Annotated in this window: 48 protein-coding genes, 1 tRNA gene and 1 pseudogene (1 of these 50 running past the window's edge); 22 read left to right on the top strand and 28 right to left on the bottom strand. The window is 43.0% G+C overall.

Going from position 1 to position 57,671, the window contains the following annotated elements; translation table 11 throughout:
• The 5 genes from DW036_RS21005 to DW036_RS20985 form a co-directional block, all read left to right on the top strand.
• On the top strand, window positions 1–132 hold the end of the coding sequence (locus DW036_RS21005; RefSeq protein ID WP_118466043.1) for an RNA-binding domain-containing protein. The gene continues 1,482 nt to the left of window position 1, outside the view; 132 of the gene's 1,614 nt are visible here — the last part of the coding sequence; its start codon lies off the left edge, out of view; it ends in the stop codon at window positions 130–132.
• Window positions 133–236: 104 nt separating this feature from the next.
• Window positions 237–866, top strand: coding sequence for a GIY-YIG nuclease family protein (locus DW036_RS21000; RefSeq protein ID WP_118363594.1), 630 nt, complete (start codon window positions 237–239; stop codon window positions 864–866).
• Between the two features lie 99 nt (window positions 867–965).
• The gene (locus tag DW036_RS20995; RefSeq protein WP_118466042.1) at window positions 966–2,030 is read left to right on the top strand and encodes a DUF1848 domain-containing protein; all 1,065 of its coding nucleotides are present in this window, start codon (window positions 966–968) and stop codon (window positions 2,028–2,030) included.
• A 2-nt stretch (window positions 2,031–2,032) separates the two neighbouring features.
• Entirely contained in the window at window positions 2,033–4,681 is a 2,649-nt protein-coding gene (locus DW036_RS20990; protein WP_118466041.1) for an AAA family ATPase, read from the top strand.
• Window positions 4,678–4,983, top strand: a complete 306-nt coding sequence (locus DW036_RS20985) for a TerB family tellurite resistance protein (protein WP_118363597.1) — start codon at window positions 4,678–4,680, stop codon at window positions 4,981–4,983. Before DW036_RS20990 ends, DW036_RS20985 begins: the two co-directional genes overlap by 4 nt.
• Window positions 4,984–5,077: 94 nt before the next feature.
• Here the strand turns inward: DW036_RS20985 and DW036_RS20980 are convergent, their stop codons facing one another.
• The 14 genes from DW036_RS20980 to DW036_RS20915 all read right to left on the bottom strand — a co-directional run bounded on the left by DW036_RS20980 (window position 5,078) and on the right by DW036_RS20915 (window position 16,547).
• A complete protein-coding gene (locus DW036_RS20980) occupies window positions 5,078–5,620 on the bottom strand; it encodes a hypothetical protein (RefSeq protein WP_118466040.1) in 543 nt (180 codons plus the stop codon).
• Window positions 5,621–5,645: 25 nt separating this feature from the next.
• The gene (locus DW036_RS20975) at window positions 5,646–6,857 is read right to left on the bottom strand and encodes a relaxase/mobilization nuclease domain-containing protein (RefSeq protein ID WP_118466039.1); all 1,212 of its coding nucleotides are present in this window, start codon (window positions 6,855–6,857) and stop codon (window positions 5,646–5,648) included.
• A 15-nt stretch (window positions 6,858–6,872) separates the two neighbouring features.
• Window positions 6,873–7,271: a hypothetical protein gene (locus tag DW036_RS20970; RefSeq protein WP_118466038.1), complete on the bottom strand. Its 399-nt coding sequence runs from the start codon at window positions 7,269–7,271 to the stop codon at window positions 6,873–6,875.
• Between the two features lie 174 nt (window positions 7,272–7,445).
• The gene (locus DW036_RS20965; protein ID WP_118466037.1) at window positions 7,446–8,132 is read right to left on the bottom strand and encodes a winged helix-turn-helix transcriptional regulator; all 687 of its coding nucleotides are present in this window, start codon (window positions 8,130–8,132) and stop codon (window positions 7,446–7,448) included.
• A 51-nt stretch (window positions 8,133–8,183) separates the two neighbouring features.
• Window positions 8,184–8,537 (bottom strand): hypothetical protein, encoded by a 354-nt coding sequence (locus tag DW036_RS20960; protein WP_118466036.1) that lies wholly within the window; start codon window positions 8,535–8,537, stop codon window positions 8,184–8,186.
• A gap of 132 nt (window positions 8,538–8,669) precedes the next feature.
• Entirely contained in the window at window positions 8,670–10,055 is a 1,386-nt protein-coding gene (locus DW036_RS20955; RefSeq protein ID WP_118466035.1) for a virulence-associated E family protein, read from the bottom strand.
• A gap of 4 nt (window positions 10,056–10,059) precedes the next feature.
• A complete protein-coding gene (locus DW036_RS20950) occupies window positions 10,060–10,377 on the bottom strand; it encodes a DUF3853 family protein (RefSeq protein ID WP_118466034.1) in 318 nt (105 codons plus the stop codon).
• Between the two features lie 178 nt (window positions 10,378–10,555).
• Window positions 10,556–11,800, bottom strand: coding sequence for a DUF6043 family protein (locus tag DW036_RS20945; RefSeq protein ID WP_118466147.1), 1,245 nt, complete (start codon window positions 11,798–11,800; stop codon window positions 10,556–10,558).
• Between the two features lie 12 nt (window positions 11,801–11,812).
• Window positions 11,813–13,306, bottom strand: coding sequence for a phage integrase SAM-like domain-containing protein (locus tag DW036_RS20940; protein WP_187374652.1), 1,494 nt, complete (start codon window positions 13,304–13,306; stop codon window positions 11,813–11,815).
• A 611-nt stretch (window positions 13,307–13,917) separates the two neighbouring features.
• Window positions 13,918–13,991, bottom strand: a tRNA-Ile gene (locus tag DW036_RS20935).
• Window positions 13,992–14,085: 94 nt separating this feature from the next.
• Window positions 14,086–14,397, bottom strand: coding sequence for a DUF4491 family protein (locus tag DW036_RS20930; RefSeq protein WP_118466033.1), 312 nt, complete (start codon window positions 14,395–14,397; stop codon window positions 14,086–14,088).
• A 10-nt stretch (window positions 14,398–14,407) separates the two neighbouring features.
• Entirely contained in the window at window positions 14,408–14,872 is a 465-nt protein-coding gene (locus DW036_RS20925; RefSeq protein ID WP_007211685.1) for an Lrp/AsnC family transcriptional regulator, read from the bottom strand.
• 192 nt (window positions 14,873–15,064) lie between these two features.
• On the bottom strand, window positions 15,065–15,931 hold the full coding sequence (locus DW036_RS20920) for an FKBP-type peptidyl-prolyl cis-trans isomerase (protein WP_007661689.1): 867 nt from the start codon (window positions 15,929–15,931) through the stop codon (window positions 15,065–15,067).
• Between the two features lie 25 nt (window positions 15,932–15,956).
• Window positions 15,957–16,547 (bottom strand): FKBP-type peptidyl-prolyl cis-trans isomerase, encoded by a 591-nt coding sequence (locus DW036_RS20915; RefSeq protein WP_118466032.1) that lies wholly within the window; start codon window positions 16,545–16,547, stop codon window positions 15,957–15,959.
• A 192-nt stretch (window positions 16,548–16,739) separates the two neighbouring features.
• Between DW036_RS20915 and DW036_RS20910 the strand changes: the two genes are divergently transcribed.
• Window positions 16,740–17,447, top strand: a complete 708-nt coding sequence (locus DW036_RS20910; RefSeq protein ID WP_118466031.1) for an NAD-dependent deacylase — start codon at window positions 16,740–16,742, stop codon at window positions 17,445–17,447.
• A gap of 226 nt (window positions 17,448–17,673) precedes the next feature.
• On the opposite strand, the gene DW036_RS20905 is transcribed toward DW036_RS20910, so the two are convergent.
• The 4 genes from DW036_RS20905 to DW036_RS20885 form a co-directional block, all read right to left on the bottom strand.
• On the bottom strand, window positions 17,674–18,060 hold the full coding sequence (locus DW036_RS20905) for a hypothetical protein (protein WP_233560501.1): 387 nt from the start codon (window positions 18,058–18,060) through the stop codon (window positions 17,674–17,676).
• A gap of 996 nt (window positions 18,061–19,056) precedes the next feature.
• Complete coding sequence (locus tag DW036_RS20895; protein ID WP_118466029.1) at window positions 19,057–19,803, bottom strand: glycosyltransferase family 2 protein; 747 nt, start codon at window positions 19,801–19,803, stop codon at window positions 19,057–19,059.
• Entirely contained in the window at window positions 19,796–21,061 is a 1,266-nt protein-coding gene (locus DW036_RS20890) for a glycosyltransferase family 4 protein (protein WP_118466028.1), read from the bottom strand. Before DW036_RS20890 ends, DW036_RS20895 begins: the two co-directional genes overlap by 8 nt.
• Complete coding sequence (locus DW036_RS20885; RefSeq protein WP_118466027.1) at window positions 21,058–22,332, bottom strand: glycosyltransferase; 1,275 nt, start codon at window positions 22,330–22,332, stop codon at window positions 21,058–21,060. Before DW036_RS20885 ends, DW036_RS20890 begins: the two co-directional genes overlap by 4 nt.
• Window positions 22,333–22,538: 206 nt before the next feature.
• On the opposite strand from DW036_RS20885, the gene DW036_RS20880 reads away from it, so the two are divergent.
• The 4 genes from DW036_RS20880 to DW036_RS20865 are packed head-to-tail and all read left to right on the top strand — an operon-like array spanning window position 22,539 to window position 25,731.
• The gene (locus tag DW036_RS20880; RefSeq protein WP_044532069.1) at window positions 22,539–23,390 is read left to right on the top strand and encodes a hypothetical protein; all 852 of its coding nucleotides are present in this window, start codon (window positions 22,539–22,541) and stop codon (window positions 23,388–23,390) included.
• Entirely contained in the window at window positions 23,387–24,139 is a 753-nt protein-coding gene (locus tag DW036_RS20875; RefSeq protein WP_118466026.1) for a cytidylyltransferase domain-containing protein, read from the top strand. The genes DW036_RS20880 and DW036_RS20875 overlap by 4 nt, the downstream gene beginning before the upstream one ends.
• A gap of 40 nt (window positions 24,140–24,179) precedes the next feature.
• Window positions 24,180–25,220, top strand: coding sequence for an N-acetylneuraminate synthase family protein (locus DW036_RS20870; protein WP_118466025.1), 1,041 nt, complete (start codon window positions 24,180–24,182; stop codon window positions 25,218–25,220).
• A gap of 13 nt (window positions 25,221–25,233) precedes the next feature.
• On the top strand, window positions 25,234–25,731 hold the full coding sequence (locus DW036_RS20865) for an HAD family hydrolase (protein WP_118466024.1): 498 nt from the start codon (window positions 25,234–25,236) through the stop codon (window positions 25,729–25,731).
• A 4-nt stretch (window positions 25,732–25,735) separates the two neighbouring features.
• On the opposite strand, the gene DW036_RS20860 is transcribed toward DW036_RS20865, so the two are convergent.
• The 7 genes from DW036_RS20860 to DW036_RS20825 all read right to left on the bottom strand — a co-directional run bounded on the left by DW036_RS20860 (window position 25,736) and on the right by DW036_RS20825 (window position 34,708).
• Entirely contained in the window at window positions 25,736–27,010 is a 1,275-nt protein-coding gene (locus DW036_RS20860) for a glycosyltransferase family 4 protein (protein WP_118466023.1), read from the bottom strand.
• A 5-nt stretch (window positions 27,011–27,015) separates the two neighbouring features.
• Window positions 27,016–28,458: a lipopolysaccharide biosynthesis protein gene (locus DW036_RS20855; RefSeq protein ID WP_118466022.1), complete on the bottom strand. Its 1,443-nt coding sequence runs from the start codon at window positions 28,456–28,458 to the stop codon at window positions 27,016–27,018.
• Window positions 28,459–28,742: 284 nt separating this feature from the next.
• Window positions 28,743–30,782: a methionine--tRNA ligase gene (metG, locus tag DW036_RS20845; protein ID WP_118466021.1), complete on the bottom strand. Its 2,040-nt coding sequence runs from the start codon at window positions 30,780–30,782 to the stop codon at window positions 28,743–28,745.
• Window positions 30,783–30,901: 119 nt separating this feature from the next.
• Window positions 30,902–31,951, bottom strand: a complete 1,050-nt coding sequence (locus DW036_RS20840; protein WP_222850736.1) for a 6-bladed beta-propeller — start codon at window positions 31,949–31,951, stop codon at window positions 30,902–30,904.
• A 182-nt stretch (window positions 31,952–32,133) separates the two neighbouring features.
• On the bottom strand, window positions 32,134–32,391 hold the full coding sequence (locus DW036_RS20835) for a hypothetical protein (protein WP_147401525.1): 258 nt from the start codon (window positions 32,389–32,391) through the stop codon (window positions 32,134–32,136).
• A 66-nt stretch (window positions 32,392–32,457) separates the two neighbouring features.
• Window positions 32,458–32,847, bottom strand: a complete 390-nt coding sequence (locus DW036_RS20830; protein WP_118466018.1) for a DUF3244 domain-containing protein — start codon at window positions 32,845–32,847, stop codon at window positions 32,458–32,460.
• Between the two features lie 421 nt (window positions 32,848–33,268).
• Window positions 33,269–34,708, bottom strand: coding sequence for a lipopolysaccharide assembly protein LapB (locus DW036_RS20825; RefSeq protein ID WP_233560500.1), 1,440 nt, complete (start codon window positions 34,706–34,708; stop codon window positions 33,269–33,271).
• 245 nt (window positions 34,709–34,953) lie between these two features.
• On the opposite strand from DW036_RS20825, the gene DW036_RS20820 reads away from it, so the two are divergent.
• Window positions 34,954–35,478, top strand: coding sequence for a DUF6125 family protein (locus tag DW036_RS20820; protein ID WP_118466017.1), 525 nt, complete (start codon window positions 34,954–34,956; stop codon window positions 35,476–35,478).
• Between the two features lie 38 nt (window positions 35,479–35,516).
• Here the strand turns inward: DW036_RS20820 and DW036_RS20815 are convergent, their stop codons facing one another.
• Entirely contained in the window at window positions 35,517–36,449 is a 933-nt protein-coding gene (locus DW036_RS20815) for an acyltransferase family protein (protein WP_118466016.1), read from the bottom strand.
• 492 nt (window positions 36,450–36,941) lie between these two features.
• Here DW036_RS20815 and DW036_RS20810 point away from each other — a divergent pair, with 492 nt between their 5' ends.
• Window positions 36,942–37,634, top strand: coding sequence for an HAD family hydrolase (locus DW036_RS20810; RefSeq protein ID WP_118466015.1), 693 nt, complete (start codon window positions 36,942–36,944; stop codon window positions 37,632–37,634).
• On the opposite strand, the gene DW036_RS20805 is transcribed toward DW036_RS20810, so the two are convergent.
• Together DW036_RS20805 and DW036_RS20800 are read right to left on the bottom strand one after the other, a co-directional pair.
• Window positions 37,631–39,091, bottom strand: a complete 1,461-nt coding sequence (locus DW036_RS20805) for a hypothetical protein (RefSeq protein ID WP_118466014.1) — start codon at window positions 39,089–39,091, stop codon at window positions 37,631–37,633. The two genes, DW036_RS20810 and DW036_RS20805, sit on opposite strands and share 4 nt — an antisense overlap.
• Entirely contained in the window at window positions 39,063–40,673 is a 1,611-nt protein-coding gene (locus DW036_RS20800; protein WP_118466013.1) for an AAA family ATPase, read from the bottom strand. The genes DW036_RS20805 and DW036_RS20800 overlap by 29 nt, the downstream gene beginning before the upstream one ends.
• Window positions 40,674–40,854: 181 nt before the next feature.
• Between DW036_RS20800 and DW036_RS20795 the strand changes: the two genes are divergently transcribed.
• From DW036_RS20795 to DW036_RS26075, 10 genes and pseudogenes are all read left to right on the top strand, one after another.
• Window positions 40,855–41,310 carry a radical SAM-associated putative lipoprotein gene (locus DW036_RS20795; protein WP_229036214.1) on the top strand — a complete coding sequence of 152 codons (456 nt, stop codon included), beginning with the start codon at window positions 40,855–40,857 and terminating at the stop codon, window positions 41,308–41,310.
• Complete coding sequence (locus DW036_RS20790; RefSeq protein ID WP_118466012.1) at window positions 41,303–42,373, top strand: TIGR04133 family radical SAM/SPASM protein; 1,071 nt, start codon at window positions 41,303–41,305, stop codon at window positions 42,371–42,373. The genes DW036_RS20795 and DW036_RS20790 overlap by 8 nt, the downstream gene beginning before the upstream one ends.
• A gap of 126 nt (window positions 42,374–42,499) precedes the next feature.
• A complete protein-coding gene (locus DW036_RS20785; RefSeq protein ID WP_118466011.1) occupies window positions 42,500–44,563 on the top strand; it encodes an acetate--CoA ligase family protein in 2,064 nt (687 codons plus the stop codon).
• Between the two features lie 80 nt (window positions 44,564–44,643).
• The gene (locus tag DW036_RS20780; protein WP_118466010.1) at window positions 44,644–48,816 is read left to right on the top strand and encodes a two-component regulator propeller domain-containing protein; all 4,173 of its coding nucleotides are present in this window, start codon (window positions 44,644–44,646) and stop codon (window positions 48,814–48,816) included.
• A gap of 122 nt (window positions 48,817–48,938) precedes the next feature.
• Entirely contained in the window at window positions 48,939–51,101 is a 2,163-nt protein-coding gene (locus DW036_RS20775) for an alpha-N-acetylglucosaminidase (RefSeq protein WP_118466145.1), read from the top strand.
• 35 nt (window positions 51,102–51,136) lie between these two features.
• Window positions 51,137–52,246: an acyltransferase family protein gene (locus tag DW036_RS20770; RefSeq protein ID WP_187374651.1), complete on the top strand. Its 1,110-nt coding sequence runs from the start codon at window positions 51,137–51,139 to the stop codon at window positions 52,244–52,246.
• Window position 52,247: 1 nt separating this feature from the next.
• Window positions 52,248–54,572, top strand: coding sequence for a GH92 family glycosyl hydrolase (locus DW036_RS20765; protein WP_118466008.1), 2,325 nt, complete (start codon window positions 52,248–52,250; stop codon window positions 54,570–54,572).
• Window positions 54,573–54,598: 26 nt separating this feature from the next.
• The gene (locus DW036_RS20760; protein ID WP_118466007.1) at window positions 54,599–56,008 is read left to right on the top strand and encodes a glycoside hydrolase family 28 protein; all 1,410 of its coding nucleotides are present in this window, start codon (window positions 54,599–54,601) and stop codon (window positions 56,006–56,008) included.
• Between the two features lie 29 nt (window positions 56,009–56,037).
• The gene (locus DW036_RS20755) at window positions 56,038–57,279 is read left to right on the top strand and encodes a histidine-type phosphatase (protein WP_118466006.1); all 1,242 of its coding nucleotides are present in this window, start codon (window positions 56,038–56,040) and stop codon (window positions 57,277–57,279) included.
• Window positions 57,280–57,340: 61 nt separating this feature from the next.
• A pseudogene (locus DW036_RS26075) lies at window positions 57,341–57,421 on the top strand (pyridoxamine 5'-phosphate oxidase family protein); the annotation flags it as partial.
• Between the last annotated feature and the right edge of the window lie 250 nt (window positions 57,422–57,671).

Raw genomic sequence — 57,671 nt, 5'->3', positions numbered from 1 at the left:
ATAGGAGTAACGAATCATAGCAAGAATAGACAAACATATATAATGTCACTTGTAGAGGCAGGTTATCTTGAAATGACCAATCCCGAGCATCCCAATGCAAGCAATCAAAAATATAGGAGGAGTAAAAAATGAACTCACATATATTTACCAACAGAAATGGCAATACACTGATGCGCGAATTTGAAAGAGTTACAAACAAAGACAAACTGTACAATAGTCTCTAAAAACACAACGATATGGAATACGGAATAGTTTATCTTCTGACAAACCCTGTGATGCCAGGACTGGTAAAAATAGGCATGACCACACAGGAAGACATTGATAAACGGATGAAGGAACTATATACCACAGGAGTTCCCGTTCCGTTTGAGTGTAAATTTGCGTGCAAGGTCAAGAAAAGTGATTGTCTCAAAATTGAGAAAGCCCTTCATAAAGCCTTTGAACCTCAGCGCATCAATCAGAATCGTGAGTTCTTCCGTATCAACGTGGATCAGGCACAAGCCATCCTCGAACTTTTCCATCATGAAGATGTGACGGAAGAAGTGACAGATGAGATACAGAACGACCTCACTGATGAGGATAAAGCTGCCAGCACAAAAGCACAAGCAAAACGTCCACCGCTCAATTTCTACGAGATGGGATTGCAGAAAGGTGATATTCTCATCTGGAAAGATGATCCGTCAATTTCTGTCACCATTCGTTCAGAGCGCAAAGTGTGTTATCAAGGAGAAGAAACTTCTATTAGTGCACTTTCTGCTAAGCTAAAAGGCTACAAGGTCAAACATATACAGCCCACACCACACTGGCTTTTCAACGACCGTCTTCTAAGTGAAGTCTATGACGAAACGTATCCATTTGAAGAGTGAAGGCATACTATAGGCTGTTTCTAAGCCTACTCAAGAGTATAAGAAAAGGAAGCAAAACAAAAAAAGATAAAAGAGACATTCAAAAAATTCTAATGTATTATGGCAACGTGGCAATGTACAGACATTATTATTAATGGATTACCTGTAAAAGCGCAGACTCCCCTCATTATTTCTGCAAGTAGGAGTACCGACATTCCGGCATTCTATGCTGATTGGTTTTTCCATCGTTTACAGAAAGGGTATTCAGCATGGACGAATCCGTTCAATGGCGTAAAGTCGTATGTCTCGTATGAGAAAACTCGCTTCATTGTATTTTGGTCAAAGAATCCACTACCATTGTTGCCATATCTGCATATCCTCAAAGAGCGTAACATTAAGTGCTATGTTCAATATACCCTGAATGATTACGAACAGGAGAAATTAGAGAAAGTACCTTCTCTTGCTAAACGCATAGAAACATTCAAGTTACTTGTTGAGCAACTTGGTAAGGGGGCTGTTATTTGGCGGTTTGACCCCATGATGCTGACAGATGACATATCTGTGGATGACTTGCTATGGAAAGTTCAGAATATTGGTGACCAACTAAAAGATTACACAGAAAAGTTGGTATTCAGCTATGCGGATATTATTATGTACAGGAAGGTGAAACATAATCTTGAAGTAAGTGGTATATCATACCATGAGTGGGATACAGGGCAAATGGAAGAGTTTGCTGACAAGCTATCTACTATGAATCGTGAACGCAGTTGGAACTTCCAACTTGCTACTTGTGGTGAGAAGATTGACATCTCAAAATATGGCATTCAGCATAATCGCTGCATAGATGGAGACCTTATCACTCGTTTGGCTTGGGACGACGAGGAACTGATGGACTTCATGAAAGTAAAGATAGAGAAAGTTCCTGCGCCAACGCTTTTTGGCGAGTCCCAATTGCCCCAAGGAGCAATACTTCTGCCTCATAACCATTACTTCATCAGTAAGCACAAGAAAGACCAGGGGCAGCGACCATTCTGCGAATGCATGGCCTCTAAGGACATTGGTGAATACAACACTTGTCCGCATCTTTGCGAATACTGTTATGCTAACACCACAAAACAATTGGCATTGCAAAATTGGAAACAGCATCTAGAGAATAGATTTGCAGAAACAATAGCAGGAAGATAATTATGCCATACGCAGAAGATATAAAACAATGTAATAGTATTGATGACATTATTGATTATTGTCACAATGCTTTGCCCGAAGAATATAAGGGAAGACCTTGGACACATCCAGAGTTGAATCATGGCATAAATCTATTAGCAAGTGATGTGGCACTAAATTGTTATATGTCTGCATATGGAGATATGCATGTAACCAAGTGTCGTGCCGCAATGATGAATTTCCCATTTAACGATATTCAGGGAAGTATTGAGATAGTTGATTGGGGATGTGGTCAAGGCATAGGCTCTGCTACTATAATTGAAGTATTAAGACAGCGTAATTTATTTCAATGGCTACGTAAAATAACGCTTATTGAGCCTTCTCATAGTGCCATCGAACGCGCCAACGATAATATTCGAACTCTTACGCACGGCACAGTTGAAATAGATGTGAAGAATCTTTTTCTTCCAGCAAACGACATTGTTGAAGGAGAGACTCTTAATTCTATTGGATATAGATATAATAATATCATCCATGTTTTTTCTAATATCTTGGATGTAACTGCTATCGATTTGGGAATAGTTGCAAAGATGGTGGCATCTGCGCAAGGGAAACACTTTGTTCTATGTATTGGTCCCCAAAATGGTGCGGCGTATAGAATTGAGAAATTTTGTTCTGTTTTTGGAGAACAGAATTATTTCAGCCAGATAAATAGTGTACGTTATGCACGCACAAGGAGAACAGCACATCCCTATACATGCATGACAAGATGCTTTGAATACAATGGTGCAACAATTGACCTTAACAAATTAGCTTTGGTGGATGAAAGACATGAGGCAATATATAATGAATATGATTTACGTTTGCAGATACAGAATCATGTGTTATCATCTCAAAAAGCAAGAGTCGCATGGAGACTCGAAAATATTTTGTCTGTGGATGACATAATGTATATTGATGCAGCAGTAAACGAAGTGGCTGTAGATTTTATTATCGTTAGACCTAATAAGGGGGTTCTTCTACTGAACATATTCGAGGAGAACCTTAATGAGTGTACATTATCAGAAGATAAAAAGGAAATAAATGTACATGGGCAACTATATCAATCTCCTATTGACCTTATAAACCTATGTCAATTGAGCATTAAGGATGGTATAGAAGAACTTTTGATGAGTACTATTGAAGATAATCGGAATTTTAGTCTTATCAAAAAGGCGGTTGTGTTCTCAGAAAACTCTATTGACGAAATAAAAAAATTCTTTGAATATCAGAATAACGTCTTTAATTTTACCTTTATCTTCGGTAAGGAGATTATTGAAAATAGAGATATATCACAAAATTTGTATACTACCATAGGTTTCTTATACAACAACAATGCTTTTGACGATGTTGTAAGAAGGAAATTGGCTAGGATGATATCTCCATCTTGGCATTCATATCAGGAAGGACGCATTGATATGCAACCTATTGGTGCACAGAAGCGACTATCGGGAAGTAGTATAACACAACAGAAAATAAGTGGTGTCGCTGGTTCTGGAAAGACTCAAGTACTTGCCTTTAGAGCAGTAAATGCCATGAAGCGTACTGGAGGTGATGTCTTAGTGTTGACATATAACATTACATTAGCCAATTACCTGAAGTTTAGGCTTTCCGAGATTCGGGAGGATTTCTCTTGGGAAAAAATAGACGTATATCCTTATCATCAATTCTTTAGAATACGTGCTGCAGAATGTCAGTTGCATGTTGAATTTAGCTCATATCAAAACGAAGCCTTCTTTGAAAATTCCAAAGGTCATAAGAAGTATTCTGCAATCTTTGTTGACGAGGTTCAGGACTATACTACGGAATGGCTTCGCATCATCATGCAGAATTTCCTTTTGGTGCCTAATGGTGAACTGGTAGTGTTTGGGGATCCCAAACAAAATGTATATCAACGACCTTTAGATGCAAATGGTGACATCCGCTTAGGTATTATTGGAGGACAATGGAATAGACAATTAACAACCAGTCGAAGATTTACTAATCCACGTCTTGCTAATCTTGCCACTGCATTTCAAACACAATTTATGGCAAATCTACCTACCGATGATATAGTTGCGGAGAATACCATATCAAATACGTTCAATTTCCAAATTGTAACTTATATTGATCTGAGACAAAACAATTCCATTGAATCCATAATAACTAATATAATCAATATCATTTCCAATGACAATAACGAAGCAAGAGATTTTGCTGTACTTGCTTCTTCAACAAAATTGCTTCGCAATATTGACATTCTTTATCGACAAAGAACAAACGAACAAACAGAAATAACATTTATTTCAAACGAAACCCTTGAACGGTTAAAGCAAATACATCAGGTTACTGATGAAAAGGCAGCCAATTGGAAATTTAATAGGGATTTTGAAGCTCTTGAACGAACAAGAAAGCAATTGTTTACGACAGACAAACGTTGTTTGAAAATATCTACCATACAAAGTTTCAAGGGCTGGGAATCTCCTTCCGTTATAGTTATTCTAGAGAATGACATTGTTTTGCATAATACGACATTTCGCCCAATGTCGCCACAAGCGATATATACGGCGATAACTCGTGCAAGGGAAAACATGTATATAATTAACATTGGTAATGATACTTATCACAACTTCTTCTACAATCAGACATTATGAATAGTTTCACAACAATAGAAAAATACGCCATCATAAAAGTTCTTTCACACATTATGAAAGCAGATGGTATCATTCATCCAAAAGAGGAGAGATACATGGATAAAACATATAGTGATTTTTCCATAACAATCAATGATATAGAGGACATCTCCAATATTGATGATATACAAACTAAACTTATAATCAGTGGAATGACTGATGAGAATAAAATTCTAGCTAAGGTTCTATTCGTTGGGATGGCTGAAGCAGATGGAACAATACACCCTAAGGAAACAGAAATCATAAACCAATTTTTTATTTGACAGTATTTTTATTTGGTAACATGTCAATTATTGCATGAAGAAAAAGTAAAATGATTATAATAAACAACGTCATAATATAACTATGATGCTTTATTTATGTGGCATAACATACAATTACTCCCAATCCCACCGTATAAACGAACAAAAATATCAGCAAGACTTTCATCCAGAAGTCGGAAAACCAAACGCCCTCATTCCGTTTGAGGATTTTGCGCATATTGTATTCATGTTCGGTGATAAGTTTTGATTGTTCGGCACGGTGATTTGCCAATACCGAAATCCAACTTTCTACAGAATGGTCTATAAGTTGCTTAAGCTTTGCAAGTTGGTCAGGGGGGATAGTTGTTTTAAATTTCGTGTCTCGTTCTGCTTTCACAATGGCATTGCAGATGCCGTTGACAATATTGTCACAACTGCCAGCTGCCGCTTTGAGCGCACCCTCAATGTGACATTCGGCATCGATAGCTTTCTCCAAATCCTCATTGAACTTTATCAGTGTTTCTTTTGCCTCTCTGATTTCTACGAGAAGTTTATCTACTTCTGATTTTTCAGCCTCAATTTGTTGGCTCATTTCGACGTTCTCCAACATGTCATTGACATTTATAGGCGAAGTGCCCCTTGATCTTCCTATGCCCATGTTCTTAATATTTATAAAAGGTGAATTATCTGTGAAGTCCTCTCCTGCGTTTGCACATACGATTTGCCATTCTTGCGCAGCGGTGTGCCCATTCAAGTTTATCCTCGTCCTTGTCTCGTCCCCAGCCTCCTGTGTCAGAACCGCCACCGCCACTTGAAGCAGCTATGCTTGTGGCTGCATCCAAATACCCAGCAAAGAGTAATAGAGCCGTGTGTTGTATCTCTTCAATCTTAGCCAACGGATGAGCTTCCTCCAAAGAACACTCCTGCCTGATGATATTGTCAGCTGCTTCGGGTATCTCCACATGGTAGTTGTGATATTCGTCTGTCGCTATATCGTAGTGCTTTACGGCAGACTGTGGAGTCGTCCTGGGTTGTATAACAGAATCAGCGTTGGCTGTCCGTGTTTGTTGGAGAATAGAATTTGTCGGCTCCGACTTCCTTTCCTGCGGATGCAGTTTTGCCCAAGTAGCTTCTATCTTTGATGGAGTCAGATTTCGCCCGATACCCAATACGGATGACTTATAATTTGAGTTACCCCGTTTGATGGAATAACCATAAACTTTTCCCTTATCATTTTCTTGTATGTGTATTTTGTAACCCCGTTTTGTCAGTTCCATTTTGTATTGTCGCCAACTGAATTTGTCCATCGCACGAAGTATCTCCATGCAACAGTTTGAGATTTCCTGCCTGTGCCGTATGCCGATTTCTTTGGACTGTACCCATCCTCGGCTTTCGTTAATGATATTCGCAGCCATGACTGCCCTCTCACCAATCTTATGGCTATCATTTATTTTTCCATTCATATCCACACGGTTGGCATCAATGTGCAGGTGAAGAATGCCACTTTTAGAATCACGATGCAGGGCAGCTATGTATTGCGAACCTTTGAGATTGGTTTGCTTTGAGGAAGCCCGTTGGGTCTTTTCGGAAAGGTCTATGGAATCGAATACCCGGATAAACTCATCTGCCAAACGTACCCAGTCGTCCATCGTCCAGTTTCGACTCTCTTTCTCGGATGGGGAAATTTCAATTCTTATCACGTTTCTGCCAAGAGGTCTGCCCTTGTTGATTTTCTCGGCAAACATCTTCTGCACGAGCATCATCCGACCGTACATTGCTTCTGGTGAAATATCAACGGGCAACAGGTTGGCTTTGACTATATCCGCTCTGTCTTTATTGACGGAATATCTTATGGCATTTGCGCCATGCGGTATGGTACTGGCTTTTGCTATCATAACGGGTAAGGAAATTTATTCGGTAAGATAATTCTCTATCTGGCTCCAGCGGTTGATTAGTTGCGTAGCAGCTCTCATCCATTGTTCCACAAACCGGGTATCGCTGAAATACATTGCACGTTTATCCGCTTGAATGGACTTTACTGCTGCCGCAATACGGATAAGGTTGCCCCTTGCATCCGTCAGACTGCATAAGGCTTCTACCTCACGCTCGGACAATCGTTGCCGAGGGCGTTGCCCCAAGGCTGTGCGACGCACATAGTTGCTCATGGACAAACCGCAAGTTTTGGCAAGTTCTTTCGCTTGGGTGTATTCCTGCTCCGTTACTCTGGCTTCAAGTCGTAAAGTGCGCCTCGTAACTTTCTTGTTGTTTTCTTCATCAACATCTTTGTTGGTAATCTTTTTCTTCTTCATGTTGTTGTATTATGAGTAATCAATCTAAAAAGGGACAGCATGGTGAGAGCTTGCGACTGCCGGAATACGCCTATGTAGTACGGATAAGCGTAGCGGATTTGTGCGACATAGGAACTTCTTGCAAGATCCCACACAAAAACAGAGGCTCCACCGCCATATCCAATATGACTATGCCTAGCTGTCTGCCAATATATCCTCATCGGATTCTTCCTCTGCCACAGGCTGTGGAGAAACCGAAACAAGAGGGAAAGAAGAGGGTGAATGTTGTTCTCCTTCGTCTGATATAACAGGCAATTTACCTACTAAGGAAAAATCAGTATCAGAAAAAGTATCTTCTGTTATAGCTTCGACTTGCTTGTTATCTTTTGAGTTGGGTAAGTTTTCCTCCATACGGCTATCCGAATCCTCCTGCGGAGTCATTGATAAAATAGGAAAAGTATCATCGGATTGTGCGTAATCATCCTCTCCTTCTACTTGCCGGTCTTTTATTCGGACATAGAAAGGATTGTCTATTCCGTTGCCATCCAACATCCATGCCGATATACATTTCAGGGTGTGAACGCTTGTTCGGTTGCTCTGTGTGGATGCGACAATTCCCAACTGGTTCATTTTGTCAAGCACACGGGATATGGTCTTCTTGTCATAACCTAACTTGCAGGCCAAATCCACTTCCGATAGGATGGCTTGCCCCACTTGCAAGGTTGTGGAAAAACCTTTTATGGCATAGTCGGTTTCTTTCAATACTGCTGCTTCAATAAGTTGGTGCAGAATCTTCATGCGGTCAATACCGTACTTGCTTCCAGCCAGATATGCAAGTTGCTCTGACGAAAGTACGATACAATAATTCAAGTTTGATTTCATCGTCTGTTTGTTTTGAAGATGGTTTATAAATGGTGCAGCCAAAAGAGAAAGTCAGCGGTGCATACCGCAACCTCTTTCAGGCATATAATACTCCTTGTCGTATGCAATGTGGTCAAGCAAGTTTTGCAACCTATCAAGTTGATAACTATCCAATACACGAATGGCAGCAATGGTAATGTTCTGTGACGCGATACGCTGATGTTCACAATTCCGTTCTGATATACCGCCGTCTCCATCGGCATGGACACTTCGCAGGTAATTGTTCACCGCTTCGGTCTGTTCCTTACTTGGAAAGGTGGAAGGGTAAGGGTAACGGTCTTGAACATACGTAACCATGTGGCTGACCGCATTTGCCAGCAGCGAGTCACGTTCTTGTAGCTGTTTGATAAGTTCTTCTTTTCTCATATTGTGATTTATATTGTCCCGTGTCCCAAGCGTTCTTATAACTTTCTATTTTACTTACTTCCTGTTTTTGTTCTTTTTTGAGGGCAAAAGGGACAAGGGGACATTAGTTTTTTCTTTTCCCTTATTTTGAAATTAGAATGGCAATTCCTGTTCACTTAGCAGTGTCGCGCAGGACTCTTCACTTGGAGCGTCCACCCTCACCCATGGGTATTTCGTCCGTCCCGTCTTATCGCAGTAGGCTGGATGCAGCCCCTTGACCTTCTCCTGTTCGCTCCGTTTCCAATTTGGAATCATGGACATCAGGCGGTTGATGTATTGCGAAGTGTATTTGGACGAACTTCGTCTGACCAAATCATTGGGCAGTTCCTCTATAATCTGCCGGGCACAAACCATATTGAGTGAGGTCATTGTGGAATTTGGCTCTGAGTATGCTCCTTTCTGATATGCTAGTCGCGTCGGAATCATCCAACTTGCATACTGCATGGGAACCTCACGTTCCAGATACATTTCTATGTCCTCTATAATAGGGTCAACAATGATGTTGGAATGTTGCATCTGTATCTCGTTGGCCTCTACCTCCATATCGGGAGTCAAGTATAATTTCATACCTTGCTTATAATAGGTATATGCCTCTGCCCAAAATTGAGGAACGGAACGTTGCAAATCATCCAACCAATCTGACACATGACCGTTGCCTTTGACTGGGATAATCCACCATCTGCGATTTCCATTGTCTCCTTGCAGAAAGTTCATTTCATTAGTAGTCGCAGCAAAGACATTATGCCGCATGAACTCCACAACCTTGTGTCCGTAAGCCGGACGCATATAATCACTGCATCGGCTTAGAAAAGCCTTGGCAGCTTCCGCGTCATTCGCACGTTTCAAGCCGTTCAACTCACTGATTTCAATAATCCAACCGTTGGTTATGGTTTCCACTTTCTCCTTGTCACCACTGGCGAAAGAGAACGAATCGTTGAACCATCTCCCACTGATGGCTTTGAAGAAGGTACTTTTTCCAATGCCTTGCGGACCGGGCAAGGTCAGTACGTTGTCAAACTTGCAACCTGGATTGAATACTCTGGTTACAGCTGCCACAAACCATATTTTCGTTTGTTCCCTGACAAGCAGAGTGTCATCCGCTCCAAGATAATCTATGATGGTTGTGGCTATGCGAGGTTGTCCGTCCCATGTCTCTTGTGCGATGAATTCCTGTACAGGATTGAAACTCCGTTCAGAAGAAGTGGTCTTCAGTATCTCAAATACCTTATTCTGCGTCAAACGTATTCTGTATGTTCTTTCCAAGTAGTCTTGTATCTTTCCTGCTGATTCTTCATCAATTTTGTTACCATTGACATTGCGGAACAAAGGGCAGAAACACACATCGTCCTGACAGAAGGTATCGTACCTTATCTGACTAAGATTCTCATCCAGTGTGAAAATAAGCCGGAGATTACTGATGGAACGAACCGGATTCCCGTAACTGTCTGTTGCCAGATTCTTTTTCCAATTCTCTTCCATACACCTATTCTTTGATACGAATGCCACCTGCTTCCTTTACCAAAGACAGTGCGAGGTCTGCATCCACTACGATTTTTCGTCCTATCTGTGTGATAGCCTTGTCTATGATACCGCTTTTCTTAATGCGGTTGGCGGTGGGCACGCTACAACCGAATACACGGGCGATACCCTCTATGCCATAGTAGTTGCCTTTGGATGCCACTTGGGGAGTGGCCGCTCCTGTACTTTCCACGCTTTTGGTGATGAGAAAACATAGCTCCTCGCCTGTCATCATGGCGATGGGTTTTTGGAGTAGTTGGGTAAAATTGAGTTTTTTTTCCATCCTTTACTTGGTTGATGATTAAATACTTTAAACCTCGATTCAACTCTGTGAAACCGATTTCACAAGCGAAGGTAGTGTATGAAACTCTGTGGGTTGGTCGGTTTATTTATACCTTAATTTAACCGACCGTATTACAACAGTTGTTTGCAAAATAAATACGGATAGCTGGATTCCCCAACTACCCGTTACTGATAAAATAATCCGTCCATCGGTCTATTATTCGTTTTGCTTTGGTGTAACTGCTTCCTCTTTGGGGTGAGTTCAAAGTAAGTTCCTTGATTTCCCCGTATCGCTTCTGTGGTATATCGTGCCCATAATGCCGTTGGGAGAACTGTTCGATGGCACGGTGGAATGTCATGTATCTTGTGGACGCTTTTATCTTGCCAGACTTTACCAATGACTTCAACAGATAGGCAAGGCTTATATCCTCGGTATTCTCTTCAAGGAATAAACGGATACCCTGCTTGATACGTTCCTTGTCGCCCAAAAGAATATCATCCAATGATTGTATCACCTTTCTATTGCCTCGCCTGCCTTTTACTTTGCGTAAGGCGAACATCACTTCCTTCCAGATTTCCGGGGTATAGCCTTCTATGGTATCTTCCCAGTCTGCTTTGGTTTCTGTACCCATCTCTATACTTTCATTGACAAGCAGGGTAACACATGATTTTACCAAAAGCATATCGCCATGATCAACCTCTTCACTGTTCAGCAGACGATTAAGCAACTTTGTCATACGGGACAGACCATGGTCAAACACTACAAAATGATACATGCAATAAGCCAAGTCCTCTTTCTTTTCCATTACACGGTCATAGAGATTAGCCATGAACCCGCCAATGAACACCGCATAAGAGAGGAAAATAATTTGAGAGATATAGGTCAGGAACTGATAAACCATTTTCCTTTCCAGTTTGCTCAACAGATAACAACCTTTGCTGTTTCTCATAAACATATTTAATTGCCCAATCAAGTAGGACCTTAACTCCTGTGGCAGATGATTCCATATTTCAATGGGTGTTTCAGAATGCACCATCAACAGCCTTGATTTCGGAGAAGAAAGCAGTTCAACCGTACCTGTTTTCACATTGATGCCTATCCACAAACGCTTGTTGATGATACATCTGGCGATGGTCTCGGTATATTGACCAGCCCATTGTTGGTTTGCAATGTCTGACACATCCTTGCCGTTCACAAAATCAGAGAGCCAGTTATACATCATCAAGGCTTCGGGTGGAACGCAGTCACGCATCATCAGATACATATCTATCAGAACAGATATATCGCCTTTAGCCACAGCATCGATACGCTTACAAAAGTTGGCATACACTTCTTCGTTGGCTGATTTCCATGCTCGCATAGCCATATCAGCCGTTTCCTTTTTGGGGGAGTAGGATTTTATCCTTTCTATGAAGTTTATCATCAGCATTACGGATTAAGGTTGTCTGAACAGTTTGAGCAATTCTTCTGTGGACATGCTTGCCAGTTTCGCCAATAGAACATCTCTTTCGGAAGATGTCTCCAAGTTTAGCAGTTTTGAATTGTTCTGCATCTGTATATCGAGAGGATAATGCTCAATGTAGATTTGGGTAATGGCATGATCAGAAGTTGAATGCCCCATGCTTTCAGAGATATAATCCATATCCACTCCGGCATTATGCAGATTAGTAGCAAACGAGTGTCGGCACCATGTGCCGGACGGACAGATGGACTTATCCCAATTCAATGCCTCATGGCAAATCTTAATGACGCGGTCTTTCACGTTTGAGTTCTCTTGCATAGTGTATTTGCGGCGTAACTCTTCCGTTTCCGCTCCTTTTAATATATCGGGGAACACAAAACCGTCCCGAGTCGGAGGTGCAGCTATCTCATCCAAGATATATCGTAAGGGAGGGATGATAGGGACTATCACCTCTGAGCCGTCTGCACTCCGTCGGGAAGTCTTCTTCCGGTTGAAGCGGAATGCCTTGCCACCTGTCTGATAATAGTAGTTGTCGTATGTCAATCGCCCTGCATCAGCCATATTGAAACCGTTGCATAGGTATTGAGCAAGAAACAATCCCAATGAATAATGCGCACGTTGGGTATATTCTTCCGACCAATGTTCAGGATACTTCTTTGAAACAAAAAGATTATAGAGTTCCGTCATCTGATTCACGTTCAGGAAATTCTGTTTGCGCTTTGCACTCTTGGGAATGCTCACAAGCCCTTTCTCTTTTTTGTTGGAAAAAGGATAGGGAACATCTTTGAGGTAGCCTTCATGTACGCACCTATTCCATACGGCACGGCAACAACGCAAATAGATACCGGCCGTAGTGTCGCTGATTTTACCGACAATCGCACCATTTTCGTCTTTAACTCCATTGTGCATACCATCCTTCCACTTCTGAAGTTCTGCCGCACAGATGCAGAAGCCCTTGATTGCATTTTCTCCAAGAATCTTTCTGAATGATTTGAGCGAACACTCATAACTCTCTGCCGTGGTGAAACGTGCTCCTCCATCTTCTGTACGCAATTCGTGAATGACTTGCTCCCAAATACTAATAAAGGTTTGTGATTGGGTTGTGTCCTCTTTGGATAGTACCACTTCTTCACCCATGATACATTGACGTACCATCTCAAATGTCAGGATGCCGCCTTTGTTCAGGTTCATCAAGATTTCTTTGTACTTGGGGGCAATGGTATCTTTCCACTCCTTCTGAAATTTGTAGTTCTCGCTTTTACATTTCGTCGCATTGCAGATGTCCGAGAACTTTTTCTCAGTAAAAGAACTTCCAACTGTAAAGTAGAAGAACTTGCGGTCAATCGTGAAACGAAGAGATAAAGGAAACTCACACGCATTCTTTCTGCGGGTACGCGAATCCAACACGATAGAGACAGAACAGTTTCGCTCTTTGAAAAGGGGCAAAGACTTTGTCAATTTTTCCATTGCATTCATTGTTTATGTTCAACATAACCTCTGAATACAGCCGATTTGCAATGTGAGGCATACATATACAAAACGCTGCATATAACCACAGAATCCCTATCCTTTGACGGATAAAAACATTGTCGTTATATGCAGCGGTGCAATCTCGTTGTCTTCTGTCGCTGACTGGTAACCGGGCTTCTGCTAATCGGTCTCAACCCCTGAAGCAACTCTCACGTATTGTTTTGAAATAGAGTATTCTCCGACTAATACTCCCTCTACGCTTCGATTCATCGGAATGGGATAATCCTCCCACGATGGTTAGGCAAACTCACTTTTCTTTTTCAAGAAAGAGCACCATTTGGTCATGGTTCGCCATAAATGCATTGCATTTGCAAAGTTACAACATTATTCTGTAAATCAACATGCAAATGGAGTATATTTGAGTTTAATTAATCGTAAAGTGTTGTTGCACTAACAAAACTTCGGGTAAAGATATTACAGGATAGCATGAATCATCATTGAAATTCTATGTGTAAAACAGGGTCAACTCAAATAGTTTGTTTACGCATTGTTTACGCAAGGGTAAGAAAAAAGGAGTTGCGAAATTCGTAACTCCTTGATTTTGAAAGTGGACCAGCCTGGGCTTGAACCAGGGACCTCCAGATTATGAGTCTGTTGCTCTAACCAACTGAGCTACAAGTCCGGTGTTATCCTATTGGATAGCGGGCACAAAAATAGTATATTCAGTTGAAATATGCAAACCTTTCGGGTAAAATATACTGTTTGCTGCTTTGTTTTTAGAACTTATACGTACGTTTGGGGTTCTTGGGGAACCATCCTTTCTTTACGCGGTCTTCCTGTTCGAAAACTTCTTTGATCGTCCAGAACGAGGAAAAAGCAAATACACCTAAGAGGGAAGCAACCAGGATATTTTCTACACAAAGTGAAGCGGCGACGCCTCCAATGCCCAGTACAAGAAAAATCCACCAGCATTTGGTACCCCAATAGTACTCGGCCTTTACTACCACAGGATGAAACAACCCGATGATAAGAAAAGTACAAATGCCGATGAACAGTCCCGAAAGATGATATTCGTTTAAGAATTCCATAAACTATCTGTTATTTCTCCGGGCAAATGGGAATTTCCTTTTTGATGCTTTGCTCCAGTGAAATCAATGTTTCAGTAGCGGTTACGCCTGGAATTTCCTGCATTTTGTTATTCAGCAAGTCCATCAGGTGCTCATTATCACGTGCATAAACTTTCGTCAGCATTGTATAAGGACCTGTGGTGAAGTGGCATTCCACGATTTCCGGTATCTTTTCCATTTCGGCAACCACTGATTTATACATGGAACCTTTCTCCAGCTTGATACCTACATACGTGCAGGTTCTGTATCCTAGAGATTTGGGGTTCACATGATAACCGGAGCCGACAATGACGCCTAAATCAATCAAACGTTGTACACGTTGATGAATGGCAGCACGTGATACGCCACACTCAGCAGCTACATCTTTGAAAGGAATGCGGGCATTCTGAGAGATGATTTCCAGAATCTGCCGGTCAAGATTGTCTATTTTTTCCATAATATCAATTTATGTAAGTTCTTGTTTTTATCAAATAGTAAGCAAATATAGGACTTTATTTTAATTTCTCTATAAAAATGGAGGAAAAAATAGGGAAAGAGTAAAAAAGAAGCGGACGAAGCAGATGTTTTTGTTTACATCCGTTTCGTCCGCTAAGTTCATGCGGGTGAAGAAGAAATCTTCAGCCGATATTTATTTTTCGATGCCAACGAGCTCTACTTCGAATATCAGAGTAGAGAACGGTTTGATCTGACCGCCAGTTTCTCTGCCACCGTAAGCCAAGTCTTGAGGAATATAAAGTTCCCACTTAGAACCTACAGGCATCATAGTGAGGGCTTCTGTCCAACCTTTGATAACTTGGTTAGCACGGAAAGTTGCAGGCTCGTTACGTTTGTAAGAGCTGTCGAACTCAGTACCGTCAATCAAAGTACCCTTGTAGTTTACTTTCACTTTGCTGGTGTCAGCAGGAATCTCACCTGTACCTTTGGTGATGATTTTGTATTGCAGACCGCTCGGAGTAGTTACAACACCTTCTTTTCCTTTGTTGTCAGCGAGGAATTTTTCACCTTCAGCTTTGTTATCAGCATACTTAACTGCCAAAGCTTTCTCTTTGATGCTTTCCATACCTTCGCGCATGTAAGTTGTTGCAGCTTCTTTAGTCATAACGCCAGTCTTGCCTGTGATACCTGCAATGAAACCTGCCAGCATGTTTTCGCGGCTGATAGTCTGAGTAGAGTCGCTACCGAAGATTTGTTGGTTGAAACCTTCTACCCATTGTTTGCCTACCATTTGGCCGATTTGCATACCAGTCATATAAGCGAGGTCTTTTTCGCTGGTCTTAGCAGCGCCTTCGTTGAAACCTTTGATGAATTCAGCCATCTGAGTAGTATCAACACCTTGTTGCATCAGATACTGAGTTAAGCCTTCTGTACGAGCCATACCGATGGCATAAGACAATGAGTCAACTTCTGTTTTCAGATTTGCTTTCGGGCTTTGTGCAGTACAGGAAGCTAAACCTGCGCCTACTGCAAGAGCCATGATCAATGTTACTTTTTTCATTTTGCTTTTACTGTTTATTTTATTTTTAGGATAATATTTCAAGTAATTCTACTTCGAAGATCAGTGTGCTGTGAGGCGGTATCATTTCGCCTGCACCTTGTGCACCGTATGCCAGGTCGGAAGGAATGTAGAGTTTCCACTTGGCGCCTTCGGGCATGAGCTGCAAAGCTTCTACCCAACCGGGGATTACTTGGTTTACACCGAACACGGCAGGTTGTCCGCGTTTGATAGAACTGTCGAACAGAGTTCCGTTAACCAGTGTACCTTCGTAGTGGCATTTCACCTGGTCGGTAGCTTTTGCATATTTGCCTACGTTGCCTTCGTTGATGACTTCGTACTGCAAACCGCTTGGCAGGGTAATAACACCCGGACGTTGCTTGTTCTCTTCCAGGAATTGTTTGCCTTGTTCTATGCTGGCGGCATTCATTTTCTCTTCCAGTTCGGCGAAGTATTTGTTCACTATATCGCGGGCTTCTGCATGCGATATAGCGGTTTTGTTTCCTTCTAATATGTCTTTGATAGCTTGTGCAAAGTCATCTACTTCGATGCCTTTTGCACCCATGCTTAATAAATTTTGACCTATTCCAAGGCCGATAGCGTAACTGAATTTATCCATATATCTTTTGGGTTGAGACTGAAAGTGATGTATCTTTCAATCAGTTGCAAAATTACAAGTTGCAAAAGTAAGGGTTTTATTTGAATGATTTATGCTTTTAGGATTTAAATTTTCTTATATCTGTGGTAACTTTGGCAATCTTCTGTATTTTTGTAGGAAAGAAACTGCGATAAATAGAAAGGAGATTTGGCAATGAAGAAGAATTTAGTGATTTTGTCCGGTGCCGGAATGAGTGCCGAGAGTGGCATCAGTACGTTTCGTGATGCAGGCGGATTGTGGGATAAATATCCGGTGATGCAGGTTGCCAGTGCTGAGGGGTATGTACGTGATCCGGAGTTGGTGATTAACTTCTATAACGAGCGTCGCAAACAATTGCTTGATGTGGAACCGAATGCAGGACACACAGGGCTTGCCGAGTTGGAGAAAGACTTTAATGTGACGGTAGTTACGCAGAATGTGGACAATCTGCACGAGCGTGCGGGGAGTACGCATGTCATTCATCTGCATGGTGAGTTGACAAAGGTTTGTTCGAGCCGTGATCCTTATAATCCCCGTTACATAAAAGAGCTGAAACCGGAAGAGTATGAAGTGAAGATAGGCGACAAGGCAGGCGATGGTTCTCAGTTGCGTCCGTTTATAGTTTGGTTTGGTGAAGCTGTGCCGGAGATAGAAAGGGCTATCGACTATGTAGAAAAAGCGGATATCTTTGTAATCATAGGTACTTCGATGAATGTGTATCCGGCGGCAGGTTTGCTGAATTATGTACCGAGAACGGCAGAGGTGTATCTGATTGATCCGAAACCGGTGGATACGCACTCGATGAGGCAGATACATGTCATTCAGAAAGGAGCTTCGGAAGGGGTGAAAGAGCTGAAGAGTCTGTTGCTTGCTTCTTTGTGAGCTTGCAGCCTTATTCAGAAGCAGGTTTAATAATGTGAATCAGGAGTTGAAATAATGCCTCTCGGATGGGGTTATGAATTAAATGGGTCCGTGTAGTCCGCGTATCTATTTATTCATTACTTTTCTGTTATAAATCAAATTCAAATGTAGGCTTTGAAATTGTGCCTAAAGAAAGCCGTCTGGTTCCCTTAGGCACAATTCTAATAAGTGATCAGATTATGATACATTATTTGTCACCATAAAATGTATATGTCTTAGATCCTACAGAGAAAGTTATATTTAAATTTTTACCTATAACAGTTCCGTTTACTGCCTTTGAGCTGGAAGCTAATTTATAAGAGTTGTTACTCTGTGTAATGTCGAGAATCACAGAGTTTAAATGCATATCTATTTCATCGCAGTCAACGACTAAAGATACGGCAGTGTCTGACTTCCTGGTTAATGTTATGTAAGCAGTGAATTGGTCGGTATATCCCATTACGTTCAATGTACCACTATAATCTCCTGCTATAACAGTTGCAACATCTGTCGGAGCATCGTCATCGTCATCTCCGCAACTTACCATACATACGCTCATTGCCACCATTATCAGTAGCATAGATAAATACTTCATTGTTTTCATACTCTATTAATGTTTAATTTATTTTCTGCAAAAGTATGACAAAGAAGTAAAAAAGAAGGCATAACAGTGCTGCAGGAATGACACAGATTTATTGCGAATCTTGCGACAATCCTTTTTGTTTTATATACTCAGATAAGTCAGAGAAGAAATCTCTGCCTAAAAGAAGTGAAATCCGAGCGAGAAGATTAGTATCAATGCTCTCTTTCTGGAATAGGCGATAAACATTGGAACGGTCGCAAGAAAGTTTGTGTGCAAACCAAGTGATACTTCGTTCCTGTCTCTCTAATTCTTCTTTAATTAGGACACCAATAGGTTTCATCGTGAAGAAAAGTGCCGTGTAACTCCCATATCCGGCGGTTAATTATAACTTCTGATACAGGCATAATGAAAAAACGTGGGAGTCCGCATATACTTATCCCACAAGTAGGCCTCTCGCATTGCCCGGAAAAAAGGATAAGCAACACGAACAGCCCACGCCCATATACGCTATTATTGAACATGCCAAAACTTGGCATGCCCTATAACACATACGAGGTAGACGTTCCGTTGCGTTTCTTCTTTTTTCCATAAATTTTGCGAGAATTCACTTGTAGAAGAATACGTTCGAAAACGTTTTTCAAATATGTCCGCCTTCTCTTTTGCTTTATAATGCTCAAAGGGAAGACGCTGCAAAGATAGTATTTTCTATTTATAACACCTATATGAGGTGCACTTCATATTTAATAAAAATTCTCCTATCGTTCATGTATTATTGTGTAGGGGTATGGAAGCGGACTCTAAATACCTTAGCTATCCGATATTACTGCTTCGGATGCATTAAGAGCTTTAAAAGAGGAAAAGAAACTTTTGCCATATTTTGCCATCATTTTGGCACAGTTGTGCCATAGGCATGGCATAGTCTTGCCAAGGCGATGGCAAAACTGTGCCAAGGCTGTGGCACAACTCTGGCACTGTATTAGGTGGAAAGTGTGAGGCTTACTTTGAGTTTTACTTCTTCAATATCATCCGCAATACAAACCATGCATGATGTGCTACGGTGCTTACCAGCCCGTAATGTTTCGCCATGATGCGGAAGCGCTCCCGTAAGGAGGCTTTCTGATTCTGGGTGGTCATTCCTTCTTCCAGATAATCGATAAGCGTGAGGTGCGTGTTGTGCAACGTCCGTGCTTTTTTCATGATGCGGATGCACCAATCAAAGTCGGCAGAGAAGCGGTATTGCATATCGTAGGGTACAACCAGGTCTCGTTTAGCAAAGAAAGCCTGATGACAAACAAGCATCCCTTGCTTGAAACTCTTCCACGTCAGCACTTCGGGAGCGGAGAGGCGGCGCATACGGAGAAAGTGCCTTTCTTTATCAACCAGAGCTGTTTCACCATAAATCACGTCCGGCAGTTCACCAATTCCCAGGGTATGTACCGTCTGTTGCAAAGTGTCATCTTCGTGGAAACTGTCTCCGGCATTGAGAAAACAGAGGTAGTCGCCGGTTGCCAGGTTGATGCCTTTGTTCATGGCGTCGTACAGTCCCTTGTCCGGTTCGCTGACGATCTGCGTAATGCGGTCACGATACTTTTCGGCAATGGCGAGGGTGCGGTCTTTGGAAGCACCATCTATAATGATGTACTCTATGTGGTGGTAGGTTTGGGAGATCACACTTAGTATCGTGTCTTCCAATACGGCTTCGGCATTGTAAGTCACGGTGATGATGCTGAACTTGGGCGTAAGGCGATTATGCATGTCTTCCGGTTATTTTGTTGTAAACGTCAATGTACCTCTTGGCAATGGCGCGTTCCGAATAATTGGAAACAGCTTTCCGGCAGGCTTGTTCGGCGAGGGTGGCGTATTCCGGTTCGGTGAGTATCCAGTAGATGCCGTTGGCGAAGTCTTCAACCGATTTATATTGTGCCACATAGCCGTTGTGCAGATGGTCTATCATTTCCGGTATGCCGCCTACGTTGAAACCTACGCAAGGTATGCCGCAGGACATGGCTTCCATAATCATGTTCGGTAGATTTTCTTCCAGGGATGGGGTGACGAAGAGGTCTACGGAATTGTAGATATCTACCAACTGATGCTCGTTGCTGACGAAAGCGAGCGGATAAACCTTGAAAGGCAACATATTCTGTATTTGTTGCGACTGGTTACCGAAGACTACGACGCCCAATTGTTCTTTCAATTCCGGATATTTCTCCGCCAGCAGTTTGCATGCCTTAATCATGTAATCTACTCCCTTGCGGGTATCCATAATCTTCACCGAACCGAACAGAATAAGTTTACTGTCTTGCGGGAGCATGCACTTCTCTCGTGCTGCCTTTTTATTATGAGGCTTGTAGAGGTTGGTGTTGATGGGATTAGGGATATTCGTAATGAAGTGTCCGCTGAAAAGGGCACTCTTCTTGGCACGTTCTTCCAGCCAATGACTACAGGCAACGAAATTGATGTGGCGTCCTTCGTACAGCTTCTGTTTTTTTAGAAATATACGGTGGGAGAGGTCTTTCTTTCTGCTTCCGTTATGGATAAAAGGGCAATGATGGCACTCTTCTTCGTAATGCATGCATCCGCCGGAGTAGTGGCAGATGCCGGTACATGGCCACATATCGTGCATGGTCCAGACTACGGGCTTGCCCGAAGCAAGAATCTTTTCGATGTTCTTTAAAGAAAGCATTCCCTGGTTGATCCAGTGAAGATGTATGACGTCTGCTTGCTGGAATTCCGGCAAAGCGGTGATATCCGTACCGGTATTGGCTATGTCTACGGCAAAGAGATGTCTTTTGTTGAAGTGATTGGCCTTCCAGATAACGATTCGTTCCCATACGAATTTCCATACCATGCGCAGGTTATGGGGCAATTCTACTACGGTGATCTGTTCGGTTTGTTTGTCGCGCACCAGTAGTTTGGCTTTGATGCCGTTATTCTTCAGGGCTTCCATCAGGCGGCTGGCGGCTACAGCCGGACCGCCTATCTTCTCTGTAGTATTAATAAGTAGTATTCTCATTGTGTAACCTTTCTTCTGATTAAGTTCTGGTAGAGGTCGAGATATTGCTTGGCAACGACTTCACCGGAATATTTTTCGGAAACTTCGTTTCGCATGTTTTCTTCCGATAGGGTGGCTCGGGCTTCGGTTATCCCCCATCGGATACCTTCCGCCAGACTGTCCGCGGAGAGGTAATCGGCTAAGAAACCATTCTCCTTGTGACGGATGATGTCGGCCTGTCCGCTATTGCCGAAAGACACGGGAACACAGCCGCAGGCTTGTGCCTCGATTAATGTCTGACCGAATGTTTCGTAAAAAGATGCGGATACGGTGACGTCTGCAGCGGAGTACAGTTGTGAGAGTCTGTCCGTATCACCTATTCGTCCAAAGTACGTGTAGTTGACAGGGAGGATGCTGAATAGTTTTTCCGGGTATTTGATTCTGCCGAATAAGGCCAGATGGAGTTTCTCTTGCGGGAATTCTTTCTTTTCAATCAATAGCCGGATTGCCTGAATCAGGTATTCCACTCCTTTGATAGGATCGTCGATGCGGGCGGCTCCGAACAGAATGATATGTTTGTCGGGCAGGGACAGTTCTTTGCGGGACAGTTCCTTGTTCATGATTCGGAAGTCGGAAAGTGAAAGTGTGTTGGGAATAACGGATATCGGCTTCTCTTTGAGCAAAGTGCTTTGCTGCACTTGTGAGGAGAGCCATTTGCTGACTGCAACGATATTCAGTCGATTGGTGGCATTGAACAGTTTCTGCTTCTTCTTGAATGTCCGGTGTGCCAGGTCGTTTTTGCCAGGGAAACGCAGGAAGGGACAGTTTCCGCATTCGCTTTTGAACAGACTGCAGGTATGGGCATGGTGGCAGATGGCTGTACATTCCCACATGTCGTGCAATGTCCAGACAATGGGCTTACCCGATTCGATGATTTCCCGTATGTTTCTCAGTGAAAGCATTCCCTGGTTTATCCAGTGGAGGTGTATGATATCAGCTTCCCGGAATACGGGTAGTTTGGTTACATTGAAGCCGGTGTTGGCTATGGATATGGTAAAGAGGTTTTTCCGGCTGAAGAGATTGTTTGTCCAGATAACCAGTCTTTCCCATAAGAAGGTGCATTTCTTTTGCCAGTCTTTGCCTACTGAAATTACTTGTTCCGATTGGCTTTCCTTGTGGAGGACGAGCATCTTCACGTCTGTTCCCGCTGTATAGAGCGACTCCATCAGGCGTCTGGCAGCAATGGCGGCTCCGCCTGTTTTCTCGGACGTATTGATAATAAGTACTCTCATGTTGCGGAATGTTTCGGCAAAAGTACAGCTTTTACCGCTTTATATCCACAAATTCGCAGTTTTTTTAGCCAATAAAGGCGAAAGTATCTATCTTTGCAGAGGAACAAATTAGCTACAAGTTACAGGTTACGAGCTACGAGTGGCTGCGCTGCCATACCGAATAGTACTCGTCGCTTGTAGCCTGTAGCTCGTAACTTTATAATAATATGGGAGAAAAAGGTTTGAAATGGTTGGAACAGCTCTGGCAGTGCTTTCTCAGTATAGTGAAGATTCTGTTGCAGTCCAAGTGGGGTACACGTTTACCGTCTTCTTTCAGCAATCCGGATGAGTTGCTGATATTGGCTAACGGCCCTTCGCTGAACCGTACCGTAGAAGAATCCGCGGACTTCATACAAGGAAAAACTTTACTCGCTGTGAACTTTTGTGTAAGCTCACCTATGTTCGAGCGTCTCCGCCCTGAACTTTATCTGATTGCCGATCCGTTGTTCTGGATTGTTCCTGAGAAGCGAGTGCAGCTTTTCAAGACAATGGCCGAAAAAACTACTTGGGACATGAATTTCTTTGTTCCCGCCCGTGCGCTGAAGGATAAAGAATGGCAACCCTTATTGGCAGGCAATCCTCATATCAAACTCTATATTTATAACACAACGCCCATTGAAGGCTTCCAGAGTTTCTGTAACTGGATTTTCCGTAAAGGATGGGGTGTTCCCCGTCCGCACAATGTGCTGATACCTTCTATCGCCATGGGGTTACGTCTGCCATTCCGGAAGATTTATCTGGCAGGTGCCGACCATTCCTGGTTGCCGGAAATCACAGTAACAGATGATAACGTAGTATTGATGCACCAGAAGCACTTCTACGACCAGAATAAATCGCAGGCCGACACCGTGAAGCAGGAGAATCTGAATAGCGCACGACTTTATACGATTCTTTATCACATGCATGTAGCCTTCAAGTCCTACTTTATTCTCGAAGCCTACGCCCGCAAATTGGGTAAGGAAGTAATCAACGTCACCCCCGGTTCTTATATCGATGCTTTTAAACGGATGAAAATATGAAAGATGGAATAATTATTCAGGCACGTACCGGTTCCACCCGGTTGCACAATAAGATACTGCTCCCTTTCTATGGCGAACAGCGCATTATCGACATTCTGATAGCCAATATCAAACAGGCTTGTCCGGATAAGTGTATCATACTTGCCACAACCAACCGTCCGCAGGATGATGTACTTGCCGAAGTAGCCCATCAGGCAGGCGTCCTCAGTTTTCGTGGTGATGAGGATAACGTGCTCGATCGCTTTATCCGTGCTGCCGAAGTTTTCGGTGTGGATCGCTTTATCCGTGTTTGTTCGGATAACCCTTTTCTTCGTCCCGAAACTTTCAAAACTTTCTTTGCCGAACATGCCTTTTGTCCGGCAGATTATATCGCCTATGGCTTTGCTGACGGGCGTCCTACTATTAAATCTCATTTGGGTTTATATTCTGAACTGACAACGATCAATGCTCTGCGTCGTGCGGCAGTTTCCACACAAGAGAAACTCTACATCGAGCATGTCACCATCTATCTTTATACACATCCCGAAAAGTTCAAGGTGCGTCTGCTTCCTTTGCCTGCCGAGTTGGAGGGCCGTTTCGATCTTCGTTTCACCCTTGATACGATGGAAGACTTCACCCTGTTACAAGAGCTTTATGCTACTTTCTATGAAAAGACTGATCGTAGTGTTCGTGCCCTGTTGCAATTAGTAGCATCACACCCTGAATACCGTGCCAAGATGCTGGAGAATATAGCCCAAAACGAAAAATAACAGGTCACTCTGTTACATCCCTCTTAATTTTGATAGAACAATGAAGAGTACTTATATAATAGGAGAAATCGGACAGAACCATAATGGTTCCGTCGACATAGCCAAGTTGATCGTAGACCTGGTGTCCCGCCCTGTTCGTGAAGAAGTGTTCAATATAGAACTTCGTCCGATGGATGCGGTGAAACTGACCAAGCGTGATCTGAATGAGGAACTGACGGACTCGCAGATGAACCGTCCGTATGATTCTCCCCATTCTTTCGGACGCACCTATGGCGAACATCGCGCTTTCTTGGAACTGACGGACGAAGAGCATCTGGAAGTCTATAAGCATGCCAAGGCTTTAGGCCTCGATTTTGTGGAAACGCTTTGTTCCAAAGGCTGTCTCTCCTTGTTGAAGCTCTTCACTCCCGACCGCCTGAAAGTGGCAAGCCGTGACCTTACCAACTTGCCGTTGCTGGAGGTAATGGCCGAAACGAAGATACCTATTATCCTGTCTACCGGTATGGCAGGCAAGAAGGAACTGGATGATGCTTTGGAAGTTATCACTCACTATCATGATAACATTTCTATCTTGCATTGTGTATCCCAATATCCTACTCAGCCCGATAATCTGAATTTAAAGACGATTTCTTATCTGAAACAGCATTATGGTCAATACTGTATTGGTTTTTCAGACCATACCATTGGCATTGCTGCCCCTATCGTTGCTGTGGGTATGGGTGCGGAGATCATCGAAAAGCATGTCACTATCGACCGCCGCATGAAAGGAACCGATCAGCAAGGTTCGCTCGGGCCTGATGGTGTGAACCGCATGATACGTGATATCCGTATCGCCGAACGCTGGCTGGGAAAAGAAGAATTGTATATCGACTCCTCTGTGGCTTCGGCAAAAGTGAAGCTGGAACGTTCTATCGCAACGAATAAAACTTTGCATCCCGGAGATATTATTACTGAAGATGATATCCATTTGTTAAGTCCCGGTGATGGCTTTAAGTGGGCTGACCGTGAGAAGGTAGTAGGGCATAAGGTATTGAAAGAAATTCCCCGTAATGAGATCATTTATCCGAGTTCTATCATTTAACTGTTATTGAATTATGTTGCCGAAATTAGTGATTACCGATATTGATGGTGTGTGGACCGATGGCGGAATGTATTATACTGCTGAGGGAGATGTTATGAAGCGTTTTTCAGTGAAAGATGGTTGGGGTGTGATATTTTTGCATAAGTTGAACATACCTGTTGCCATTATGACAGGTGAGGATTCTTTGCTCGTGCAGAAGCGTGCCGATAAACTGAAGATTACCCGTTGCTACCTGCATGTCGGTGATAAACTGGCGAAGGCAAAAGAAGTTTGTGCGGAGATGGGAATAACCCTTGCGGATGTTGCCTTTATCGGTGATGATCTGAATGATATTCATCTGTTACGTGCTGTTGGTTTCAGTGCTTCTCCTTGCAATACGCCTGATTATGTGAAGCGGGAAGTGAACTATGTGACGCAAGCCCATGGTGGTTTCGGTGCATTCCGTGAATTTGTAGAGAAGATTCTTGCGGATAACGGTATGTTGGAAGAACTGGTGAAATACTTTTCTTAGTTTTTTACGATAAATACTTATCCACTAAACGATTAAATGTCTTTTCTGTTAGTTTGCCGACCTGTGCTTGTCGGAGGATATTCAGATATGCGGATGCCATTGCATGGTTGCTGAACTTTCCGGCAAACGCACGAATGAAGTTTTTGTCCCACTGCTGTATCAGAGTTTTGTGAATAGCGTCTGCTAGTGCTTTGTCGTTGTATTCATAGACTGGAGTCATGCACTTTTCATGATATAAGTCTTCAAAAGCATCTATACGGTCAAAACAGACGGCAGGTACTCCATAGTGATAACCTTCAATGATAGAAAGGCCGAATCCTTCGAGCTTACTTGCCAACACCACTACTTTTGTATTTCTTATCCAGCGAAATACTTCATTGTGGGGTAAGCTTCCGGTGAAAATACATGCTTGGCTGATTCCTAAGTTTTCCGCTTCCTTTTGTAATTGTCCGTTAAGGGCATCTTTACCTATCAGGCACAGTTGGCTTTTTTCCTTAATATCGGTAGGCAAGAGGGAAAACGCCCGTAGTATTTGCAACTGGTTCTTATTTTCATTGAGGTTGCCGATTGTAAGAATACGATAGGTTTCTGTCCAGGGATCATCGGTTGCTGCATTTTCTGTTTCTTCATCATCATTCAGTGCATTTGGAACAACGTATATGTTTTTACATTCCTTCCATTCATAAAGATTGAGTAATTTGTTGTGCATGCCACTGCTTACTACAGTAAGCGGCATTCCTGATTGAAGCAGACTGGGTAATAACCGTATTTCACCTTGTGTTGTGAAGTCGTCTTTGTTAGCTTGGCTGAATAATCCGTGTAAGGCAAGGGCAAACGGTTTGCCTGTATGTAGGGCAGCAGATATGAAAGGGAGTACTTCCGGTCCTAAAGAGTGGATGAAGATAACGTCCGGGTTTGTTTTGCGTATCAGATGTATATTAAAACCGATACTGATGGTGTATTTTAATAACTTGATACGCCATGCTATTGACATCTTATGCGAAGATAAGGCATGACAGATAGCACGTGGTATATCTTTCCACCGGAGATAGGTAAGTAGATACTTCAGTTTTCTTTCCAGCAAGGTGAATTGCTTCTCTCCTGTTCCAGAGTAAATTACGGTTGTGTCATTAGTCAGTGAAGAAGAAGAAACATACACTTCGGTGCCCTCGGCAGCAAGGGCTGCGGCGATTTGTGCTACCATGAGTGAAAATCCCGTATTGTAAGCTCTGGGAATACCTTTTACCGTAATATCTTGAGTAAGAAACAGAATTTTCATAGTAACTACTTATTTCGTTTGAACAGGAATTGGATACTCTCTTCGAATATTTTTGATTTCAATCTCCATAAAGCCAGGATATAGAGTGAAACGGCTACAGCTATTTTGATGAAAAGCGTTGCATAAACATTAGTGAAAAATGAAGCGGCATACCAGGCGGTACCTAATGAGAATGCTGTCAAAAGAATATAAGGGGCAGTGTCTTTCAAGATTGAAAACAAGGGCAGACCGATATGTTTATGACTGAAGTAGTGCCAGATGCCCAGCCACAATACATTGGTAGTTGTGTATACTACTAACATCGTATTGATACCGAAGGGGTAACTAAAACATACGAATAAGAGTTGGGCAATTCCCAAGGCAATTGTATTCCACATGTAAATATGGGGACGACCTATGCTGTTCATCAGATTGGTATACAAAGTGCTTATAGGCATAAACGCGCCCCATACGCAAAGAATCTGCATGATAGGTACACATGGTAACCACTTTTCGGTGATGGTGATGACAATCAATTCTTTAGAAACGATTCCCAACCCTAACATGGCAGGGAAGGATATAAATGCTGTGAAACGAAGCATCTTGCGGAATATATTCTGAAGACGTTCCGTGTCGGTGTAGGCTTCACGGAATACAGGTTGCCCTACGCTGTTAATCATCCCGTAGATGGTGGAATACCCCATAGTGGTCCATTTACTTCCCTGAGAGTAGTATCCTGCCTGTGTAATTGTATAGAATTTGCCTATCAGAAATGATAAGATATTGTTGTTGATGTGTGTAAACAAGGTAGTGAAGAATATCTTTAGGCTGAACGGAAGCATTTCACGGAGGGGTTCCATACGGAAGCTCCGGTTAGGTCTCCAAGGACAACGTAGCCATAGCAATAAAGTGTTGCAGCCGGAATAAAGGAGAGTTTGCAGTGCAATGCCCCAATATCCGAAGCCGAAGTAGGCAAAGGTAATACCCGTAATACCGGATATGATAATGGCGATGATTTGTATCTGGCTCCGTTCCTTTACCATTAAGTTGCGGAAAAAGTAGGAGGAAGGGGCTGTAGAACAACTGCCGAATAGAAATCCAAGAAAGAGTACTCTTGCGAGAGGACATAGTGCCGGAACTTCGAAGAATTTGGCTATAAGTGGTGCGCATATGAATAGCAGCAAGTAGAGCCCGGTGCCCATGCAGAAACTGAACCAGAATACTGCATTATAGTCTTCGCTTTTAATTGTTTTTTTGTTAACGATGGCCGTTACAAAACCGCTTTCGGCAAAGATGCTGGCTGTGGCAGAGAAGATAGTCAGTACAGCTACCATACCATAGTCTGTAGTAGACAACAGCCGAGCAAGAAATATGCCGAAGACAAGGTTTAGCAATTGCATGGCGCCATTACCTATGCCACCCCACAATAATCCTTTGGCTGTTTTTTCTTTTAGTGATGTTTCTGGCACTGCTTGTTCGGTTTATGATTAAGATATCATTTCTTAATTTCATAATCTCGCTCCGTATCTTGTGAGCCTTATCATGAATGCCGAATAACAATCGGGCAAATTCTTTTTGACCGAGATTGGCTTCGTTGCTGTGTGCAGAGAAATATTCTCTCAATTTTTGTGTATCGAATCCATTCTGAGCCTTTTTTGAATTCTATGACTTCACTCTCCCTTGGTAAGTGAATGAAATCCTCCAGAATTTTTATGAGTTCTTGAGTTGTTATTCGGCATTCTAAGATTATTGATTACTTCACTTCACTGCCCGGCTTCACCTCTTTCATCGTAGTAACAACCGAGAGCGTTCCGTCAAAATTCTCGGCAGAAAGGATCATGCCTTCACTGACGATACCTTTCAACTTACGCGGAGCAAGGTTGGCTATGAAGCATACTTGCTTGCCTACCAGCTCTTCTGGATTGTAATGCTGTGCAATACCGCTGACAATGGTACGGTTCTCCAATCCATCGGCAATCTTGAATTGCAGCAATTTATCAGCTTTAGGAACTTTCTGACATTCCAATATGGTACCTACGCGAATATCCAGTTTCATGAAGTCATCGAACTCAATGTTCGGGCGGATGGGGTTGGCTTTGTAGCTGGCTTCCTCATTGGCTTTCTTTGTATCGAGCAATTTCTGTACCTGTGCTTCGATAACGCTGTCCTCTATCTTTTCGAACAGTAGTTCAGGTGTCGCTAATTGGTGACCGGCTGGTAATAGATCAGTGCTGCCCAGAGTAGCCCAGTCAAAACTGTCCATATTCAGCATGTTACGCAATTTCTCGCTGCTGAACGGCAAGAACGGTTCGAATGCAATGGCCAGATTGGCAACCAGTTGCAGGGAGATATTCAGGATAGTGGCTACACGGTCCATATCCGTCTTGGCAATCTTCCAGGGTTCGGTATCTGCCAGGTATTTGTTTCCGATGCGGGCCAGGTTCATGGCTTCCTTCTGTGCATCGCGGAACTTGAATACATCCAGTAACTTTTCTACTTCTGCTTTTACGTCAGAGAATTCTTTCAATGTTTCGCGGTCGTAATCCGTAAGTTCACCGGCAGCAGGCACTACACCATCGAAATACTTTTTGGTGAGTTGCAGGGCACGGTTCACGAAGTTACCATAAACTGCCACTAACTCATTGTTATTGCGTGCCTGGAAGTCTTTCCAGGTGAAGTCATTATCTTTTGTCTCAGGTGCATTGGCTGTCAGTACATAGCGAAGTACATCTTGTTTGCCCGGGAAGTCTGCCAGATATTCGTGCAACCATACAGCCCAGTTGCGTGAAGTAGAAATCTTATCACCTTCCAGATTCAGGAATTCATTGCTCGGTACATTGTCCGGTAAGATGAAACTGCCTTCCGCTTTCAGCATGGCAGGGAATACGATGCAGTGGAATACGATATTATCTTTACCGATAAAGTGGATCAGACGTGTTTCGGGGTCTTTCCACCAGGTTTCCCAAGTGTCGGGCAACAATTCTTTCGTATTGCTGATGTAACCGATAGGGGCATCGAACCATACGTATAACACTTTTCCTTCTGCACCTTCTACGGGCACCGGAATACCCCAGTCGAGGTCACGGCTTACTGCACGCGGTTGCAAACCCATGTCAAGCCAGCTTTTGCATTGACCGTATACGTTGGGACGCCACTCTTTATGGTCTTCCAAAATCCATTGGCGCAACCAGCTTTCGTGTTGGTCAAGCGGCAGGTACCAATGCTTTGTTTCACGCATTACAGGCTTACTTCCGCTGATGGCACTTTTTGGATTAATCAGGTCTGTGGGGCTGAGGCTTGTACCACACTTCTCGCATTGGTCGCCATAGGCACCTTCTGCATGGCAGTGGGGACATTCGCCTGTAATATAGCGGTCGGCAAGGAAAGTTTTGGCTTCCTCGTCGTAATACTGCATACTGGTTTTCTCGATGAAGTCACCTTTGTCATACAGCTTGCGGAAGAATTCCGAAGCAGTGTCGTGGTGAGTTTTTGAAGTCGTACGACTGTATACATCGAATGAAATGCCGAACTCTTTGAATGATTCTTTGATAAGTGTATGGTAACGGTCTACTATATCCTGCGGCGTCACGCCTTCTTTCTTGGCGCGTATGGTGATAGGTACTCCGTGCTCGTCCGAACCTCCGATAAAGATTACATCTTCTTTTTTCAGTCTCAGATAGCGAACGTAGATATCAGCGGGTACATAAACTCCTGCCAGGTGTCCGATATGAACCGGTCCGTTAGCGTAGGGCAATGCCGACGTAACGGTAGTGCGTTTGAATTTCTTTTCCATTGTGATATATGTATCTCTTTTGTTATGAGCGCATTTTGGTGTGCAAAGATAGCAGTTTTCCACTCAAAGAAAAAGAGAAGACAATGAAATATCCAACTACATATGGCAGAAATCTATATTTATTGGTGGCTTAACTGGAATAATATCAATATCGGATTACTGTCTTCATTCCAACTTGTAAACACTTGTATGGTACTTTCATCGAGCTTGTCTATCTTTAATGCAGATTTTACGGTTTCTTCGCTGTAGTTAGAACTGCAAATTAAGTAATTGTCTGCCACTCCGTTGATAGTCAGGTTTCCCAATAGCTTGTTTTCTTCTATCAGATTAAGATTGCGTATGTTGCCATCTATTTTGGAAATCCAAAAGAATTGTGGAAGCGGGAAAGTGGACAGGGAACAGAAGTACCCATCTGGTGTTTCATAGAAAGCATTTATATCTTTAATATGCTTCATATCAACCATGAATGACCGAGAATTACTTTCTAAAGCTTTTAGTTCTTCTTCCTTAAAATATTTATCCGAAAGAAGATTTGCTGCCATATCAATGGATGCTCCGTGTATGGTATAAACTTCCGGGGTAAAACGTTGATAAAAATAAACCTTATCACCGGAACGATATAAATAGTGAGAGGAGCCTCTTGGGATTCTTTGTTCGTCTATTTCTGTCAGTGCTGATTTGAGTAGAGGGTGTACTTTCTTATCTTTTTGAGAATAAACGGCCAATTTATCTTTTACGCTGCCTTGATTGTATATTTCTGATAATACGATATGTTCTTTGTCAATTACGGCAAATTCCATAAAATAACATCCTAAATCCATTTCTTCGTATTGTTCGAAGTTATTCCCACTATATTTGATAATCCTCTGGCGGGCATTGTCTGCTATGTATAAATTTCCTGAGCCGTCCACATCAAAGTCAATGGGAGCTATGTATTCTCCGGGACCTTCTCCAACTCGATATAGTGCTTTTATAAACTTGCCGTTTTCGTTGAATATAAGAATTCCCATGTTGGCACTTTTATCGAAAATGTAGAAATGTTTATTCCGGTATAAAATTTTATCGATACTTCCAATTAATGAATTATCTGTTAATTCTAATGGAATATATTTTACTTCGCATACCGGGTTAACGTCTGATGCTTGTACGCTATCTAATTGGAAACTCATAATACTTGTGTGATCCGGCCTGGAGCTTGGCTGACAGGAAAAAAGCAAGGTGCTTAAAAGAAGGGATAGAAGTTTTCTCATATTTCAAAAGTTTGGATTGAAAGAGTGTCCGAAAGGTAAACGAATATTGCATTTGTTTTGTTGATTAACCTACCTTTCAGACACTTTCCGTTCAAATGAATTTATATAACAATTTTTTCTGTATAGGTACCAGAGTCACAAGACTCAGAACCACCGTAAGGACAGCTTCTTTGCCAAGTATTTATTGTTAAAACCTGGCCGTTTTCCAGCCTTTGAAAAGTTGCATCCTTTAGTGTATCTGTAATCTTTCTGTTTTGTATAGCACGAGGTGCCACATTTTCATTTTTCTGATTATTGGCTACAGAGATAATTGTAACTCCCAATAGGGCTACGGAAATAATAAAAAAGTTCTTTTTCATAATCTTGAGCATTTTTGAGTTAATAATGTGGTGTTTAGAACAACGTTGTTTGTCTATGAAGATGTTTTAGTATTGAAAAGTGCCGTAAAAGACTGTTGTTTTATAGGTCATTTCAATGATGTATTTTTTGTTCTTTATGTATGTTGTCATAAACGAATATGGATAATTATTTGTTATAGCAATATTATTAGAGTATATAATATTGTCCATTTCATCTTTTATCGTTATCTGGAGATTATCTAATAAAATATTTGAGTAAATATATATAGTATTATTGTCTTTTATAACAGTTGGGAAAATTGTAATAGAGCGATTATCTTGTTCCCATGTGTTTTTTTCTTTGGGGTCATCATTCCCTGCAATTTTAGACGTTATTGGAATAATAACTTCTTCTGCCCGTATTGCGGGAGAAAGATATATTACTAACAGAACAAATATAAAGAAGTAATGTACCATAACTATTTTTTTGTTACAAATATAAAAAGCTTATACTGAACTTAAGTCATAATGGAGTACGCAAATAGTACGCATTTTTGTGAATGGGGCAATAATAGTATGCAATAAGTACTCTTCTAGTTACATTGCATGAATGAAGATATCCCATTCTTCGGGGCTTCCTTCTCTCTTGAAAACCTTCTTACATAGTCTTTTACGTATAGATGTAATCGCTTGTTTCGTATGTGCAGTTATAAATGCGATTTGTGTGGGAGATAATCCTATTTTTATTAATAGGCAAACTTGCATTTCTATAGTTTTCATTGGATAGAGTTCAAGTAAGCGTTGTGTAAATTGAGTATATGTTTCGTCTATACTCTTAATCAGTTCTTGCCAGTCTTCTTTCCTAATTTTTTCTCCTTGGTCTGCCTGTAGAAATTTTTTATATATTGAAGATTTCTTTAGGATTGTAATGGTTATGCTCTTTTAATTCTTGCTTAACTATAATTTGCTCATTATTTTTTTCAATGTTTCTTTTCTGGAGTCTAAGCAAATCTTGTGTTAGTAAATTGCTTGTTTTTTCTGCAGCCTTTAAAGATTCTTCTAATTCTTTTATTTGTCTTTTGTTTTGTTCGATATATGATAGGCTTTGGTTATATTCTCCTCTTAATATTCTTTCTATTTTTTCTTGTTGAAGTAAGGTCTCTTGTTCTTTTCTTTTGCGGTATTGTTGATAAGTGACAAAAAGAAGCATGAGGAAAAAAAGAAAAGAGATGAGAATAATGTTCCATATTTTGTGATTACTGGCCTGATGCTGCAAGCGTTTATTCTCTTTTTCTTTTAATTGATAATTATATAATGAATTTATTTTGCGGACAATTTCTGTTTGAATTATGCTTCTTGCAGAATCTGTATATGCTAAATCTTTGTCTAAATACTCTAATGCTTTTTTGTATTCTCCTTTTGAACGGGCAATGTAACTTAATCCTTGGTATCCTTCTGCTTTGTAGCTGTATTTATCCATAAATGATAGTTGCGTATAATAATGGATTGCTGAGTCTAATTGATTAGTATAATAGTAATATTGTGCTGCTGTGCTATAGCGAGGAGCTAAATTAATAACATTTATTTTTTTGAAGGCAATTTGCATGCTTTTATAGGCTTCTTGATACATACCTAGTTTGGTGTAATATCCAGATAATTCACCGTTAATAATTCTTTTTAGATTTAAATTTTCTATTTTATCAGCTAACATATCTGCTCTTTTGTAATAGTATATTGCGCTGTCTACTTTCTCTTGTGTACTAAATGCTCGCCCAATATCTCGCAAATTATATATCATACTAATGCTATCTTTTGATAATATGCTAAATTGATATGCTTTGCTAAATGCTTCGGGAGCCTTATCATATATGTTTTGATAAAGGTAAAGGGTACCTATTTGACTATAAATGCGGCTCACCAACTTGTAGTCCATATATAAATATGAAGCATCAATAGCTTGGAGAAAAAAATCCAATGCTTGTGGTGCATCTCCTAAATCTCTATATACTCGCCCTGCGTAGTAGTATACTTCCGGTAGATGTCTTTTATCCTTTTTATTTTCATAATAGTGTAATACTTTTAATAGTACGCTATCTGAGGTATGTGTGATGTATGCTTTATCTTTTGCTTTTATGGTCAGTAATTGATAATATATTTGCGTTTCTTTAGGTTCTAGGTTTATACTGTCTTTAAATTGTTTTAATAATGCAAGAGTACTATCGGGATGAGTGTTTACAAGAGAATTTGCGACCTTCATAGTGTAGGGAAGTGGTTTATTGTTGCAAGAATAGAAATGCGATAATAGAAAAATAATAAATAATAATTTAGTTAACTTCATGTATGTATACTTTTGACGTTTTTATTTTTAATTATGCAAATATAGGCTGTTTCTTGTAAAGAATGGGGAAAATGGGTATATTTTATGCTAGTAATTTTTTTATTATACGTAGTACTGATAATATGCTCCACGAAAAAAATAGATAGTATTTAAGATTAGAATAAAAGTTATACATTTGCAAAATTGGGATAGCAATAAATGTTGTTCAATAAATTTCTATAGTTATTTATATAAGCCTTTTAACAATGAAACAAAATACTCTTTTAAACTCCCTTACTAAAGAAGAACTTATAAAACTCATCGAAGCCTATTCCAAAAACTGGTTGGCTATGGATGGTGTATGGTTTCAATCGGTAGAACGAAAATATGGAATGGATGAGGCCATGCATCACGATAGGGAGGCATGGAGAGTTTTTACAATCACAGAGGCAAGGAGAATCAAGCAGTTTCTTGAACTGCCGGAACATGCAGGACTGGAAGGGCTGGCAAAAGCCTTGCAGCTACGTTTCTATGCAAATATAAACAATGATGAGCTTATTTTCGGGAAAGATGGTAAGACTTTAATATATCGCACATTAGACTGTCATGTGCAAACTGCCCGTAAGCGTAAACAAATGGAATATCATCCTTGTAAATCAGTAGGCATCATTGAATATAGTGGTTTTGCGGCTGCAATAGATGAACGTATTACTTGCGAGTGCCTCAGTTGCTATCCGGATATCACTGATAAGAGCTGTTGTTGTGCATGGCAGTTTACTCTGAATGAGTAATGCGAGGAACTTTAGGTTCTGTTAGATTTATGTAGCTGTTAGTTTAATATTGCATTTTGTCCAAAGAAGAAGCGTGAAAAGTGTAGTTTATCCATGCTCCATGCTATTACTATACATCCACTTACAGTGATTGCAACGGATATGATCATAAAAAGTATTCCGGTGGGCTCAAAGAATAAAAAAGGTAGGAACATCTTGCATAATATTGTGAAAAGAGGGGAGAAGAGAAATATGACAAGAGTATTTCTACCTATAAAATAAGAGCATTGCCTGATTCCCTTGGATAGATAACTGTGTGCATATAGTGATATAATGATAGCCAGATAAGTAATAGTGATACCTGCCAGTACCCCTCTGTTCAGATTGTCTGGAAAACAGCAGAGTAGTATCATGGGGACAAGGGCAAGAAGCGATGGCTGAAAGATGCGGATAAATGGTAATTTGCTTTGTTTAATGATTACCCCTGCAAGGAAGTAAATGGCATTGGCAAACACTATAATTCCACCCCAGTATGATGCTGTAAATAGACCAAGACCAAATAATATTACCTGTGATATTGTTTTCATGCGGGTATAGCGGAAAGTCAGGTAATATAGTAGACTACAGATAATAAGCATGTGGAGATACCAGTAGGGGCCCAATGGCTTTATAAATATTTTATGCAATAAAATGCCTGAACTAATTTCCGGTACATTTTCTCTCACGGGTAAGATATGCGACATTAGTACGTAACCTGTTTCCATACACAGGTAGGGAATGAAAATCCATAATAGTTTTCTCATAAAGCTTCTGATATCTTTCTGTACATTAGTCAAATAACCGGATATGATTAGGAAAGCGGGCATGTGGAACGTGTATACGATCTGTTTTATATAAGGATATTTATCTCCTATATATATCAGATGGAAAGCAACCATTAGAAGGATAAGAATGCTTTTCAGATAGTCTAATTCTTTAATGCGATGCTCCATAGATTGAGTTTTGTATGTTATTGCAAGAATAGCATCCCGATCTCATAAAGGTAATGATTCGTGATAGTTTAATAAGTCTCATATTTGTGTGTAATTTTGTTGATAATGCTTTAGACTATGCAAAAATAGATAGCTTTTTATAAATAACAGGATAATAATACTTCTTTATGATAATGTAACTATATTTTAAAATATATATAAGTGTTATTAGAACTGCCTTCAAATCATATTTGGACCATACCCGGACTATATCAGAACCGTACTTGCTCCGTACGTTCTCCAGTCGGAAGTACCTTTGAGTGGAGAATGTACGGGGTTGGTACGGAGCAAGTATATCTCAGGTATGTCCCGTGTCGCTTTTTTAGTTTGTTTTTGGAAAGAAAGGCGTTAAAAAAAGTTTCTCATTTGCTTTGCTCGATATTTATTCCGTGTTTTGTATGACATAAAATATGTAACGTAAAGTGCGTAATACTATTTATAAAAATAGAGAAGATGAAACATGCTATTAAAGTCATAGCTTTCGATGCGGATGACACGCTTTGGAGTAACGAGCCTTTTTTTCAAGAGGTAGAACGAAAATATACAGAATTACTGAGTGATTACGGTGGTGCAGAAGAGATTTCGGCAGAGTTGTTTAAAACAGAAATGGGGAATCTGGAATGTTTGGGTTATGGTGCCAAGGCATTCACCATTTCAATGGTTGAAACAGCTTTGCGGATGAGTGGACAGAAGATTTCAGCAGAGAAGATACAGCAAATTATTCTTTTAGGTAAATCTCTGCTCCAGATGCCGATTGAATTGCTGCCTGGTGTGGAAAAAACTCTGAAAGCTTTGAAAGAACAAGGAGGGTATCGTCTGGTAGTGGCAACGAAAGGTGATTTGCTGGATCAGGAGCGTAAATTACAGCGTTCCGGGCTGATGCCTTATTTTGATCATATTGAAATAATGTCTGATAAGACCGAGAAAGAATATACTCGCCTGCTACAAGTCCTTCAGGTCGCTCCGGAAGAATTTCTGATGATCGGTAATTCTTTGAAATCCGATATTCAACCGGTGCTGTCCATTGGGGGATACGGAGTACACATTCCTTTTGAGGTGATGTGGCAGCATGAGGTGGTGGATACATTTACCCATCCCAGGCTGAAACAAGTGAAAAGTCCGATGGAACTGATGGACTGGCTTTAGTGCTTACGGTCTACATGATACTCTATTCGGTAGATATGATCGAAATGTTCCGTCCATTCGTTCGGAGCAATGCCGATCTGCAGACCGTAAAAGCGAGTACCCTTTTCACGGTGTATACTCATTTGTTCTAATAATTCCGGCTTACATTCCGGGATGCGATAATCGCTGATAAGTAAGACATCTGCATTCATATAACGGTTTTCGTCAAGCATTCTGAAAGTATCTTTCAGCATTTGGGTGGCATCTGTGTCGCCACTAAAGGGATGGCTGAAGAATTCCATTAGTTTCAATCGGTCGCGTCGTATATCAATGGTTTTGGTAGATACGGAGAATGAAATCAGAAAACATTCTCTGTCTTGATGCTCTGCGATCTCTATGAGCTTTATCAGTAGAGAATTAGCCATCTTCTCCGGTTTCCCGGTCATGCTGCCCGAGGTGTCGAGGCATACAATCATAGGTCCTTTCAGGACTGCCGGTTTTACCTCCAGACGTCTGGAGGGTTGCATGATTTCCGATTTGTAACGGAAGGTTTGCAGCTTCTGTGTGAAGTATTTCAGCATAAAGACATCTTGCAGATCATTGTCTGCATAGTATAGCAGTTCCGAGGGGAGCAGGGCATTCAGGTCGTTGCCGATGGTGACACCCAGAATGTCACTCTTTTGAGAGTGAGCCAGTTTGTAGGCACTGCCTTCCGTCACATATACTTGTTTGCTACCCTCATCGTCGGCTATTCGCCCCATGCGGTTGGCTACTTTCAGCAGTTCGGGATATTCCTTTTGCAGTTTTACAATCTTCCGGATATTCTCAAAATCTATGGTATTCCATAGCCCGTTCATCATGCTCCATGCCTGATAGAATTCTTCTTTATCCACTTGGTGCTTTTCCAGATATTCCGGTATCTTATCCAGGCTGGTTTTTAGTTTCTTTTCCAGAAAGTCCTTCTTGATATCCAGGCTTTTCTCTTTTTGCTCCTGTTGCTTCTGATGAAAAGAATCTTCCCAGTCTTTCAGCATCTTCTCCCAGACAGTAGAGTCATGCTGCTTGTCTTTATCTCCGAACATGTGTTCGTAGAACGGTTCGTCGAAAGCATTTTCTTTATAATCGTCTTTGATCTTTCTTAATAAAGCTTGCCAACCGTCCCGCTTCTCCTTAATCCAGTTCAAGGCGCTTTCCATTTCTCCAAGTTCGGATTGAGCTCTTTGCATCTGGAACTTTTCCTGTTCGAGAAACTGCCAGACAAACTGCGTGGTGATGTCATAGAATATGCGTGCCCGGACCTCATCGCTTAATACCATAACTCTGATGGAAGGATTGTTCATGATGGCCAGTAGATAGAGCAACAGGGGATCTTCCGTTTCGCCGTATAGAGTCTTGGCGCATTCTCCTGTCTGCACAAATTTCTCGACTATCTTCGTATAGAAGTGAATGTCATACTTCTTTTTGGTTAGCCCCGCCATATTGCTGCAAATTGAATTGTAACTTTTCCTCTTCGATCTCTACATTCCGCAGTCTTTTTAATACTTCGTCCGAGTAGCGGATGATTAACTCTTTATCAGTCGGTGTGACGAATAGGTTGTCCGTACATAAGGAACTGGTGAGGGCTGATAGTTGCTGGAAAAGTTGATTCAACTCGTTCCGGTAATTGCGGGGAGTGATCTGAGGCAATTTGTCGAACAGGCTTTGGGAGGATTTGCCGGATGGAGAGAGTGTTTTTTCTCCTTTTTTCCTTTGGCTCATCGGATATCGCACACCGTCTATCAACAGGTATTCTGTTCCTTCCCTGTACAGGTTTATCCGTTGCTGGGAGGCAGATGATGAGGGCGTTCCGCCCGGGTAACAACGAATGATGGAACGTCCCGGATTCAATGGGTCGGGATAGATGACAGCTTGTTTAGGTGCATTTTCTCTCTTCTGTTCTTTCAGAGCCAGATAGTCTACGGCAAAGATGTACGTATGGCCTGTTCCGTGTTCCTCTACATGGTAATAGAAGTAGTCTGTAATTTCCAGTTCATTCCTGGGGGAACAGTTGTTCTTGAAGTCTTCCAAAGCTTGGCGTACACGGCTGATCCGGATGTCGCTTTTAATCGCTTCGGTGATTTCTTCCATTTTTTCCAGGCAGGAGGTGAATAGTTCCCGGATGACCAATTGATGAATCGGCTCACATTCATCTGCCTCATTCCACAAACAATGGTATAGGGGCAGCAGGTCTGATGAGTTGACCTCTGTACGTCCGTTAATGAAAGCTGAGGCTTTCAGCAATTGCACAATGTTCTTCCAGCGACGGTCGCTTATATATACGTTTCGGGCAGTGCCTTCATCATCCAGTGGAAGCCGTTTCAGTTGGCGGCGAACGTTAGTAATGTAGTGCAGAATCTCGGCAGATAGTGAAATCCGGTTGATCTGTCCGCGCCAGTCTGCATATTCTTCTTCACTGATTTGCAGTTCTGAGGGCACGTTTATTTCTTTATCGTTGTCATCGAGCAGCATGTTGTAGAAAGTCTGTTCGTCTTTTACACAGGTGCAGATGATACGCAGCAGGAACCGGTCCCACAGGGCTTCGAGTCCTTCGCCGTGTGCAGGCAACTCGTTACTGGCGGCAATCAGAAGTTTTAGTGGTAGCTTAATTTCGCTATCGCCATTCCGATAGATTTTCTCGTTGATGGCGGTGAGCAATGAATTTTGTATGGCAGGTCCCGCTTTCCATATCTCATCCAGAAACACCACGCTTGCCGTAGGCAGATACCCTTCAATGGCACGTTCGTATTTATCAAACTCTTTCAGCCGGTTGATACTGATAGGGCCGAATATCTCGTCGGGAGTAGAAAAGCGTGACATCAGATATTCAAAAGCTTTTGCTCCCTTAAAGGCGGATTTCAGTCTGCGAGCCACCATGGACTTGGCTACTCCCGGAGGACCCAGTAAGAGAACACTTTCACCTGCCAATGCTGCCAATAGTGACAAACTGAGTTCGGTATCCTTCTCGTAAACTCCTTGGTTGATGGCGGTTAATAGTTGTTGTATTCTGTTTCTGATGTTCATAATTCTTCTTGTTTACACTTCATTTTAGATATGAAGCTTCAAAGATATGAAATCTTTATACGGAATACTGACAATTATTTTGAATTATTGCAGATAAAAAGTTATCTTTGGTGCAGTATTTTTAAAAGAACAGCATTTTACAAAAAGGATATCTAATTTAAGAATGAACATGAGAAATGCTATGAAAATGAAGGAAGAGAAGAAACGATGGTTACATTTCTACAACCGGATATTGTCCGGCGTATTGGTCTTACTTGGTTTTAATGCATGTGACGGGACGGGGGCTGATGAATATGGAACACCTTATTGTCGTTTTGAGATTAAAGGTAAGGTACTTGATGAACTACGCGAACCTGTAAAGGATGCAAGGGTTATCGTAAAGGAACTTACGTCGGATGGAGAACCGATGGGAGCTTATTACACTGATACTCTGTATACTCAAGAGAATGGAGAGTTCCGATTCTTAAATGAGCAGGCAGGTGGCTATGGTAAATACCGCTTAGTATGTGAAGATTCACCGGGTATTTATAAAGCAGACTCAACTGACATAAAAATGGAGCCGACAGGTGGCAAAGGCTGGTATCAAGGCAGTGACACTAAAGAAGTAGATTTTGTACTGAAGAAAAAGAATGAATAATCTTTCAATACGTAAACAGCTTGCTCTGGAAATAAACCGGAAGATCTGGAATAACCTGAAAGAACTGCACCCTCTGAAGCAGCTCTTCTGGGAGTGCACTTTGCGTTGTAATCTCCACTGCAAGCATTGCGGAAGCGACTGCAAACGAATGGCGGCAGTGAAAGATATGCCTGCCGAAGATTTTCTGCGTACTATCGATTCCATTACTCCTTATGTAAATCCCAATAAAGTAAGTATCATCATCACCGGTGGAGAACCCCTGATGCGGGAAGACCTGGAAAAAGTCGGTCTGGCTCTCTACCGTCGTGGTTATCCGTGGGGCATGGTCTCCAACGGGTTTTATCTGACAAAGGAACGCTTGGAACGTCTCATGGCTGCCGGATTACACTCCATAACTATCAGTCTGGATGGTTTTGCCGAAGATCATAATTGGTTGCGGGGACATCCTGAGAGCCATCACAATGCTTTGGAAGCTATAAAGATGCTGGTGCACGAACCGGAACTGACCTGGGATGTGGTGACTTGCGTTAACCGACGTAACTACCCTTATCTGGACGAATTAAAAACATCTCTTTATAAAATAGGCGTTCGCCAATGGCGGATGTTTACTATCTTCCCGGTTGGCCGTGCTGCTTCGCACCCTGAGTTCCAGCTGACAGATGAAGAATTTACCGGACTTATGGACTTCATTAAAGAAACCCGTAAGGAGGGAAAGATACATCTGAGTTATGGCTGCGAAGGCTTTCTCGGCAAGTACGAAGGGGAAGTACGCGATAGCTTCTTCGCTTGTAATGCCGGTGTTACCGTCGGTTCTATCCTGATAGACGGTTCTATCTCTGCTTGTCCCAGTATCCGGAGTGATTTTCATCAAGGGAATATCTATCAGGACAATTTTATGCAGGTGTGGGAAGAACGCTTCCAGCCATTCCGTAACCGCGATTGGATGAAAAAAGATGCTTGTGGCGATTGTTCCTTCTTCCGTTATTGCGAGGGTAACGGGATGCATCTTCGTGATGAAAACGGTAATCTCCTGTTTTGTCATTCAAAGAGATTAGTGCGTTGACCTATTTCACTGCATTGAAATAAAAGTCTCAGGATTTGTTGGTAGAATTAGTACCTTTCCGATTGCAGGATTGCATAAAAGGCGTATATTTGTCACATTGTATCCTGAACTTAAAGTGAACAAACTATGATAACAAACCAATTGCTTCGTCCTGCCAGTATTGTAGTGGTGGGAGCATCCAATAATGTGCACAAGCCGGGAGGCGCCATCCTGCGTAATCTTATTAACGGTGGCTATACCGGAGAACTCCGTGCCGTAAACCCCAAAGAGACAGAAGTACAAGGTGTAACAGCTTATGCCGATGTGAAGGACATCCCCGATACGGATCTGGCTATACTTGCCATTCCGGCACAGATGTGTCCGGATGCTGTGGAGGTGCTTGCTGCTGAAAAACAGGTACGTGCGTTTATCATCCTTTCCGCCGGGTTTGGTGAGGAAACACATGAGGGTGCATTGCTGGAAGACCGTATTCTGGAAACAGTAAATAAGTATGGAGCTTCCTTGATAGGACCGAATTGCATTGGACTGATGAATACCTGGCATCATAGTGTGTTCAGCCAACCCATCCCGCAACTGCATCCACAAGGAGTCGATTTGATATCCAGTTCCGGTGCGACTGCCGTTTTCATTCTGGAGAGTGCCGTAACAAAAGGTTTGCAGTTCAACTCCGTTTGGTCTGTGGGAAATGCGAAGCAGATAGGTGTGGAAGACGTATTGCAATATATGGACGAGAACTTCCAACCGGACAAAGATTCTAAGATCAAATTACTCTATATCGAAAGTATCGGTGATCCTGACCGCCTGTTGTTCCACGCTTCTTCTTTAATTAAGAAAGGTTGTAAGATTGCTGCCATCAAGGCTGGCAGTAGCGAGAGTGGAAGCCGTGCGGCATCTTCGCATACAGGAGCCATTGCCAGTTCGGACTCGGCAGTGGAAGCTCTGTTCCGTAAAGCCGGTATTGTACGTTGCTACTCACGCGAAGAGCTGACGACAGTAGGATGCATCTTTACCCTGCCGGAATTGAAAGGGAAGAACTTCGCTATCATTACTCATGCCGGAGGTCCGGGAGTGATGCTGACCGATGCTTTGAGTAAAGGCGGACTGAATGTCCCTAAACTGGAAGGCCCGGTTGTAGATGAACTGAAAGGAAAACTCTTTCCCGGTGCGGCTGTAGGAAATCCGATTGATATCCTGGCTACGGGAACTCCCGATCATCTGCGGCTCTGTCTGGAATACTGCGAAGAGAAATTCGATACGATAGATGCCGTTTTGGCTATTTTCGGTACGCCGGGACTGGTTACCATGTTCGAAATGTACGATGTGCTGCATGAGAAGATGCAGACCTGCAGTAAACCTATCTTCCCCATTCTCCCTTCTATCAATACCGCCGGAGCGGAAGTTGCCGCTTTTCTTGCTAAAGGTCATGTGAACTTTGCCGATGAAGTGACGCTGGGCACAGCCTTGTCACGTATCATGAATGCTCCCCGTCCTGCTACTAATGAGATCGAGCTCTTTGGTGTGGATGTGCCGCGTATTCGCCGTATTATAGATTCTATTCCCGAAGACGGATATATCCAGCCGCATTATGTGCAGGCGTTGCTTCATGCTGCCGGTATTCCTATCGTTGAAGAATTCGTGTCTTCTAATAAAGACGAAATACTGGCCTTTGCCCGTCGTACAGGTTTCCCTGTGGTGGCAAAGGTTGTGGGGCCTGTTCATAAATCAGATGTCGGTGGCGTAGTGCTTAATATAAAAGGAGAACAGCATCTGGCGTTTGAATTTGAACGTATGATGCAAATTCCCGAAGTGACGGGGATACTGGTACAACCTATGCTGGCAGGTACGGAACTTTTTGTAGGTGCCAAGTATGAAGCTAAATTCGGTCATGTGGTGCTTTGCGGTTTGGGTGGCATCTTTGTGGAAGTGCTTAAAGACGTTTCTTCCGGTTTGGCACCACTTTCGTACGAAGAGGCTTACTCTATGATCCATTCTCTCCGCGCTTACAAGATTATCAAGGGAACGCGCGGACAGAAAGGGGTGAATGAGGATAAGTTTGCTGAGATTATCGTACGCCTCTCCACTTTGCTACGCTTTGCTACGGAGATTAAAGAAATGGATATTAATCCGCTTTTGGCTACGGAGAAACATGTGGTTGCAGTGGATGCCCGTATCCGGATAGAAAAGAAGTAGCTACGAGCTACAAGTTACGAGTGACGAGCATTGCGCAGCCACTTGTAGTTCGTAGCTTGTAACTCGTAACTTGAATTCATATGAAACAGCGTATCCTGATATTCCTCATTTGTCTGATGCAGCTTCCCCCGCTTTTTTCGGAAAGCATGGATCGCTTTTTCAGCCAGTACAACTTTAAGTTTATTACTGAAACTGCAGGGTTACCCTATAGTTTTGTGAGTGATATTTTCAAGGATTCCGAGGGATATGTATGGGTTGCTACGCATTACGGAATAGGTCGCTATGACGGTTACCAATTCCTGAACTATAGTACTCAAACGGAACCGATATGTCTCAAGAACGACTTTGTTCATAAGGTCTGTGAAGACAACTTCCGACGCCTTTGGATAGCCTCCGAGGGTGGCATCGACATTCTCAACCTGGATACTTATGTTTTGGTGGAGTTGCCTGTTCCATCAGACAGTCCGCTACGAAGGTTGATGAATGAAAACGTAAGTACGGTTTACAAGGACAAGCAAGGCGATGTCTGGATTTCCGCTAACAAGGATTTGTGGTGTATAGAACTGGATGCTGAAGGAGCTATAAAGAATTACTATCATCTGGAGAGTGAGTGTGCTTCTCCGGTACATGCCGTCACCGATCTGGGTTGGACAGTTTGTGCAGGTATTGACAATGAAGTGTGCCGCATCACGAAGCATGAAGGACATCTTCTGAAAGTGGAGAAGCTGTCTGACAGCCTGGTTTCTTTCAGTGAAGACTGGCGGATCTCCTGTATGCAGGTAGACGGTGATTTACTGTGGATTGGCTCTAACCGTGGCTTATTCAAATACCACCATGCCGGGCAAAGTCTGAAACGTTATCGTTACTCCACCCACCGCCCCGGAATGCTGAGCCAAGCCTATATAACGGATATTAAACTGACGGAACGGGGACACCTGATTGTATCCACCCTTAACGGACTGAATGTCTATGATAAAGACACGGATACTTTCTCATTCATTCGTCAGACCAGTGAACGAGGGGGAGTTACCATCAACTGTAATGCCATCAACTGCCTGTTTACCGATGGTGGGACTATTTGGCTGGGTACTGAAACTGGTGGCATCAACCTGCTCTCTCCGAAACGGCTTCAGACGAAACTGTGGACGTGTGGGAGTGCGGATACAGAAAACGATGCCCCTACGCCTGTGAATGCGGTGGATGAAGACAAGGACGGGAACCTCTGGATAGCCTTGGTAGAGCGCGGCCTGATGAAGTGGAATGAAGATAGTAAATCTTGCGTCCACCATCTCTTTTCTCCCAATGACATAACCTCTGTCAGCAACAATACCCTGATGGGTGTCCTGATAGATTCCGATAACCGCCTGTGGGCATATACCTGGGGTGTGGGGATTAATGAGATCGACTTGAATATCCCCAATAACCGTACCTTCAAGCGTTATACCTGTGAGAATATTCCTGAATTGGAAGGCGACTTTATCAACAGTGCCTGCGAAGATATGATTAATCATGGAATATGGTTCGGCTCCACGCGCGGAGTACACTTCTATGACAAGCGGAAGGATACTTTCGTTCGTGTACTGTTCGATCAGTCTGACAATGAGTTTGAGGCTATCTATGCTTTACTGATTGATAGTAAGAAACGACTCTGGGTAGGTACTACACAAGGTGTCTTTATCGTAGACCTTGCCTCTTTTGCCAAGTCGAATAAACGTTTTGATTATAAGTACCTCAAATATAAACTGGATAATCCGCAGTCCACTCAACTGGAAAAGATCAACAGTATTCTGGAAGACAAAAACGGTTCCATCTGGCTGGGAGGTAACGGAAACGGCTTGTATCAGTTGACGAGCGACAAGAATAATCACTTTGTGTTCAGAAACTATACGACGCGCCACGGGCTGTCTAATAATACAATTATCGGCATGGCCGAAGACGGACAGGGAAACTTGTGGCTGACCACGAATGATGGAGTGTCTCGGTTGAATATCCAGTCAATGACATTCAGCAACTATACGCAGGCCGATGGTTTGCCCGCTACCCAGTTTTATTGGAATGGTATCCATTACTCGGAAAGGTATGATTTTATCTATATGGCAACCATAGACGGACTGGTTATTATCCACCCTGACGATGAGGCTTCACAGCCTGCGGATTCGCATGTGAAACTTTCTTCCCTGGCTATTGGTGGAAATATGATTTATCCTTCCAGTGGTGATTATCTGAAAGAAAATATCACCCTTGCTTCCGGCATCTTTCTGCATGAACGGGAGAACCGTTTCTCCATAGGTTTTACTACGCAGAATTATGGAAACAGCAGCCGTATCCGTTTTGCTTATCGTCTGGAAGGGTACGAGGAGGAATGGAACGAAACTCAGCCGGGTGATGGCATGGCCCGGTATACGGCTGTTCCGCCGGGAAACTATACATTGCAGGTTCGCGCAACGGATGAGTTGGGACGCTGGTCGGAAGAGACGACTGAAATAGAAGTCGGAATCACACCTTATTTTTATAAGTCCGGTTGGTTCTACCTGCTCCTTGTCATAGCCATTTGCATTGCTATCTATTTATTCTATAAGCGCAAGACCCGGAGCTATCGTGAACAGAAAGCACGATTGGAAAAGGAAGTGGAACTGCGTACGCAGGAACTGGCTGTCCAGAATAAGCAATTGGAGACCATGGCCCAGCACGTGAAAGAGATTACGGAAGAGAAGATTGCCTTCTTTACAAATATCACGCATGAGTTCCGCACTCCGGTTACATTGATTCACGGTCCCATTGAGCATGCCCTGAAGGAGACGCAGGACGAGGCGGTGAAGGCACAGTTACAGATAGCCGAACGGAATTCACGGTATCTGCTCTCCCTGGTCAATGAACTGATGGACTTCCGGAAACTGGACATCGATAAAGTGGTGTTGGATAAGCGCTCCTCGAATTTTGTCGAGTTCTTATCTGAGTTGCTGATACCTTTCAGGGTTTTTGCAAAGGAGAGGCAGATTGATATATGCACTTATTTCCGATTGGAGAATCCTTTCCTGATGATTGATCCCGGATATATGCGTAAGGTGCTGGTTAATTTGGTTTCGAATGCAATTAAGTTTACGCCCGACGGTGGTCGCATTGATATATTTGTGGCATCCATTAAAGATGAAGGCGGAGAGAAGTTGCTCTATATGAATGTATGTGATACGGGACACGGTATTGTGACAGAAGACATGGAGAAGATTTTCGACCGTTTCTATCAGTCTAAGAAGAGTACGAAATATCCGGTTTACGGGCAGAGTGGTACGGGTATCGGTCTTTTCCTGTGTAAACGGATTGTATACTTGCATGGAGGAGAGATTTTTGCCCGTAATAATCCCGGGCGAGGGGCTTCGTTCCGTATGTTGATGCCGTTGGTTCCCGGTGAACAAGTGGAAACAAGAGGAGAAATAGTGGAAGATCCCGGTACTGTGTACCTGCCGGATACCTTACAACCGGAAGATACACAGAAGAAAGAGACCATCTTGATTGTGGAAGATAATAAGGATATGCGCTCGTATATCCGTACGTTGCTTGTGGGCGATTACCGTTTGTTTGAGGCAGGTGATGGGCAGGAAGCTCTTGAAATAGTTCAGAAGCATACGATAGATTTAATAGTTAGCGACCTGATGATGCCTGTGATGGATGGTATGGAGTTGTCCCGCCGCATCAAGGAGAATCTGGCCACTTCGCATATTCCGTTCCTTATGCTTACGGCACTTCGCTCGGATGTGCAGGAAAAGAGGAGCTTCGAAATAGGCGTGGACGAGTATCTCTGTAAGCCTTTCGATGAAGAAGTGCTCCGGCTTCGTATTCGCAATATCCTGAATTTGCGGAAGAAGTATAAGAAGATGTTCTCATCCAGCAGCAATGTGGAAGAACTGCATGTGAAGGAAGAGTCGCGGGACAAGACATTCATTACGAATGCCGTCAACCTGATGAAGGAGCACTATGCCGATGCAGAATATAACCTGGAACGTTTTGTGCGTGATATGGGATATAGCAAGACGCTCGTCAACAAAAAAATGCAGGACCTCACAGGGCAACCTATCGGACAGTTTATGAAGAATTACCGTCTGAACGTGGCGCAACGAATGATACAGGAAGGACCTGGAGACATCAATGTTTCTGAGATAGCTTATGCTGTAGGTTTTAATGATCCGAAGTACTTCACAAAGTGTTTTAAAGAATTCTTTGGGTATTTACCGAGTTCGAAACTGGGAAAGAAATAGAGACTCCTCACTTTATATTTCTGTCTCATTCTTTACTATATTCGTCCCAAACTTTTCTATTTTCTCCTTATATAAAAAAATAAACGCTTACTTTTGCACATCACCCAGAAGTAATGAATACCATGAAAACCAAACTCTGTTTAGTCATTTTGTTAATAGTAGGTTTGTCTACTTATTTATCTGCCAACCCCGTCAACGGTCTGCTTGAAAGAATTGATAAGGGAGCATCTAAGAAATTTGTTATTGAACTCAATAAAGGTACGGACGACTTTTTTGAACTGGATCAGAAAGGTAGTAAAGTTGTTGTCCGTGGTAATAACTACGTGAATATAGCGACAGGTATCAACTGGTATCTGAAATATTATGCCGGTATCCAGCTATCATGGAACGGCATGCAGGTATCGCTTCCCCAAGTACTTCCTGCTGTTCCCCAGAAAGAACGTCACGAAACGTCCCTCTCACTTCGTTATGATTTCAACTATTGCACCTACTCTTATACGATGGCTTTCTGGGATTGGGAGCGCTGGGAGAAAGAAATAGACTGGATGGCCCTGCATGGCATCAATCTTCCTTTGGCCGCCGTAGGGCAGGAGTGTATTTGGTTCAATATGCTCCAAAAGCTGGGATATTCCAAAGAAGAAATAAACAGCTTTATAGCCGGCCCCGCCTTCTTGGCTTGGTGGGCCATGAATAATCTGGAAGGATGGGGCGGCCCCAACCCCGACTCTTGGTACGCACAGCAGGAAGCTCTGCAGAAGAAAATATTGAAGCGCATGCGTGAGTATGGCATCAAACCTGTATTTCCGGGATATTCCGGAATGGTTCCGCATGATGCTGACGAGAAGTTGGGACTGAACTTGACCAAGTCCGATCTGTGGAATGGTTTTACCCGTCCGGCTTTCTTGCAGCCTACTGATGCCCGTTTTGCCGAGATAGCAGATTTGTATTACCGGGAGCAGGAGAAGCTTTTCGGCAAGGCAGATTATTACTCTATGGACCCCTTCCATGAAGCAGAAAATGCCGCTTCGGTAGATTTCGATGCAGCCGGCCGGGCCATCATGACGGCTATGAAGAAAGTGAATCCGAAAGCCACCTGGGTAGTGCAGGGTTGGACGGAGAATCCTCGCCCTGAAATGATAAAGAATATGCAGAACGGAGATCTGCTGATACTGGACCTCTTCAGCGAGTGTCGCCCTATGTGGGGAATCCCTTCCATTTGGAAGCGCGACCAGGGTTATGAGCAGCACGACTGGCTTTTCTGTATGTTGCTCAACTTCGGCGGTAATGTCGGTCTGCACGGCCGCATGGATCAGTTACTCAACAACTTCTATCTGACAAAGAACAACCCGCTGGCAACTCATCTGAAAGGTATCGGTCTCACCATGGAAGGCTCGGAGAATAACCCCATGATGTTCGAACTGATGTGCGAACTGCCTTGGCGCCCGGAGAAATTCACGAAAGAGGAATGGTTGAAAGATTATCTCTTTGCCCGTTACGGCGTGCGCGACGAGAAGATAGAACAGGCATGGACTCTGCTTGCCAATACCATTTATAACTGCCCCTTCGGAAATAATCAGCAAGGCCCTCATGAATCCATCTTCTGTGGACGTCCTTCGATGAACAACTTCCAGGCATCGAGCTGGTCGAAGATGAAGAACTATTACGACCCCACTGTTACGGAAGAAGCTGCCCGGCTGATGCTGGAGGTAGCCGATAAATACCGTGGTAACAATAACTTCGAATACGACTTGGTAGACATGGTTCGCCAGTCCCTTTCGGATAAAGGACGCATTGTGTACAATCGTACCATTGCCGACTTCAAGAGCTTTGATAAACGCAGTTTTGCCCGTGACTCCCGGAAATTCCTGGATATACTGCTGTTACAGGATAAATTGTTGGGTACACGCAGTGAATTCCGTGTAGGTCGCTGGATAGAGCAGGCACGTAAGTTGGGCACTACTCCCGAAGAAAAAGATTTGTACGAATGGAATGCCCGTGTACAGATAACTACTTGGGGCAATCGTGTTTGTGCTGACGACGGCGGTTTGCGCGACTATGCCCATAAGGAATGGAACGGCATTCTGCGCGATTTTTACTATAAACGTTGGGCGGCTTATTGGCAAACCCTCCAAGATCAACTGGATGGTAAACCCGAAGTTAAGTTGGATTATTACGCTATGGAAGAACCCTGGACATTGGCGAAGAATCCGTATGGTTCGGCTCCCGAAGGAAACTGTGTGGATGTGGCAAAAGAAGTGTTTGAGAAAGTGTTTGGGAATGAGTGATTAGTGGTTAGTGGTTAGTGATTAACGCCCTACAGATGATGGAAAATATTCACCCCCCAATTTCCGGTTATCCGCAAAAGAAGCGCCTCTTGTCTCTCGACGTGTTGCGTGGAATCACCGTTGTCGGAATGATTCTCGTCAACAATTCCGGTGGAAAGCTATCCTACGACTCCCTGCAACATTCTGCATGGAATGGGCTGACGCTTTGTGACCTGGTTTTTCCGTTCTTCCTGTTCATCATGGGCATTTCCACTTACATTGCTCTGAGCAAGTTCCATTTCCAGGCATCAGGTCCGGTGATTCGTAAGATACTGAAACGTACTCTTGTCATTCTGTGCATCGGCTGGGCCATTCATTGGTTTCACTTTATCTGTGAGGGCGATTTCTTCCCCCTTGCCCATCTCCGGCTTACGGGAGTGTTGCCACGTATCGCTTTATGTTATTGTGCCGTTTCCTTCGTAGCTCTGTATGTCAAGCCTAAGTATATCGGCTGGATAATCGGTTTCCTTATTATCGGATATGCCGTCTTGCTCGGTATTGGCAACGGATACACCCCCGATAGCACAAATATCCTGGCAATCATAGACCGGAATGTATTGGGTGCAGACCACCTTTATCATAAAAGCCCGATAGATCCGGAAGGACTTACCAGCACCCTTGCCGCTATTGCTCATACATTGATTGGCTTTTGTTGCGGGAGGATCATACTGGCTAAGGAAGTTTTGGAACAGAAAATCCTGAAACTGTTTGTGGCAGGCTTTATTCTGATGGCATGCGGTTTTGTGCTGACGGAGGCTTTGCCGTTGAATAAGCGTATCTGGTCGCCTACCTTCGTACTGGTCACTTGCGGACTGGCTGCCATGCTTCAGGCTGTACTGATTTACTTCATCGATATGAAAGAGAAGAAGAACTGGTGCCGCTTCTTTGAGATATTCGGAGTCAACCCGTTGTTTCTCTATGTACTCAGTGAGGTGGTGGCTATTGTTATCGGTGCTACCGGAAGCAAACCGGTTATTTATGAAGGGATACATTCATTGATAGCCGATCCTTATCTGGCATCTGCCGTTTACGCCCTTGCTTTCACGTTGTTGATGGGAGCGTGCGGCTATCCACTGTATAAAAAGAAAATCTATATAAAAATATAACATGAAACGAACGATCTATACATATTGCTCCCTATTATTGGCAGCTGCCTTGCTGCCGGGTACCACTTCGTGCACCGGACGTTGTGGAACGGATGATGAGTCGCGGTTATCCTATATCGACACCCGCGTCGGCACTGCCCCCAGTGCTACCCATACAGCCGGGTTGTTCGGCAGGGATACGGAAGAATACGGGCAAACCCTTCCGGCAGTACTCGAACCCAACGGAATGAACTTCTGGACTGCGCAGACGCGTGATACGGAACAAAAATGTGTAGCTCCCTATTATTATGCAGATTCCCTGTTGCAAGGTTTTCGTAATTCCCATTGGATTGTGGGCGGATGTACGCAGGATTACGGTTCTATGACCCTGATGCCTCTCTTCGGCACACTGCGTTGTCAGCCGGAAGCACGTTCCACCCGTTTCTCGCATGCCGAGGAAATGGCGACTCCCGCCTATTATAGGGTTTCTCTACCGGATGAGAATATCTTTGCTGAAATGACGGGCCGTTCGCGTTCCGCTATCTTCCGTTTCACCTACGGAAAAGCAGGAAAAGGTTATCTGGTAGTGAATCCCAACAGTGATGAAGGTCAGGGATACATCTGCATCGATACCCTCAACAATCAGATCTACGGATACAATCCCGTTCACCGCATTTATCAGGGCTGGGGAAAATCGGCAGGGTATAGCGGACATTTCATCGTTCAGCTGCAAAAGAAGCCGACGGGATACGGTGTGTTCAGGGGAGATTCCCTGTCTCAAGGTGTCACCCAGATAGGTGATGCGGCACAGATAGGGGCTTATATAGAATTTGATGTAGCTGAAGGTGAAGAAGTGCTGGTAAAGGCAGCTTCCTCCTTTACCGACCGGGACGGTGTTTTGCAGAACCTGAAGGCTGAAATCCCTCATTGGGACTTCGGTCAGACTTGCACAGATTTGAGACAGATCTGGGAGAAACATCTCTCCGCTATTGATGTAGAGACCGAACAGCTTGCAGACAAGGAAATGTTTTACGGTGCTTTCTATCGTGCCTCTTTCTTGCCGCATACATTCAATGATGTGGATGGGCGTTATCCCTCTTTTGCGAATGGAACCCCGATACGGCAACTTCCTGAAGGAGAAATGTATTATGAAGATTACAGCATGTGGGATACCTACCGTGCCCTGCATCCAATGATAAATCTGCTTTTCCCGACCAAGGGCGGAGATATGATGCAATCTCTGGTGCATAAATATGAGCAAGGCGGCTGGTTACCCATCTTTCCTTGCTGGAATAGCTATACCGCCGCTATGATAGGCGATCATTGTATCTCCGCCATCAGTGATGCCTACTGTAAGGGCATTCGTAATTTCGATGTGGACAAGGCTTATGAAGGAATGCGTAAGAATGCTTTTGAAACTCCTTCCAACCCTGATGAATATAAAAATGGTATGGGCCGCCGTGCCCTGACTTCTTATCTGGAATATGGATATATTCCTCTTGAAGACGGTGTACCCGATGCATTCCACACGAAAGAACAAGTATCGCGTACCCTGGAATATGCTTATGATGACTTTGCCCTTGCACAGCTGGCGAAAGCTCTGGGTAAGACAGATGATTACCAGGCATTGATACAGCGTGCTGCCAATTATCGCAATGTGATTGATCCCCGTACCGGATATGCCCAGGGACGTCATGCCGATGGTACTTTCCTGAATGATGCCAATGCTTTCAATTTCGCCCGTTTCATTACTGAGGGCGCTCCTTGCCATTATACCTGGTATGTGCCGCAAGATCCGTATGGATTGATGGATTGTATGGGAGGCAAGGATAAGTATGTAGCCAAACTGGATTCCATGTTCAGCGAACAGCGTTACTGGCATGGAAACGAGCCGTGTCATCAGGTTGCCTATATGTTCAATTATGCAGGCGAGCCTTGGAAAACTCAACGTGCCGTCCGGCATATTATGGAAACGGAATATCTGAATGAACCGGGTGGACTTTCCGGTAATGACGATGCCGGACAGATGTCGGCCTGGTATATGTTTGCCGCTATGGGATTCTATCCGGTATGTCCCGGTACCCCGTATTATATACTTGCCAGCCCCTCATTCCCCAGCTTTACGCTGAATCTTGAGAGTGGAAAGACATTTACCATGAAAGCCCGCAATGCGTCGCAGAAGAATATTTATATCCAGTCGGCAACGCTGAACGGAAAGCTTTATACACGGAATTATATTACCCATCAGGATATAGTGAACGGTGGTGTGATGGAGTTTGTAATGGGGAATGAACCGAATAAAGAATGGGGAGCGGGAGCAGAAAACTGTCCGCCGGAAGTAATGTAGTTTAATTTAAGAAAGATATACTTAATATGAGAGTAAAAGCATTCTTGTTTGCCCTATGCAGCATCTTGCTGTTAGGGGCGTGCGGCACTCCGAAGACCGGAGGAACTATCTACAACATTATGGACTACGGAGCCAAAGGTGACGGCATGACCGATGATGCCGCAGCTATACAAGCTGCTATCGACCAGTGTTCCAAGTCGGGTGGCGGAACGGTACTTGTTCCGGCAGGGCGTACTTTCATGTGCAGTCCTTTCCATCTTGCCTCGTTTGTAGAACTACACCTGGAACCTAATTCCTGTCTGCTTGCCAATCCCGATGAGGCTGCCTATACATTGAGTGCTTTCCGCGATAACCGTGGTGAAGGTATGATGTGGATTTATGGTCAAGACCTGAAAGAGGTATCCATCACCGGAACAGGAGCTATAGACGGAAACGGTGTCTCCTTTATGGGTAAGGAACTGGAAGATTCTTACGAGCTGAAACCGGTGACCGACTTCGATCCCCGTCCGCATGTGCTGACGCTTATCAATATAGAGAAGACAGTGATTCGTGATGTAACCATCCGCAACAGTGCCTATTGGACGGTTCATCTCATTGGTTGCAACGATGCCTCCATTGATGGTATCTCTATTCTGAACAATCTGAAGATACGCAACGGCGACGGTATCGATGTAGACCATTCCAGGAATGTGCGCATTGCCAATTGCCATATAGAATCGGGTGATGACTGTATCTGCCTGAAGAATCGCCGCGAGTTTGAGGAGTACGGTTCGTGCGAAGACATTGTGGTGACCAACTGTACCATGGTTTCCCGTTCCTGTGCCATCAAGATCGGTTCGGAAAATATGGATAAGATTAATAACGTACTGTTCAATAACTGTATCATTAAGAATAGCAACCGCGGCATTGGTATTCAGAACCGGGATGAAGGAACGGTTACCAACGTAATTTTCTCTAATATGATTGTAGATTGTATGTTCTACTCGGATGTCTGGTGGGGGAAAGCGGAACCCATTTACGTGACTTCTTATCCGCGTGCCGTAGGTAATCATAAGGATGCCGGTTGGCGCTTTCCGAAGGGAGCTACCGAAGGACGTTGTGGAGAAGTGAGCCGTATTTATTTCACAAATATCAAGTGTACCAGCGAGAACGGTATTTTTGTAGGCGGGGATACACAGAACAAAGTGAACCATATCTACTTTGAAAACGTAGACCTGCTGTTGCAGAAACGTACTGCCTATGAGGGCGGCATTTATGATAAACGTCCGTGCGTAGGCGAAGGATTCATTTATGATAAGACGTATGGCTTCTATATCGATACGGCATCTGATATCCTGATAGATGATTGTACTGTTACCTGGGGAGATATACGTCCCGATCAGGCAGCTGAAGGCATTGGGCAGAAGGATGTTCGTAATCTGAAAGTAAAGGAATAAAAGAGTGATAACTTAAATTCGTCACGAAGATGAGACAAAGCATAATTTTTATATTGTATTTACTGTGTACTTTCACCGCTCGTTCCCAGTCCGTATTGACGCCGGAGCAGGCAGGAAGTATTTATTATGCTTATCCTGCCCCTACATCTGTCCATACCCCTGCTCCGGCAGGATACGAGCCTTTCTATATCAGTCATTACGGTCGTCATGGCTCCCGTTGGATGACAGCGGATGAACGTTATACGGAAGTCATCTGTGTTTTTGATTCCCTTTATCAATGTTCTGAGCTTACTCCTCTTGGCATGGATGTTCGTCAGCGTCTGCACAAGGTTTGGGAAGATGCCCGCGGATGTAGTGGAAGTATTACTCCCCTTGGCGAACGTCAACATCGTGAGATAGCTGAACGCATGTATCACAATTTCCCGCAAGTATTCCGGGAAGATGCTTTTATAGACGCCCGTTCGTCCACTTCTCTGCGTTGTGCTATGAGCATGAGCTATTTTACGGAACGCTTGAAAGAACTGAATCCTGCCTTGCATGTGGAGCGTAGGGCTTACCATCGGTATATGGATTATATAGCTTACACTTCTACCGAAGGTGAGAAGTTTTCTTCAGAGAAAGCTCCATGGAGACGTGGGTTCAGGGAATTTGAAAAGAAGAACGTTCGTACCGGGCGCATGATGGCTTCCCTGTTTGTGAAACCTGATGCGATAACTGATCCGGATGCCATGATGCGCAGCCTTTATTGGATTGCTGCCGATATGCAGAATGTAGAGTTGGATTTGTCCTTCTATGATATCTTTGAATATGAGGAGTTGGTAGGCATTTGGAAGACGGTGAATGCCCGCATGTACGTGTGTAATGCTGCTGCTCCGCTCAATGGCGGTCTGATGCCTCGCTGTGCTGTGCCTTTGTTGCGCAATATTCTGGAAAGTGCGGATGTTGCTATAAAGAAAGGTACTCCTGCGGCAGATCTCCGTTTCGGGCATGATACCCACCTCATCCGTCTGCTTGCTTTGATGCAAATAGAAGGATGTAGCAATCAGGAGACGGATATGGAAAAATTCCATCTTGCCTGGCAAGATTATCGGGTCTCTCCTATGGGAGCCAATCTACAAATCATTTTCTATCGTGATAAGAAGAATGATATACTGGTGAAGCTGTTGCTGAATGAGAATGAAGTAATTTTACCGATAAAGAGTAAATTTGGCCCTTATTATTCGTGGAATGTAGTGAAAGGCTTTTTGGAAAAACAGACCAGAATAAATTAAATATGAGCTGTGGGGGCAATACTCCGCATAGCTTCTGCGATACGGTGGAGGATGTCGGAACGTGCGCAACGTAAAAGTGTGGGAAGTAAAAGTCGAGAAGATGAGTTGCAGATCATTCGGATTGCGCCCAAGCGAGGTATAATCTTCCCTGCACCACACAAAACATTCCTTTTTCCCTTCCAAACTTATTAATGTAAATAAATCAGACTGCATTGATTCCTCATTGACATGCACTTACATATTTTCATAAAATTAATATCTAAAACTATTTGTTTGCTATATTAAAATCAAATATATTTGCAAGAGAGAAAACAATTATTTTATTTTTAAAATGCAAACAAATGCAATCAAATTATGAAAAGCCAATCTTTTAAACCAAAAAGTAGAGAGCC

Origin of the sequence: Bacteroides sp. AF39-11AC (assembly GCF_003474285.1) — a bacterium.
GTDB lineage: Bacteria > Bacteroidota > Bacteroidia > Bacteroidales > Bacteroidaceae > Bacteroides.
Note: the sequence above shows the minus strand (reverse complement) of the source record. Positions and strands in the feature narration are given on the sequence as shown.

What these genes read in the sequence shown, in the direction of transcription:
- DW036_RS21000 (WP_118363594.1), top strand. Translation starts at nt 237, where the DNA reads ATGGAATACGGAATAGTTTATCTTCTGACAAACCCTGTGATGCCAGGA.
- DW036_RS20995 (WP_118466042.1), top strand. Translation starts at nt 966, where the DNA reads ATGGCAACGTGGCAATGTACAGACATTATTATTAATGGATTACCTGTA.
- DW036_RS20990 (WP_118466041.1), top strand. Translation starts at nt 2,033, where the DNA reads ATGCCATACGCAGAAGATATAAAACAATGTAATAGTATTGATGACATT.
- DW036_RS20985 (WP_118363597.1), top strand. Translation starts at nt 4,678, where the DNA reads ATGAATAGTTTCACAACAATAGAAAAATACGCCATCATAAAAGTTCTT.
- DW036_RS20980 (WP_118466040.1), bottom strand. Translation starts at nt 5,620, where the DNA reads ATGGGCATAGGAAGATCAAGGGGCACTTCGCCTATAAATGTCAATGAC.
- DW036_RS20975 (WP_118466039.1), bottom strand. Translation starts at nt 6,857, where the DNA reads ATGATAGCAAAAGCCAGTACCATACCGCATGGCGCAAATGCCATAAGA.
- DW036_RS20970 (WP_118466038.1), bottom strand. Translation starts at nt 7,271, where the DNA reads ATGAAGAAGAAAAAGATTACCAACAAAGATGTTGATGAAGAAAACAAC.
- DW036_RS20965 (WP_118466037.1), bottom strand. Translation starts at nt 8,132, where the DNA reads ATGAAATCAAACTTGAATTATTGTATCGTACTTTCGTCAGAGCAACTT.
- DW036_RS20960 (WP_118466036.1), bottom strand. Translation starts at nt 8,537, where the DNA reads ATGAGAAAAGAAGAACTTATCAAACAGCTACAAGAACGTGACTCGCTG.
- DW036_RS20955 (WP_118466035.1), bottom strand. Translation starts at nt 10,055, where the DNA reads ATGGAAGAGAATTGGAAAAAGAATCTGGCAACAGACAGTTACGGGAAT.
- DW036_RS20950 (WP_118466034.1), bottom strand. Translation starts at nt 10,377, where the DNA reads ATGGAAAAAAAACTCAATTTTACCCAACTACTCCAAAAACCCATCGCC.
- DW036_RS20945 (WP_118466147.1), bottom strand. Translation starts at nt 11,800, where the DNA reads ATGATAAACTTCATAGAAAGGATAAAATCCTACTCCCCCAAAAAGGAA.
- DW036_RS20940 (WP_187374652.1), bottom strand. Translation starts at nt 13,306, where the DNA reads ATGGAAAAATTGACAAAGTCTTTGCCCCTTTTCAAAGAGCGAAACTGT.
- DW036_RS20930 (WP_118466033.1), bottom strand. Translation starts at nt 14,397, where the DNA reads ATGGAATTCTTAAACGAATATCATCTTTCGGGACTGTTCATCGGCATT.
- DW036_RS20925 (WP_007211685.1), bottom strand. Translation starts at nt 14,872, where the DNA reads ATGGAAAAAATAGACAATCTTGACCGGCAGATTCTGGAAATCATCTCT.
- DW036_RS20920 (WP_007661689.1), bottom strand. Translation starts at nt 15,931, where the DNA reads ATGAAAAAAGTAACATTGATCATGGCTCTTGCAGTAGGCGCAGGTTTA.
- DW036_RS20915 (WP_118466032.1), bottom strand. Translation starts at nt 16,547, where the DNA reads ATGGATAAATTCAGTTACGCTATCGGCCTTGGAATAGGTCAAAATTTA.
- DW036_RS20910 (WP_118466031.1), top strand. Translation starts at nt 16,740, where the DNA reads ATGAAGAAGAATTTAGTGATTTTGTCCGGTGCCGGAATGAGTGCCGAG.
- DW036_RS20905 (WP_233560501.1), bottom strand. Translation starts at nt 18,060, where the DNA reads ATGAAGTATTTATCTATGCTACTGATAATGGTGGCAATGAGCGTATGT.
- DW036_RS20895 (WP_118466029.1), bottom strand. Translation starts at nt 19,803, where the DNA reads ATGCATAATCGCCTTACGCCCAAGTTCAGCATCATCACCGTGACTTAC.
- DW036_RS20890 (WP_118466028.1), bottom strand. Translation starts at nt 21,061, where the DNA reads ATGAGAATACTACTTATTAATACTACAGAGAAGATAGGCGGTCCGGCT.
- DW036_RS20885 (WP_118466027.1), bottom strand. Translation starts at nt 22,332, where the DNA reads ATGAGAGTACTTATTATCAATACGTCCGAGAAAACAGGCGGAGCCGCC.
- DW036_RS20880 (WP_044532069.1), top strand. Translation starts at nt 22,539, where the DNA reads ATGGGAGAAAAAGGTTTGAAATGGTTGGAACAGCTCTGGCAGTGCTTT.
- DW036_RS20875 (WP_118466026.1), top strand. Translation starts at nt 23,387, where the DNA reads ATGAAAGATGGAATAATTATTCAGGCACGTACCGGTTCCACCCGGTTG.
- DW036_RS20870 (WP_118466025.1), top strand. Translation starts at nt 24,180, where the DNA reads ATGAAGAGTACTTATATAATAGGAGAAATCGGACAGAACCATAATGGT.
- DW036_RS20865 (WP_118466024.1), top strand. Translation starts at nt 25,234, where the DNA reads ATGTTGCCGAAATTAGTGATTACCGATATTGATGGTGTGTGGACCGAT.
- DW036_RS20860 (WP_118466023.1), bottom strand. Translation starts at nt 27,010, where the DNA reads ATGAAAATTCTGTTTCTTACTCAAGATATTACGGTAAAAGGTATTCCC.
- metG (WP_118466021.1), bottom strand. Translation starts at nt 30,782, where the DNA reads ATGGAAAAGAAATTCAAACGCACTACCGTTACGTCGGCATTGCCCTAC.
- DW036_RS20840 (WP_222850736.1), bottom strand. Translation starts at nt 31,951, where the DNA reads ATGAGTTTCCAATTAGATAGCGTACAAGCATCAGACGTTAACCCGGTA.
- DW036_RS20835 (WP_147401525.1), bottom strand. Translation starts at nt 32,391, where the DNA reads ATGAAAAAGAACTTTTTTATTATTTCCGTAGCCCTATTGGGAGTTACA.
- DW036_RS20830 (WP_118466018.1), bottom strand. Translation starts at nt 32,847, where the DNA reads ATGGTACATTACTTCTTTATATTTGTTCTGTTAGTAATATATCTTTCT.
- DW036_RS20825 (WP_233560500.1), bottom strand. Translation starts at nt 34,708, where the DNA reads ATGAAGTTAACTAAATTATTATTTATTATTTTTCTATTATCGCATTTC.
- DW036_RS20820 (WP_118466017.1), top strand. Translation starts at nt 34,954, where the DNA reads ATGAAACAAAATACTCTTTTAAACTCCCTTACTAAAGAAGAACTTATA.
- DW036_RS20815 (WP_118466016.1), bottom strand. Translation starts at nt 36,449, where the DNA reads ATGGAGCATCGCATTAAAGAATTAGACTATCTGAAAAGCATTCTTATC.
- DW036_RS20810 (WP_118466015.1), top strand. Translation starts at nt 36,942, where the DNA reads ATGAAACATGCTATTAAAGTCATAGCTTTCGATGCGGATGACACGCTT.
- DW036_RS20805 (WP_118466014.1), bottom strand. Translation starts at nt 39,091, where the DNA reads ATGGCGGGGCTAACCAAAAAGAAGTATGACATTCACTTCTATACGAAG.
- DW036_RS20800 (WP_118466013.1), bottom strand. Translation starts at nt 40,673, where the DNA reads ATGAACATCAGAAACAGAATACAACAACTATTAACCGCCATCAACCAA.
- DW036_RS20795 (WP_229036214.1), top strand. Translation starts at nt 40,855, where the DNA reads ATGAAAATGAAGGAAGAGAAGAAACGATGGTTACATTTCTACAACCGG.
- DW036_RS20790 (WP_118466012.1), top strand. Translation starts at nt 41,303, where the DNA reads ATGAATAATCTTTCAATACGTAAACAGCTTGCTCTGGAAATAAACCGG.
- DW036_RS20785 (WP_118466011.1), top strand. Translation starts at nt 42,500, where the DNA reads ATGATAACAAACCAATTGCTTCGTCCTGCCAGTATTGTAGTGGTGGGA.
- DW036_RS20780 (WP_118466010.1), top strand. Translation starts at nt 44,644, where the DNA reads ATGAAACAGCGTATCCTGATATTCCTCATTTGTCTGATGCAGCTTCCC.
- DW036_RS20775 (WP_118466145.1), top strand. Translation starts at nt 48,939, where the DNA reads ATGAAAACCAAACTCTGTTTAGTCATTTTGTTAATAGTAGGTTTGTCT.
- DW036_RS20770 (WP_187374651.1), top strand. Translation starts at nt 51,137, where the DNA reads ATGATGGAAAATATTCACCCCCCAATTTCCGGTTATCCGCAAAAGAAG.
- DW036_RS20765 (WP_118466008.1), top strand. Translation starts at nt 52,248, where the DNA reads ATGAAACGAACGATCTATACATATTGCTCCCTATTATTGGCAGCTGCC.
- DW036_RS20760 (WP_118466007.1), top strand. Translation starts at nt 54,599, where the DNA reads ATGAGAGTAAAAGCATTCTTGTTTGCCCTATGCAGCATCTTGCTGTTA.
- DW036_RS20755 (WP_118466006.1), top strand. Translation starts at nt 56,038, where the DNA reads ATGAGACAAAGCATAATTTTTATATTGTATTTACTGTGTACTTTCACC.